At 32.8% G+C, this 57,671-nt stretch carries 45 protein-coding genes, 1 pseudogene and 3 riboswitches (1 of these 49 cut by a window edge); of the genes and pseudogenes, 24 read left to right on the forward strand and 22 right to left on the reverse strand.

The window, feature by feature from the left end; translation table 11 throughout:
• Window positions 1-212: the 3' portion of a putative LPS assembly protein LptD gene (locus ACT3CE_RS06760; protein ID WP_444709003.1), read on the forward strand. 2,410 nt of this gene lie to the left of the window's left edge; 212 of the gene's 2,622 nt are visible here — the last part of the coding sequence; its start codon lies off the left edge, out of view; it ends in the stop codon at window positions 210-212.
• A 76-nt stretch (window positions 213-288) separates the two neighbouring features.
• On the opposite strand, the gene ACT3CE_RS06765 is transcribed toward ACT3CE_RS06760, so the two are convergent.
• Entirely contained in the window at window positions 289-855 is a 567-nt protein-coding gene (locus tag ACT3CE_RS06765; protein ID WP_444709004.1) for an anthranilate synthase component II, read from the reverse strand.
• 71 nt (window positions 856-926) lie between these two features.
• Between ACT3CE_RS06765 and ACT3CE_RS06770 the strand changes: the two genes are divergently transcribed.
• The 6 genes from ACT3CE_RS06770 (at window position 927) to ACT3CE_RS06795 (ending at window position 9,102) form a co-directional block, all read left to right on the forward strand.
• Window positions 927-1,304 carry a RidA family protein gene (locus ACT3CE_RS06770; protein ID WP_444709005.1) on the forward strand — a complete coding sequence of 126 codons (378 nt, stop codon included), beginning with the start codon at window positions 927-929 and terminating at the stop codon, window positions 1,302-1,304.
• 1,433 nt (window positions 1,305-2,737) lie between these two features.
• The gene (locus ACT3CE_RS06775; protein ID WP_444709006.1) at window positions 2,738-4,447 is read left to right on the forward strand and encodes a [Fe-Fe] hydrogenase large subunit C-terminal domain-containing protein; all 1,710 of its coding nucleotides are present in this window, start codon (window positions 2,738-2,740) and stop codon (window positions 4,445-4,447) included.
• 48 nt (window positions 4,448-4,495) lie between these two features.
• On the forward strand, window positions 4,496-5,680 hold the full coding sequence (locus tag ACT3CE_RS06780) for a SpoIIE family protein phosphatase (RefSeq protein WP_444709007.1): 1,185 nt from the start codon (window positions 4,496-4,498) through the stop codon (window positions 5,678-5,680).
• A 93-nt stretch (window positions 5,681-5,773) separates the two neighbouring features.
• Window positions 5,774-6,025 (forward strand): (2Fe-2S) ferredoxin domain-containing protein, encoded by a 252-nt coding sequence (locus ACT3CE_RS06785; RefSeq protein WP_444709008.1) that lies wholly within the window; start codon window positions 5,774-5,776, stop codon window positions 6,023-6,025.
• A gap of 39 nt (window positions 6,026-6,064) precedes the next feature.
• On the forward strand, window positions 6,065-7,918 hold the full coding sequence (locus ACT3CE_RS06790; RefSeq protein ID WP_444709009.1) for a [Fe-Fe] hydrogenase large subunit C-terminal domain-containing protein: 1,854 nt from the start codon (window positions 6,065-6,067) through the stop codon (window positions 7,916-7,918).
• Window positions 7,918-9,102, forward strand: coding sequence for a SpoIIE family protein phosphatase (locus tag ACT3CE_RS06795; RefSeq protein WP_444709010.1), 1,185 nt, complete (start codon window positions 7,918-7,920; stop codon window positions 9,100-9,102). The genes ACT3CE_RS06790 and ACT3CE_RS06795 overlap by 1 nt, the downstream gene beginning before the upstream one ends.
• Window positions 9,103-9,110: 8 nt before the next feature.
• On the opposite strand, the gene ACT3CE_RS06800 is transcribed toward ACT3CE_RS06795, so the two are convergent.
• Complete coding sequence (locus tag ACT3CE_RS06800; RefSeq protein ID WP_444709011.1) at window positions 9,111-9,497, reverse strand: response regulator; 387 nt, start codon at window positions 9,495-9,497, stop codon at window positions 9,111-9,113.
• A 227-nt stretch (window positions 9,498-9,724) separates the two neighbouring features.
• Between ACT3CE_RS06800 and ACT3CE_RS06805 the strand changes: the two genes are divergently transcribed.
• Window positions 9,725-11,812 (forward strand): PKD domain-containing protein, encoded by a 2,088-nt coding sequence (locus ACT3CE_RS06805; RefSeq protein ID WP_444709012.1) that lies wholly within the window; start codon window positions 9,725-9,727, stop codon window positions 11,810-11,812.
• 55 nt (window positions 11,813-11,867) lie between these two features.
• On the opposite strand, the gene proC is transcribed toward ACT3CE_RS06805, so the two are convergent.
• On the reverse strand, window positions 11,868-12,665 hold the full coding sequence (gene proC / locus ACT3CE_RS06810) for a pyrroline-5-carboxylate reductase (protein WP_444709013.1): 798 nt from the start codon (window positions 12,663-12,665) through the stop codon (window positions 11,868-11,870).
• A 276-nt stretch (window positions 12,666-12,941) separates the two neighbouring features.
• Between proC and ACT3CE_RS06815 the strand changes: the two genes are divergently transcribed.
• Genes ACT3CE_RS06815 through ACT3CE_RS06825 form a run of 3 tightly spaced genes read left to right on the forward strand, consistent with a single transcriptional unit; the run spans window position 12,942 to window position 16,231 of the window.
• Complete coding sequence (locus ACT3CE_RS06815) at window positions 12,942-13,940, forward strand: LacI family DNA-binding transcriptional regulator (protein WP_444709014.1); 999 nt, start codon at window positions 12,942-12,944, stop codon at window positions 13,938-13,940.
• 12 nt (window positions 13,941-13,952) lie between these two features.
• Complete coding sequence (locus ACT3CE_RS06820; RefSeq protein WP_444709015.1) at window positions 13,953-15,110, forward strand: MFS transporter; 1,158 nt, start codon at window positions 13,953-13,955, stop codon at window positions 15,108-15,110.
• 23 nt (window positions 15,111-15,133) lie between these two features.
• Complete coding sequence (locus tag ACT3CE_RS06825) at window positions 15,134-16,231, forward strand: ROK family protein (protein WP_444709016.1); 1,098 nt, start codon at window positions 15,134-15,136, stop codon at window positions 16,229-16,231.
• 244 nt (window positions 16,232-16,475) lie between these two features.
• On the opposite strand, the gene rlmF is transcribed toward ACT3CE_RS06825, so the two are convergent.
• From rlmF to ACT3CE_RS06860, 7 genes are all read right to left on the reverse strand, one after another.
• The gene (rlmF, locus tag ACT3CE_RS06830; RefSeq protein ID WP_444709017.1) at window positions 16,476-17,462 is read right to left on the reverse strand and encodes a 23S rRNA (adenine(1618)-N(6))-methyltransferase RlmF; all 987 of its coding nucleotides are present in this window, start codon (window positions 17,460-17,462) and stop codon (window positions 16,476-16,478) included.
• Between the two features lie 129 nt (window positions 17,463-17,591).
• Window positions 17,592-18,890, reverse strand: a complete 1,299-nt coding sequence (locus tag ACT3CE_RS06835) for a pepsin/retropepsin-like aspartic protease family protein (protein WP_444709018.1) — start codon at window positions 18,888-18,890, stop codon at window positions 17,592-17,594.
• A 724-nt stretch (window positions 18,891-19,614) separates the two neighbouring features.
• Window positions 19,615-21,291 (reverse strand): asparagine synthase B, encoded by a 1,677-nt coding sequence (asnB, locus tag ACT3CE_RS06840; RefSeq protein WP_444709019.1) that lies wholly within the window; start codon window positions 21,289-21,291, stop codon window positions 19,615-19,617.
• A gap of 205 nt (window positions 21,292-21,496) precedes the next feature.
• Window positions 21,497-22,924, reverse strand: coding sequence for a thioredoxin-like domain-containing protein (locus tag ACT3CE_RS06845; RefSeq protein WP_444709020.1), 1,428 nt, complete (start codon window positions 22,922-22,924; stop codon window positions 21,497-21,499).
• Between the two features lie 140 nt (window positions 22,925-23,064).
• Window positions 23,065-23,784, reverse strand: a complete 720-nt coding sequence (locus ACT3CE_RS06850) for a peroxiredoxin (protein ID WP_444709021.1) — start codon at window positions 23,782-23,784, stop codon at window positions 23,065-23,067.
• A 212-nt stretch (window positions 23,785-23,996) separates the two neighbouring features.
• On the reverse strand, window positions 23,997-24,377 hold the full coding sequence (locus ACT3CE_RS06855) for a hypothetical protein (RefSeq protein ID WP_444709022.1): 381 nt from the start codon (window positions 24,375-24,377) through the stop codon (window positions 23,997-23,999).
• A gap of 53 nt (window positions 24,378-24,430) precedes the next feature.
• Window positions 24,431-25,264, reverse strand: coding sequence for an FRG domain-containing protein (locus tag ACT3CE_RS06860; RefSeq protein ID WP_444709023.1), 834 nt, complete (start codon window positions 25,262-25,264; stop codon window positions 24,431-24,433).
• Window positions 25,265-25,558: 294 nt separating this feature from the next.
• On the opposite strand from ACT3CE_RS06860, the gene ACT3CE_RS06865 reads away from it, so the two are divergent.
• The 4 genes from ACT3CE_RS06865 (at window position 25,559) to ACT3CE_RS06880 (ending at window position 30,692) form a co-directional block, all read left to right on the forward strand.
• Window positions 25,559-26,035: a hypothetical protein gene (locus tag ACT3CE_RS06865; RefSeq protein ID WP_444709024.1), complete on the forward strand. Its 477-nt coding sequence runs from the start codon at window positions 25,559-25,561 to the stop codon at window positions 26,033-26,035.
• A 114-nt stretch (window positions 26,036-26,149) separates the two neighbouring features.
• Entirely contained in the window at window positions 26,150-27,271 is a 1,122-nt protein-coding gene (locus ACT3CE_RS06870) for a DEAD/DEAH box helicase (protein WP_444709025.1), read from the forward strand.
• Between the two features lie 189 nt (window positions 27,272-27,460).
• Window positions 27,461-27,643, forward strand: a riboswitch (cobalamin riboswitch).
• A gap of 108 nt (window positions 27,644-27,751) precedes the next feature.
• Complete coding sequence (locus tag ACT3CE_RS06875) at window positions 27,752-29,914, forward strand: ribonucleoside triphosphate reductase (RefSeq protein WP_444709026.1); 2,163 nt, start codon at window positions 27,752-27,754, stop codon at window positions 29,912-29,914.
• Window positions 29,915-29,987: 73 nt separating this feature from the next.
• Window positions 29,988-30,692: an anaerobic ribonucleoside-triphosphate reductase activating protein gene (locus tag ACT3CE_RS06880; RefSeq protein WP_444709027.1), complete on the forward strand. Its 705-nt coding sequence runs from the start codon at window positions 29,988-29,990 to the stop codon at window positions 30,690-30,692.
• A 134-nt stretch (window positions 30,693-30,826) separates the two neighbouring features.
• On the opposite strand, the gene ACT3CE_RS06885 is transcribed toward ACT3CE_RS06880, so the two are convergent.
• From ACT3CE_RS06885 to ACT3CE_RS06900, 4 genes are all read right to left on the reverse strand, one after another.
• Window positions 30,827-31,339, reverse strand: a complete 513-nt coding sequence (locus ACT3CE_RS06885; RefSeq protein WP_444709028.1) for an acetyl-CoA carboxylase biotin carboxyl carrier protein subunit — start codon at window positions 31,337-31,339, stop codon at window positions 30,827-30,829.
• A gap of 4 nt (window positions 31,340-31,343) precedes the next feature.
• A complete protein-coding gene (locus ACT3CE_RS06890) occupies window positions 31,344-32,831 on the reverse strand; it encodes an acetyl-CoA carboxylase biotin carboxylase subunit (RefSeq protein ID WP_444709029.1) in 1,488 nt (495 codons plus the stop codon).
• A gap of 85 nt (window positions 32,832-32,916) precedes the next feature.
• Window positions 32,917-34,458, reverse strand: coding sequence for an acyl-CoA carboxylase subunit beta (locus tag ACT3CE_RS06895; RefSeq protein ID WP_444709030.1), 1,542 nt, complete (start codon window positions 34,456-34,458; stop codon window positions 32,917-32,919).
• 507 nt (window positions 34,459-34,965) lie between these two features.
• Window positions 34,966-35,154, reverse strand: a riboswitch (cobalamin riboswitch).
• A gap of 187 nt (window positions 35,155-35,341) precedes the next feature.
• Window positions 35,342-36,997, reverse strand: a complete 1,656-nt coding sequence (locus ACT3CE_RS06900) for a putative transporter (protein ID WP_444709031.1) — start codon at window positions 36,995-36,997, stop codon at window positions 35,342-35,344.
• 421 nt (window positions 36,998-37,418) lie between these two features.
• A riboswitch (cobalamin riboswitch) is annotated at window positions 37,419-37,606 on the reverse strand.
• Window positions 37,607-37,763: 157 nt separating this feature from the next.
• On the opposite strand from ACT3CE_RS06900, the gene ACT3CE_RS06905 reads away from it, so the two are divergent.
• Window positions 37,764-38,078, forward strand: coding sequence for a putative quinol monooxygenase (locus tag ACT3CE_RS06905; RefSeq protein ID WP_444709032.1), 315 nt, complete (start codon window positions 37,764-37,766; stop codon window positions 38,076-38,078).
• A 144-nt stretch (window positions 38,079-38,222) separates the two neighbouring features.
• Here ACT3CE_RS06905 and ACT3CE_RS06910 read toward each other — a convergent pair.
• From ACT3CE_RS06910 to ACT3CE_RS06930, 5 genes and pseudogenes are all read right to left on the reverse strand, one after another.
• Window positions 38,223-38,726, reverse strand: a pseudogene (locus ACT3CE_RS06910) (acetate uptake transporter); the annotation flags it as partial.
• A gap of 261 nt (window positions 38,727-38,987) precedes the next feature.
• Complete coding sequence (locus tag ACT3CE_RS06915; protein ID WP_444709033.1) at window positions 38,988-41,036, reverse strand: ATP-binding protein; 2,049 nt, start codon at window positions 41,034-41,036, stop codon at window positions 38,988-38,990.
• Window positions 41,037-41,091: 55 nt separating this feature from the next.
• Window positions 41,092-42,714: an AMP-binding protein gene (locus tag ACT3CE_RS06920; RefSeq protein ID WP_444709034.1), complete on the reverse strand. Its 1,623-nt coding sequence runs from the start codon at window positions 42,712-42,714 to the stop codon at window positions 41,092-41,094.
• Window positions 42,715-42,986: 272 nt separating this feature from the next.
• Entirely contained in the window at window positions 42,987-43,454 is a 468-nt protein-coding gene (locus ACT3CE_RS06925; protein ID WP_444709035.1) for a hypothetical protein, read from the reverse strand.
• Between the two features lie 3 nt (window positions 43,455-43,457).
• Entirely contained in the window at window positions 43,458-44,435 is a 978-nt protein-coding gene (locus ACT3CE_RS06930; RefSeq protein WP_444709036.1) for a Gfo/Idh/MocA family protein, read from the reverse strand.
• Between the two features lie 249 nt (window positions 44,436-44,684).
• Here ACT3CE_RS06930 and ACT3CE_RS06935 point away from each other — a divergent pair, with 249 nt between their 5' ends.
• From ACT3CE_RS06935 to ACT3CE_RS06950, 4 genes are all read left to right on the forward strand, one after another.
• Window positions 44,685-45,980 (forward strand): cysteate synthase, encoded by a 1,296-nt coding sequence (locus ACT3CE_RS06935; protein ID WP_444709037.1) that lies wholly within the window; start codon window positions 44,685-44,687, stop codon window positions 45,978-45,980.
• 168 nt (window positions 45,981-46,148) lie between these two features.
• Window positions 46,149-46,373 (forward strand): hypothetical protein, encoded by a 225-nt coding sequence (locus ACT3CE_RS06940; protein ID WP_444709038.1) that lies wholly within the window; start codon window positions 46,149-46,151, stop codon window positions 46,371-46,373.
• Window positions 46,374-46,997: 624 nt separating this feature from the next.
• A complete protein-coding gene (locus ACT3CE_RS06945) occupies window positions 46,998-47,477 on the forward strand; it encodes a hypothetical protein (RefSeq protein WP_444709039.1) in 480 nt (159 codons plus the stop codon).
• An 18-nt stretch (window positions 47,478-47,495) separates the two neighbouring features.
• Window positions 47,496-47,696 (forward strand): helix-turn-helix transcriptional regulator, encoded by a 201-nt coding sequence (locus ACT3CE_RS06950; RefSeq protein WP_320119261.1) that lies wholly within the window; start codon window positions 47,496-47,498, stop codon window positions 47,694-47,696.
• 52 nt (window positions 47,697-47,748) lie between these two features.
• On the opposite strand, the gene ACT3CE_RS06955 is transcribed toward ACT3CE_RS06950, so the two are convergent.
• The gene (locus ACT3CE_RS06955; RefSeq protein WP_444709040.1) at window positions 47,749-50,244 is read right to left on the reverse strand and encodes an FAD-dependent oxidoreductase; all 2,496 of its coding nucleotides are present in this window, start codon (window positions 50,242-50,244) and stop codon (window positions 47,749-47,751) included.
• Between the two features lie 359 nt (window positions 50,245-50,603).
• Here ACT3CE_RS06955 and ACT3CE_RS06960 point away from each other — a divergent pair, with 359 nt between their 5' ends.
• The 4 genes from ACT3CE_RS06960 to ACT3CE_RS06975 all read left to right on the forward strand — a co-directional run bounded on the left by ACT3CE_RS06960 (window position 50,604) and on the right by ACT3CE_RS06975 (window position 54,708).
• Complete coding sequence (locus ACT3CE_RS06960; RefSeq protein ID WP_444709041.1) at window positions 50,604-51,200, forward strand: ATP-binding cassette domain-containing protein; 597 nt, start codon at window positions 50,604-50,606, stop codon at window positions 51,198-51,200.
• Window positions 51,197-51,988, forward strand: a complete 792-nt coding sequence (locus ACT3CE_RS06965; RefSeq protein WP_444709042.1) for an ABC transporter permease — start codon at window positions 51,197-51,199, stop codon at window positions 51,986-51,988. Before ACT3CE_RS06960 ends, ACT3CE_RS06965 begins: the two co-directional genes overlap by 4 nt.
• A gap of 447 nt (window positions 51,989-52,435) precedes the next feature.
• On the forward strand, window positions 52,436-54,061 hold the full coding sequence (locus ACT3CE_RS06970) for a thiamine pyrophosphate-dependent enzyme (RefSeq protein WP_444709043.1): 1,626 nt from the start codon (window positions 52,436-52,438) through the stop codon (window positions 54,059-54,061).
• Between the two features lie 62 nt (window positions 54,062-54,123).
• The gene (locus ACT3CE_RS06975; protein WP_444709044.1) at window positions 54,124-54,708 is read left to right on the forward strand and encodes an indolepyruvate oxidoreductase subunit beta; all 585 of its coding nucleotides are present in this window, start codon (window positions 54,124-54,126) and stop codon (window positions 54,706-54,708) included.
• 75 nt (window positions 54,709-54,783) lie between these two features.
• On the opposite strand, the gene ACT3CE_RS06980 is transcribed toward ACT3CE_RS06975, so the two are convergent.
• Both ACT3CE_RS06980 and ACT3CE_RS06985 read right to left on the reverse strand, forming a co-directional pair.
• The gene (locus ACT3CE_RS06980) at window positions 54,784-55,215 is read right to left on the reverse strand and encodes a hypothetical protein (protein WP_444709045.1); all 432 of its coding nucleotides are present in this window, start codon (window positions 55,213-55,215) and stop codon (window positions 54,784-54,786) included.
• A 156-nt stretch (window positions 55,216-55,371) separates the two neighbouring features.
• Window positions 55,372-57,489 (reverse strand): tetratricopeptide repeat-containing sensor histidine kinase, encoded by a 2,118-nt coding sequence (locus ACT3CE_RS06985; RefSeq protein ID WP_444709046.1) that lies wholly within the window; start codon window positions 57,487-57,489, stop codon window positions 55,372-55,374.
• Window positions 57,490-57,671 lie beyond the last annotated feature (182 nt).

The raw sequence follows: 57,671 nt of genomic DNA on the forward strand, positions 1-57,671 counted from the left end.
TTAGTTTTTCAACAGGATATGATTTCACAGATAAGGAAGTAACAGCAACACAATTTACGGTTACTCGTGATTTACATTGTTGGGAAATGCGATTTAACGCAATACCATTTGGAACGTATCAGTCTTATAATTTCGTAATTAATGTAAAATCATCGATTCTGCAGGATATGAAATATGAAAAGAAACAATCTTGGCAGGATGTACAATTTTAAAACAATTATATAGTACATAAGCTAAAAAATAATATTTAGAAGAGGCATTTTACTGCCTCTTTTTTATTTTATATACTTATGCAAGAATCCAGTTTTTTAGCATTTGTTTTCCGTGGGGAGTCATAATAGATTCGGGATGGAATTGAAGTCCGCAAACATCTAAAGAGTTATGGCGTAGGGCCATAATTAGCTTACTTTTATCAGTAGCCGTAATTTTCAGGCAAGCAGGAAAATTATCACGAGAAACAGTCCAGGAATGGTATCTACCCGATTCAAAAGATGTGGGGATACCAGAAAAAAGAGTTTCATCTTTATCTGTTACGAATGTTGCTTTAGGAATTCCATGAATAATTTTTTGTAGGTTTATTATTTTAGCTCCATAATATTCGGCAATGCATTGCATGCCTAAACAGACTCCGAGAATAGCTTTTTGATTGGCATACTTATCCAGTATTTTTTCCATAGCCTTCGCTTCTGAAGGCAAACCCGGACCAGGAGAGAAGATAATTTTATCACAAGCTTTTATTTCTTGCCAATCTATCTTATTATTACGCATTGTAATTACCTGCTCGCAAAATTGTTCAACAATATGTGCTAAATTGTAGGTAAAGGAATCGTAATTGTCTATAATTGCTATTCTCATTAAAGTATTTTTATCTTAACTTAGAAGCCGCAAAATAAACGATTTTTTACAAATACTAATTATTATCAGAAATGAAAAAATGTATTAATTCAGAAAAAGCACCTAAGGCCATTGGCCCATACAGTCAAGCTGTAGAAGCAAACGGAACATTATACATCTCAGGTCAACTTCCTGTTGATGTTGTTACAGGAAAATTTGTTGATGGTGGTATTAAGGAGCAAACCGAACAGGTTATGAAAAATATTGGCTACATATTAGAAGAGGCTGGCTACAGTTATAAAGATGTAGTTAAATCGACTTGTTTGTTAAGCGATATTTCAAATTTTGTTGCAATGAACGAGGTTTATGCTGAGTATTACAAAGTAGATTGTCCTGCACGAGCAGCTTTTGCAGTTAAGGATTTACCTCTTGGTGCTTTGGTAGAAATTGAGACAATTGCCGTAAAATAAGATTTTTAACAGGAATATAATAAAGGTCACCAATTTGGTGGCCTTTTGTTATTTTTGTTAAGGATATTTATTATTTGGAATACCTTATTCTTCCTTCCATAAACTTATGTTTAGTTTTTTGTTAAAAAATAGAAAATTGCTCCAATTAGGGGGGTATTATTGCCAACATAAGTCTAAATACACCAGTTTTGATATTGATATGTTTTGATGCATCAATTATTGCAAAGGCATGAATGGTACTAATAAATGTATAGATAAAATTTATTGCTTGCTGAGTTAATTGGTAAAGATAGATTCTAATATTTCTATTTCAATAATCAATTTTATAAAATAAGTAATGTATTTATAAAATAAATAAGATATATTACTTGCACATAATAAAATTAAAATGTAGTTTCATATAACAATATTAATATGTTACAACTAGTAGTAAAAAATCTGCTTAAGATAAATAAAGAAGCTCTGAGAATTATTCTTTCATGGTTGATTGAGTAAGACTCTAAACCCCGAATTTAATTAATTCGGGGTTTAAAATTTTAAATCTTCTTACCTTGTAAATTATGGTCTTTTCTTATTTTTGTGTTTGTTAGATTTAATGTGTTGCAAATGTGTTTATTGTAATTTGCCTGGTTTTATATTTTTATTCCCGAATGTAAGTAGGTCTAGTCTTCGAAAATCATATTTTACTTTTGTTGTTTACTGTTTTCTTTTCTTATTTTTGTGTAGATAATCTTATTGCTGAATTGTTTTATATTAACTGTATTACTACAATTTACATCTATAAATTCAATTACAAATCTATTATCAATAAGTTATAATTGAATATTTTTATTGAGGATTTTGCCTGTTTATTTTTTAGTTTTAGATTGTAGTTATAATCAATAGTAAAATACGTTTTGAAAATAATTTTTCCTTTCTAATTTGTTAATTCAACTTTCACATCCCGTTTGCATGAATATAAATTAGAATGAATTGCTCATGAATTAACTTTATAAGTTGTTTATTCTTTTTACTAAATGTGATCTTTCGTAATCTTTTTCTCAATTCGTTAATGTGTTGATTATTTTATTTTACGTGTTGGATATATAAATTGTAGACACTAGCTTGTTACTAGATGTTTATTGTAAGGATTAAAAATTTCGTAATTAAATTCTAGGATTAAATATATAACTGAAAAATAAAAATTACATCTCTTAAGTATCTTGTATATTAGTCCAGTTTAAATATCGAATAGAAGTGTTTTTAAGTTTGTTTGAATTGTTCGCATATAAATAATATACAAAATCTTATTTAAACAAATTATGAATAATACCAATGTGTTTCCAAACAGTATTTTCAATCAATTTATAAGAACATAAATTCTGAAATTTGCGTATTGTCACTACTTGTATAGATGTGATTTTGCAAGAAATATTATAAAATATTAGAATAGCATGGATATTTTAAAGCCAGTTTATACGGAGCAAAATGATTGTCAGGATTGTTATAAATGTATTCGTGAATGCCCAATAAAGGCCATTAAGGTGCTTAATAATTCAGCGCAAATTCTTCATGAAGATTGTATTTATTGTGGAACGTGTACACAAATTTGTCCTGTAAATGCAAAAAAAGTTAGAGATGATTTAAAAAAGGTTCGAAAACTGCTTAATCGAAACGAAAAAATAATTGTTTCTCTTGCACCATCTTTTGTTACCGAATTTCCAAATTTATCGGATACTCAAATGATTGCAGTATTAAAGGAGTTGGGCTTTTTTGCTGTATCCGAAACAGCATTAGGGGCTCAGGAAGTATCCAGACGAGTTAGTGAATTTATTAATAAAAGTGACAATGGAGTTTTTATTTCTTCTGCCTGTCCATCTGTTGTAGAACTAATTTGTAAGCATTATCCCGAATTTAAAGATAATATAACACCGGTACTATCGCCTTTATTAACACATGCTACCTATTTAAAACAAAAATACAAGAATACTAAAATTGTATTTATTGGTCCTTGTATTGCAAAAAAACTTGAAAGTGACGAGTTTCCAGATTTAATAGAAGCATCCTTAACTTTTAATGATTTAAGAGCTTGGTTAGAAGAAGAAAACTTAGATCCTTATCTGTTTTCTGAAGATGTTAGAAATAATAAATTTATACCTGGAAAAGCGGGACGCGGAATTTTATATCCTATTGATGGTGGTATGATAACCGGGATGAAGCAAAATACAACTACTACTGATGCTGTTTATATGACTTTTTCAGGAGTTAATAATATACAATCTGTATTAACAGGTTTAAATAAATATCGCAAATCGAATAAACTATTTTTAGAATTATTAGCATGCGAAGGAGGTTGTGTGAATGGACCGGGAACACAAAAAAAGTATTCTACAGCCATTAAAAGACTCGAGGTAATAAATAAAATGAGCGATGAGGAAACTGTTGTTTTAAATACAGATTTTTCAATTGATCGTAATTTTGATTCGATACATTCAGCATCAAGAATTGAGCATTCGGAGAGAAGTATTAAAGAGGCTTTAACAATGATCGGGAAATATTCTGAAAAAGATGAGATTAATTGCGGCGGCTGTGGATATAATTCCTGTCGCGAATTTGCCAAAGCATACCTTGAAGATAAGTCCGAGCCTAATATGTGTGTTTCATATATGCGAAAAATTGCACAGGATAAGTCTTCAGCACTTTTGCGTAAAATTCCATCGGGCGTTGTTATTGTAAATGATCAGTTAAAAATAATTGAGGCTAACCAAAGTTTTGCTAGTATTTTGGGCGATGAAATTAAAGATTTATACGATACGATTCCAGGCTTGGTTGATGCGGATTTAAAAAAGATATTTCCATTTCACAAATTATTTTCATCGGCCTTAACAACTGGAGTTGATAGTCTTGAACGAGATATAAAGTATGAAAATAAGATGCTTCATGTAAGTATATTTTCAATTCATAAAAATAAAATAGTTGGAGCTATTGTGCGGGATATGTCGCAACCTTACATTCAACGTGAAGAGGTGGTTACCAGAGCCAGAACAGTTAACAAAAAAAATCTGGAAACAGTGCAGAAAATTGCCTATTTACTTGGAGAAAATGCATCAGAAACAGAAGAAATGTTAAATTCAATTATAGAGTTTTATACACCATTGGAATAATAAAAATGTTAAAAACACAAATGAACAACTAGCTTATCAGATATTTTTATGCAGAAAGATTTTTACATAGAGGTAGAGTGTCAACAAAGAAATCAATATGGCCAATCAATTTGTGGCGATGTTTTTATGTCGCGAAAACTGAAGGACGAAGGCAGAACCATACTCGTATTATCCGACGGATTGGGTAGTGGAGTGAAAGCAAATGTTCTGGGTACACTTACTGCATCTATGATCTTTAATTATATGAAAGTGAATAAAGATATCCGGAAAGCAGCTGAGATTATCATGAAAACTTTGCCTGTATGCAGTAAACGTAAAGCTAGTTATTCTACTTTTACCATTGTTGAAATTGAATATAATGGAGATACTCGAATTATTTGTTATGATAATCCTGATTGTTTAATTTTACGTGGATTGGATTCCTTTAAACCTGAATGTCAGGAGTTGCATTTAGAGGGAGAGTCTAACCAGGGAAAGGTATTGTATTCCTATCGATTTAAAGCACAGAAAGAAGATCGAATTGTATTTTGCTCCGATGGAGTTACTAATTCAGGAATGGGAAGCCAGCGTTTTCCATTTGGCTGGGGAATGGAGAATGTCTATAAATTTTCACGATCATTAATTAAAAAACAGCCATATATTTCGGCCCGGCTTATGGGTACTGATATTGTTGATAGGGCATGTATAAACTATGGAAACAAACCTAAAGACGATATCTCTTGTGCGGTATTGTATTATAGGGAACCTAGAAATTTAATGATTTGTACAGGCCCACCTTATGAAAAATCGAAAGATGCCAAACTGGTAAAACAATTGTGCGAATTTGAAGGAACAAAAATTGTGTGCGGCGGTACAACTGCTAGTATCATTTCCCGGGGATTAGAGAAATCTATAGAGGTTGATTTAGATAGTTACGATAGCGAATTGCCACCTATATCGCACATTGAGGGAATTGATTTAGTTACTGAAGGGATTCTTACCTTGGGTAAGGTTTATCGTATTTTAGATAATTACAAGCAAAATACTGTGCTTAGATATGGTCCTGCCGATCGAATTGTGAAGTTACTAATGGAGAGTGATAAAATATTTATTATTAATGGCACAAAAATAAATTCTGCTCATCAGGATCCTACTCTTCCTATAGAATTGGAAATACGAAGAACTGTTGTGAAAAATATAGTCGCACTGCTTGAGGAAAAGTTTTTAAAAGAAGTAGATCTTAGCTATATTTAATAAGTACATTATTGTATTTTGATTTTTACAACTTATATTTATTTGGGTTTAATTGATTAAGTTTAAAAATCTGATCTTAAAACAATAAACTAAATGGCTGAGAAAATCGAAATTACCATCTGCTTAGGGAGCTCCTGTTTCTCGCGGGGAAATGGAAAAACTCTTAAAGCTATTAATGCATTTCTTGAGGAAAATAAATTAAAAGACAAGGTATTTTTCCATGGAGAACTTTGTACTGGAAATTGTGCCAAAGGTCCAATTTTGAAAGTAGACGATCAACTTTACGAAGAAATCGACTCCGAAAGTGTAATAGAAATATTAAGCGAAGTATTTGGCCTTGTTTAATATAGTTTTTGTTAGTACTTAATTCTTAAAATCCGACTTATGCCTTTAATTGTAACCAATAAAGATAAGTGTAATCTTAGTTATACCTGCATTCGCGTATGTCCTGCCAAAGCAATAAAAATAGAAAACGATCATGCTACTATTATACCAAACCGGTGTATTGGTTGTGGTAATTGTGTTAGTGTTTGTGCTCAGGAGGCTATAGAATATCGCAAGTCGGATAGCATTGTAAAACAGTTGCTAGGTGGAATTGATCCTGTTGTAGCTATTTGTGATCCTAGTATATCGGGTGAGTTTGATGATATTTTGGATTATAGGAATTTTGTTGGCATGATAAGGGCTTTGGGATTCGATTATGTGGTTGAAGCAGCCTTTGGTGCCGATTTGGTGGCATATAAGTATAAAGAATTATTCGAGAATTTTCATGGTAAATATTATATTTCTACTAAGTGCCCAGCTTTGGTAAATCATGTGGAAAATTTTCATCCTGAATTAGTTGAAAATCTGGCACCAATTGTTCCACCAAATATTGCAATGGCAAAAGTTGTTCGTAAAAAATATGGAGCCAATGCCAGAATTGTTTCCCTTTCGCCATGTGTTGCAAGTAAGAACGATGTGAAAGCCTTTAATGGTTCCGATGGAGACATTCATGCAGTACTTAGTTTTGTGGAACTCCGCGAATTATTTAAGGAGCGAGGTATTACAGAAAACTCTGTTGAATTTTCGGAATTCGACCCACCTTTTGCACGCTTAGGAGGATTATTCCCCATAAGTCATGGCTTATTTCAGGCGGCAGATATTGATGTAAGTATGCTTAATGGAGGAATTATTAGTACCGAAGGACGCAATAATTTTTTACGATCGATTAATGAGTTTAAAACACAGCATAATTTAAATCAACATCTAGATTTATTCTATTGTGAGGGATGTATTATGGGGCCCGGAACATCGAAAGGAGGACATAAGTTTTCACGCAGATCACAGGTTATTAAATATGTACGCAAAAGACTTAATGCCTTTGACGAAGAAATGTGGCAGCAGGAAATACAGGAATATATTGACCTTGATTTAAGTAGATCTTTTACATCCCGAGGACAGTTTTTACCAACACCTTCGGAGCAGGAAGTTCATGAGGTATTGGTGGAAATGGGGAAAGAAAAATTTGAGGATCAGCTTGGTTGTGGATCTTGTGGATATGAGTCGTGTAAGGAATTTGCCATTGCAAAATGTCAGGGCCTGGCTAATTACGAGATGTGTTCTTCTTATACCATTAAGAATATGAATACTTATATTAAGGAATTAGGAAATGCCAACGAAAAATTATCAAAAACAAAAACTGCATTAAAGAAATCGGAGCGAATTGCAAGAGAAGAACGAAGATTAGCCCAGGAAGCCTCCGAAACAGTATCGGCAATGCTACAGAAATTACCTTCGGGTTTAGTTATTGTCGATGAAAATTTAAAGGTTATAGAATCGAATAAGAGTTTCGTTGATTTATTGGGCGAAGAAACACAAATGCTAAATGAAATTATTCCTGGTTTAGTTGATGCCGATTTAACTAAATTAATATCTTTTCACAAGCTTTTTTCTACCGTTATATTAAATGGTGAAGATATTTTAAATCGAGATGTTCATTTTGGTTCTCAATTGTTTAATGTATCTGTTTTTACAATTAAGAAAAATAAAATTGTAGGAGGAATCATCAGAGATTTATATGCGCCCGAAGTAAGAAAGGAAGAAGTGATAGGAAGAGCAAGAGCAGTTATTAAGGAGAATTTGCAGACTGTGCAGCAAATTGCATTTTTATTGGGCGAAAGCGCTTCTAAGACCGAAAAATTACTAAACTCAATTATAAAAACACATACTACTGGGGAAGATGAAAAAAACGAATAATGGATGATAAATTTCATATAGATATTGATTGTCAGCAGCTGTTTCATCATGGAGAAATGATTTGTGGCGATGTTTTTCTTTCCAAAAAAATAAAGGAAGAGAACAGAACCATTGCCGTTTTAAGTGATGGAATGGGAAGCGGTGTTAAAGCCAATGTTTTGGCAACACTTACAGCCTCTATGGCCATGAATTTTATGGCAGAATATAAGGATGTAAAGAAAATTGCCGAAATTATTATGAATACTCTGCCTATTTGTAGTGTAAGAAAAGTAAGCTATTCTACTTTTACCATTATTGATATTGAATATGATGGAACTACTCGCATAATTGAGTTTGATAATCCATGCTGTCAGGTAATGCGTGGCCTGGAGTTGTATGATCCGGGATGGCAAACAATTATTTTGGATAGTGAAGAAAATCAGGGAAAGGAATTGAGAACTTGTGCCTTTAATGCGCGCAAGGAAGATAGAATTCTTTTTTGGTCTGATGGAATAATGCAGTCGGGTATGGGAAGTCGCGAATTGCCTTTTGGATGGGGAGAGGAAAATGCAATGGAGTATGTTACCAATATTGTTAAGTCTAGTCCGTATATATCGGCACGAAATCTTGGTTTGCAATTGGTCAAAAGAGCATTGCGAAACGATAAGGATGAGCCAAAAGATGATACCAGTGCAGGAGTAATTTATTATCGTGAGCCAAGAAAACTATTGATTTGTACCGGACCTCCTTTCGAGAAAGATAAAGATTCGGAATTGTCAATGAGGGTTTATCACTTTAAGGGTAAGAAAATTATTTGCGGAGGAACAACCGCAGAGATTCTGGCCAGAGAACTAAGCTTAAAATTTGCTGCAGGAATGAAAATTACCGATCCGGAATTACCTCCAGCATCTTACATGGAAGGAATTAATTTGGTTACTGAGGGAATATTAACAATAGGTAAAGTGGCTCGAATTCTAGAGAATTATACTGTAGATTATGATCTTGGAGAAGGTCCAGCCGATCAAATCGTTCACTATCTTTTGCAAAGCGATAAAATCTCTATAATTACAGGAACCCGAATTAATTTTGCTCACCAGGATCCTAGCTTGCCAGTTGAATTGGAAATTAGAAGAACTGTAGTTAAAAAGATTGTAAGTCTTTTAGAGGAAAAATTTTTAAAAGATGTTAGTTTATCTTTTATTTAGAAAGGTAACTATTGAATATAATTAGATATTAAAGCAAGTAATTTTTTACTGGCAATTGGTTTGGCAATATAATCGTCACATCCGGCTGCAATACTTTTTGCTCTGTCTTCAGCCATTGCATAGGCCGTTTGAGAAATAATAGGAACCTTAGGATCAATTTTTTTAATGGCTTTTGTAGAATCAAAACCATTCATTAATGGCATTTGAATATCCATAAGAATTAAATCTATCTTACTGGTATTTTTAAATATATCAATTGCATTTACTCCATTTTTTGCCCACAATACATTTGCACCAGTTTGATTAATCACCTCTTCCAGAAAAAGAAAATTAGATTCTACATCTTCTGCAATAAGGATGGTTTTATCAGACCAATTATAAGTCTCTTTATTCATAAGTTTAGTTTTCTTAATATCGGTAGTCAAATTTATATATAATTTTATGATTTAAAAAGTTTTCATAAAATACAAAAAACGATCGATTGGGTAGTATATTTCTTTATAAATATAAAATTTGTTAGAAATGAGTTTATTTTTGATAAAATTGCGTTAACCTAGTTCTTTTCGAATTGTCTTTAAGTAGTTTATTGTTATTTTTGGGGATATTCATGGAAAAATCTTGTATGATCTTTAAATTTCTCAGATACTCACTTTTTGTAAGTTTACTCATTTTCTCTTGTTTTGTAAAAGCACAAATTTCTCACGGCGGACAGCCATTATTCAAAAATGGGACGTCTAAATCTGTGCCAAAAATGGTAGAACTGCCTTTGTATAAAACAATTAGTTTATTTCAGGCAGCTAGTAGTAAAGATAAAGGAAGCAGACTTAAAAATGCACAGTATGCATACAAGTATAAACTCAACTATACTATTGATAGCGATGGTATTTGGGAAGATTTAATTGATGGGAGAAGGGTGTGGCGTTTTGCTATTTATTCTAAAGGTGCTTATTCCTTAGGTTTAGAGTTCTCAAGATTTAAATTGCCTGTTGGCAGTCAATTGTTTGTTTATAATAATAATTCTGATGCCGTTTTGGGTGCCTATACTGCCGAGAATAATAAAAAATCAGGTAAATTTTCAGTTGAACCATTAGAAGGAGATCAGCTAATACTCGAATATATTGAACCTGCTACTGTTGAATTTCCTGCAGAAATTGCGATTTCAGGAGTTTTACATGATTACAAGAATATATTTAATTTATTAAAAGGAGAGGATTCATCAGTAAAATCATCGGGCCCTTGTAATGTTGATATTAACTGTCCGGAGGGAGATGACTGGCAACGAGAAAAGAGATCGGTATGCCATATATTATATGATGGATGGATTGCATCGGGAGCTTTAATTAACAATACAAATCAGGATTCAAAAGCCTATCTTTTAACAGCTTATCATGTAATAAATGATCAGGAAAGTGCCGAAATGGCTGTTTTTTATTTTAATTATGAAAATTCGAATTGTGGAGGTAGCGATGGAGAAAAAACACAATCCATCTCAGGATCAGATCTTTTAGCAACCGGCACAGCTCTCGACTTTACACTTTTAGAATTGTCGGTACAGCCACCAGCTTCATATTTGCCTTACTATGCCGGATGGGATAGATCTGGGCGTGTGCCTGCTTATACTACCTGTATTCATCACCCGAGTGGCGATGCTAAAAAAATATCAATAGATTATGATTCACCCATTACATCCACTTATGCCGATACAAAATATACTTTTGATGAGAATACTCACTGGCAAATTGAGGAATGGGATGTTGGAACAACTGAAGGTGGTTCTTCCGGTTCTCCTTTGTTTGATGAGAATCATTTAATAATTGGAGATCTTACCGGTGGCGATGCTTATTGTGGAAATTCTGTGAATGATTATTATGCAAAGTTCTCGGAAAGTTGGGACAACTATTCCAGTAATAATCAGCAGTTAAAGTATTGGTTAGATCCGATAAATAGTGGAGTTGAAGTTCTAAATGGATACGATCCTAATGGTGGTGTGTTTGCTAATTTTACCACTTCATCAGATACAATTTGTTATACTTCAACGGTTAATTTTACTGATTTATCGAGTGGTGAGCCCGATACTTACATCTGGGATTTTGGTGAAGATGCAAGTCCGGCTACCTCTTCGGATAAAGGACCTCATTCTGTAAGCTACTCGAGTAGTGGAGAGAAAATTATTACATTAAAAATTGGCAAGGGGCAGGTTGTAGATTTTATGAGCAAAACCATTGAGGTAATGGATTTTCCTGTTGCAGATTTTGATTATAAACTGGAAAAGAAAGAGGTTAGTTTTAGTAATTTTTCTGTTGATGCATTAGGATATCAGTGGAGTTTTGGAGATGGTAATTCTTCTAATGATGTTAATCCTGTTCATATTTATGACTCTCAGAATATTTATACAGTTAATTTAAGTGTTGAAAATAAATGTGGTGATAATAGCATATCAAAGCAAATTTATTTGTCATACAACGATCAGCTTAAAATTTATCCAAATCCTTCAAGTGGAAAATATACTGTAGATTTAAGTAAGATTTTATTTTCTCAAATTATTTGGGAAGTTTATTCTTCGAAAGGAGAACAGGTAAGAAATGGTCTTATTTCTCACTTTTCAAGCACTTTAGAGTTTGATTTAAGCGGTTTATCAGTAGGTGTATATATTTTAAAACTAAATGTCGATGAGGATATTTTAGAGCGCAAATTATTATTGGTAAAATAAAAGCCATTCCTTCATTATTAGCTGGAATGGCTTCCTTTCATTGTAAATATTTATGTTATTTTTCAATTTTCTCGAACGAAGAAACAATTCCTTTAATTAGGGAAGAGGAAAATCCCTGATGTTCCATTTCATTTAAACCTACAATGGTACATCCTTTTGGAGTGGTTACTTTATCGATTTCTGATTCGGGATGATCCTTATTTTTCTGAAGCATTTCAGCTGCTCCTTTAACTGTTTGAGATACGATTTGTTTGGCAGTATTGGCATCGAAACCAATTTGTATTCCTCCCTGAATCATAGCACGAATAAATCGAAAAACAAAAGCAATTCCACAAGCTCCCAATATGGTAGCAGCTTCCATTAACTCTTCATTAATTAGTAAACTTTCTCCAATTGCATCAAAAACAGCTTTAATTTTTTGACTTTGTTCTGCTTCGCAATTTTTACCACAAATACAGGTTACAGATTCTCCTATATTAGCTGCAATATTTGGCATTGCCCTAAATACTGGAAATTTATTATCCAGCATTTCTGAAATTTCACTAGTGCCCAATCCTGTTGCTAAAGAAACAATAATGTGCTGTCCTTCTTTTAGTGCAGGTTTTACCTCATTAATTATTTTTGAAACATTATAAGGTTTAACAGCAATTAATACAATATTAGAATTTTTTACAGCATATAAATTGTCAGATGTAATTTTGGCTCCAGCAGTTTCTAAATCTTTAATCAACGAAAGTTTTCGTCTTGTGGCAATTATATTTTCCGAACAAAAATTTTCATTTTCTAATAAGCCTTTGGCAATAGATTTTCCCAGATTCCCACAACCTATAACACTAATTTTTTCGTTTTTCATGTGTGTAAATTATTATCCTGTAAATCTGTAAGCGGTGTGTTTTTAGTATTTAAAGATCAATAAAAGTACATTTTTTTATTCTTTGTTGCGAAAAAATTAAACTTTAAGAAATATTTTGTTTGAGTTATTCATTAATAATAGACATACTTCTTTCCTAATTCTATAAACAATAAAATTGTACAATTGGAAGATTTACATTTTGATTTGTTGTTTCAGAAAAATATAATACTTTTGATAAACCGATTTAGTAAACCGATTTAGTAAATGCGAAAACCTTTGAAAAAAAAATCAATTAAAGACATAGCACAGGAACTTGGATTTTCTAAGACTACTGTTTCTTTCGTTTTAAATAACAAAGGAGACGAGAAGAATATCAGTAAAAAAACACAAGAAAAGATTTTAGCTTATGTTCGGGAAGTTAATTATCAGCCCAACCAAATTGCTAAAAGTTTAAAGAAAGGAACTACCAATACAATTGGATATTTGGTGCCCGATATTTCTAATCCATTTTATGCGAAAATAGGGCGTTTAATTGAGGATTTGTTAGCACATAAGGGATATCAACTTATTATTGGAAGCACCGATGAGAAGCAGAAAAAAGAGGATTCTCTTTTAAATATGTTTGTTAATAGACAAGTAGATGGATTGATATTGGCTTCTTGTTTCGAGAATTTGGGTATGCTAAAATCTTTAGCGGCTCAAGCTTTTCCAATGGTATTTTTCGATAGGGAAGATCCTGATTTTAATGGAAATTATATTTTGGTAGAGAATAAAGTGTCGATGCAACTAGCTGTTCAGAAGGTGATTGATAAGGGAGCTAAAAAAATCGGACTATTATCGATTACACCAAATGTATATTCTTTAAAATTAAGAATTGATGGTTATAAGCAGGCTTTAATTGAGAATAAAATTCATGTAAATGAAGATTTGATAAAAATTGTAGACATTAACAATTTAAAGGAAAGTTCTGAAAATAAGTTGGATTATTTGATCAAAGAAAAGGTTGATGCTGTAGTATTTACCAATAATCAAATTACAGCGAATGCTATATGGTTAATGAATATGAATTATAAAGAAGAGATTGAGAAAGTAAAGTTTGTAAGTTTTGATAATCTTGATTTATTCGATTACTCATTACCTGTTGTTACTTCTGTAGCTCAGCCAATTAGTAAAATAGCAGAATATTCTGTTGATATATTGTTAGAAGTTATGAAATCGACAGATAGAATCAGTAAAAAAATAGTGTTGAAACCTAAATTAATAGAACGTTTATAATTAAGTTATTTTATGAAAGAAAAAGCTTCGATAGGAAAAATCCTTCCGGTAATGTTTGGATTTTTTATAATGGGATTTGTTGATGTAGTTGGAATTGCAACCAATTACGTTAAAACCGATTTCCACCTAAGTGATACGGTAGCCAATATTTTACCTGTAATGGTATTTTTGTGGTTTCTGGTATTTTCGGTACCTACCGGATTATTAATGAATAAAATTGGTAGAAAAAATACGGTAATGTTAAGTATGGCAATAACTTTTATAGCTATGCTTGTGCCATTTGCAGCCTATAATTTTACAGTAGTTTTAATTGCATTTGCACTTTTGGGAATTGGAAATACAATTATTCAAGTTGCATTAAATCCTTTACTAACAAATGTGGTTTCTGGCGATAAGTTAGCAAGTAGTTTAACATTAGGTCAGTTTGTAAAAGCAATTGCGGCTTTTCTTGGGCCAATTATTGCTGGTTTTGCTGCCGGAAGTTTAGGAAATTGGAAACTAATTTTTCCTCTTTATGCTGTTATTACTGTTGTTTCTACTATTTGGTTATGGTCTACATCAATAGATAAAGAGCAATCTGAAGAGAAAAATGTTTCGATTATTAATTGTTTCGGATTATTAAAAGACCGATATATTTTGGCATTTTTTGTAGGCATTTTATTAGTAGTTGGAATTGATGTTGGATTAAATGTAACAATACCAAAGTACTTAATGGAAAAATGCAGTATTCCACTGGAACAGGCAGGTTTAGGTATTAGCTTGTATTTTGTTGCTCGTACTGTTGGAACGTTTTTAGGAGCTATTATTTTAAGTAAATATTCTGCATCTAAGATATTTATGTATAGCATAATATTAGGAGTATTTGGTTTGATTGGAATGCTATTGGTAAGTAATTTGGTATTGCTTTCTGTTTTCATTTTTGTGGTTGGTTTTGCTTGTGCAAATTTATTCTCAATTATATTTACTTACGCACTTAAAAGGCAACCAGAAAGAGCTAATGAAGTTTCAGGTTTAATGATAATGGGTGTTTCGGGTGGAGCAATTGCACTATTTATAGGTATGGTATCCGATGCTGTTGGAAGCCAGGCTGCTGGTATTGTTGTGCTTCTAGTGTGTTTACTATACTATTTTTATCTGGGTAGATTATTTGCCAAAACAGATGCAAAGTAGATTACTGTATAAAATATAAAAAAATGAATATTTGGAGTGACAAAAGAGTTGTATTGACTCTTGATGCGGGAGGAACAAATTTTGTTTTTTCGGCAATAAAAAGTGGAGAAGAAATTGTAGAACCTATTCGAAAGCCTTCTAATGCCGACTGTTTAGATCAGTGTTTAAAGAATGTTATTGATGGTTTTCAGGAGGTTTTAAATATATTAGAAGAAAAGCCAGTTGCTATTAGTTTTGCTTTTCCTGGTCCGGCTGATTATAAAAATGGAATTATTGGCGATTTACCTAATTTACCAGCATTTAGAGGTGGTATTGCTTTAGGCCCAATGCTTAAGGAACATTTTAATATGCCGGTTTTTATTAATAACGATGGCGATTTATTTGCTTATGGGGAAGCACTTGGAGGAGTTCTACCCGAAATTAATAAACGTCTGAAGCTGGCAAACAGTCCTAAAAGGTACCGTAATCTTGTGGGCGTAACGCTTGGTACAGGTTTTGGTGGAGGTTTGGTACACAACGATGAGTTGTTTACTGGCGATAATTCTATTGCAACAGAGGTTTGGTTGACAAGCTCACGAGTTTTTCCAGAGCGTTTTGCTGAAGAGGGTATAAGCACACGAGCTATTCAGCGTGAGTTTTTAGAACGAGCATCTGGTAAATATGCCAATGAGTTAATGCCAAAAGATGTTTATGATATTGCAATGGATGCTAATAATGCCGATCAAAAGGCAGCATTGGAATCGTTCAGCATTTTTGGAAAATGCTTAGGTGATAGTTTGGCCAATATTTTAACGATTACCGATGGTATTGCTGTTTTGGGTGGAGGACTAACTGGTGCTCACGATTTATACATGCCTGCAGCTTTGGAGGAGATGAATGGTAAGTACCATACAGCTTCTGGTGAAGATCTTCCTCGTTTGGTTCAGAAGGTTTACAATATCGATAATGAATCGGAATTTGAAGAATTTGCAGCTGATCAATCAAAAGAAATTGCAATTCCAGGTACTGATAAAACTATAAAATATGATCCAAATCCTAGATTAGCTGTTTGTTCCAGTAAGTTGGGTGCAAGCAAAGCTATTGGAATAGGTGCTTATGCGTTTGCATTAAAGAATTTGTAGTAGTGTGATATCCGGATTGAGGAGCTTCGGCAATTCTTTCCGGATTTTTAAATTAGTTAAGATTGCCAGAAAAATATGCAACTCTTCTAAATATGAACTTTCCTTTCTTTTAAAAGCAGTTTTTGCTGTATTTAAATCAAAAATAACGACTTGGGATTTTCAATTAGCAACGTAAAAATAATTAGCAAATTAAAATCAAAAAAGAGAATGCCCTTAATTTTGGACATCCTCCTTACCATATAAATTAGTCCTTTTTCTTAAGTTTCACATTCCATCTTGTATTCTTCCATTTTTGCTGCTCTTCTTTTGTAAGGAATGTCCAGGCAACAATTCTGCTTTTTTTATTTCCTTGTCCCATAGGAATTATTTCTATTTTAACGGCATTTGCTTCTTTAAGGGCCTGATATACATTTTTAAGATTAGATTCTTTTGAGATTAAACTGGAGAACCAGAAACACGATTTTGCAAATTTTTTGCTCTGATTCACCATATTTCTAACAAAACGAGCTTCGCCTCCTTCACACCATAACTCATTACTTTGTCCTGCAAAATTTAGATTTGCTTCTTTTTCTTTCCCCTTACTTAAATTTTTTGTTTTTCGTAAGCTTTCCTTCATTGCAGCTTCCGCTGATTCATAAAAAGGAGGATTGCAAATCGAAAAATCTACATAGCCGTCTTTAGGGATAATGCCATAAAAAAAGTCTTTTGGATTTTCCTGTCCAATACATTTAATGTTTCCCTTTAAGTTCGGATTAGAGTTAATTATGTCGTCTGCAGACTTTAACGCAACAGGATCAATATCAGAACCAATAAAAGACCATCCATACTCGTTGTTGCCAATAATAGGGTAGATACAGTTAGCTCCAACGCCAATATCCAGACAAGTAATATTTGAGCCTGTTGGAATTTTTCCATAATTATTTTGGCGCAATAAATCAGCAATATGATGTATGTAATCTGCTCTGCCCGGAATTGGCGGACAAAGATATCCTTTAGGAATATCCCAGGTTTCTAATCCATAAAAATGGATTAAAATTGCTTTGTTTAGCATTTTTACAGCATTGGCATTTGCAAAATCTATGGACTCATCCTCGTACTTGTTTAAAATTACGAAAGGTTTTAAATCAGGACAACTTTCTACCAATTCTTTAAAATTGTATCGTCCACGATTTTTGTTTCTTTCGTGTAATCTTGCTTTTACTTTAGGATGTTTTTTCTTTTTATCTAACATGAATTGTATTCTCTTATTTGAATCGGCTAAATTAGAATTTTAATGGGAGAAAGCCGCATACCAACTAAAATTGATGCTTTTATAGTTAAATGTGCCAGTTATAAACGGTTTTGAGAGTCTTAATTCGAATCAGTGTTGCTCTTTCTTAAACAAAATAGATGAGTGTTCAAAGCTGATAATCATCTCATCGAATTGCTTTATAAAATCCTGTCCCAGATTACCATGAACTATTTTCTTTTCTGCACCGATATTAGATGAATGAAGTTGCAGACTGTCTAGTTGTGTAATTCCACCACCAAGTTCTAATTGAATTGATACATCATTGAATCCTGTAAAGTTCACTTTTCCTCCGGCACTGGCACTAGAGAAATTAGTAGTGGAGTAGAGGGAGTCTAATGTATTTTTATACTTAGAATAAAACGGAGCATATAAAGTTGTTGAACTGGCTCCGGTATCAAAACTAAAATTTAAAGTATCTGCATTGTGTATTACTGCAACTATAGGGGTTAAGCTATAGGAAGCAAAATTATCGAATTTGTAAAATTCAGGTACTTTAGGAATAAATAATTGATTTCTGCGATCAAGTCTGATTTCTTTTAATGCAGAAATTACAGGAAAACCAATAATACCATTAATATGATAATCGATTTGAGGGAATGAAAGTTCAGAATCCTCAAAAATTAAAAATACAGCTTCTTCTACAGTGATATTTCCAAGTTTTAAGTTATTTGCTATTGCAATATTACTTTTGACTTTTTGCCCTGTTGCTGCAGTAACGTAAAAATTAGATTCAATTATTTTAAATCCCAATTTTTTAGCTAATGATTTTCTAATCACAGAGAAATTGGCTCCAGTATCAAAAATAAATTGTAGAGTATCTTTAGGAAATGCTACATCGATATTTTTTAGGCCAACTTTATCTTTTATCAAACTAATTAAGCAATCTTCTTTTTTAGTAACAATTTGCTTTGGAGTTTTGCTTAACGCACTCCAAATTTTAGCTTCATTATTAATATTTTCAAGTCGACTTGAGTCAATGACGGATGAGTAATTTTGGATTAGTAAATTAGAACAATCATAGGCTTTATCGTATTCATACAAGTTAATATGATTAAATAATTTTATTTGATAGATATTACTTAAAATTGAATCTTTAAATGATGGTTTATAATTCTTTAAAAGATTTTTGAAATCAATATTTGCCTGTTTAGGATTGTAGAAAGAACTGTTAATAAATGCACTATAATATAATTGATCTTTATCTGATAATGAATTTGAATTCTTTTGAAATACTGTTTTAAGTTTAAATAAATCATTATTCGAATAGAGTTTTTGTAATTCAATTAAAGTGACAGGATCAGAATTGTTTTTTTTATTACATGCAATCAGGCATATAAACATGATGAAGAATAAAAAATGTTTTTTCATGTAATCTAATGTTTGATTTTAGTAAAACTTATTAATTTAATTCTGATGTATAAAATACATTGGATTAGAATTTTTTTTGAGTGATAACATAAAGTTAAAAAATAATTGGACTAGTACTTTTCTTTTTGAAGTTGTTTAGAGTTCTACTGGAATTTCGACAGTGACTTATTGGTTTTCAGTGGCGAAGCTCAATTTTCTATTGAATAGCTAAGTTACGTAATAAAGATTAGCTGATGCCAATGGAATCAAGATGTTGCTCGCAGTTTTTCAGGAGGACTTTAAACAACCTCTTCAATAAAAACAGGAAGAAACAAAAATTGTTTTCTGGTTAATCTTGTAGTTTTGGGACTTGTTTAGTTATCAATAATCTTTTGACCTAAAAGTCAAAACTTTTAGCCTCTATCGTGGGTCGAACCACGATGTAAGGTGTCTTTTTTAACTTTGATCTTAAAACTTTTAATAACAAGTGTGCTTCTACCCACGATTAGGTGTGTCTTTTTTGACCTGAACTGTGCTTTTTTTAATAATAAGTTTAAAATATTTAAGCTGCATCGTGCTTTTACCCTCGATGATTGTGCCTTAACCCATGAAATTCAACTTTCTATTCATGATTTAGCTGGTTATCTCTCCAGTTGAAAAGGTTCGAATCAGGGGAAAATCAAAAAAAAGAGGCTTTTCTTATGAAAAGCCTCTTGCTAAATGTATAAATGAAATATTTATTCGATTATTTTTTTTCCTTATATGCATCGTTATGCACTGCATTTACAGCACGACCTGATGGATCGGCATTGTTTTGGAACGAAGCATCCCAGGCAATGGCAACAGGAGAACTACATGCAATAGATGGTACCGATGGTACACAAGATGCAGCAGTTTCTGATGGAAATAGTTCTGCAAATATCGATCTGTAGTAATATTCCTCTTTCGACATTGGAGGATTAACAGGGAAACGGAATGCAGCATTTGCCAATTGCTCATCAGAAATATCTTTATCAGCAATCTCTTTTAAAGTATCAATCCAGTTGTAACCTACACCATCCGAGAATTGTTCTTTTTGTCTCCAGGCTACTTCTTCTGGCAAATAGTCCTCGAATGCTTTACGAAGCACCCATTTTTCCATTCTACCATCTGTACACATTTTGTCATCAGGATTAATACTCATGGCAACATCCAGAAATTCTTTATCCAGAAATGGTACACGACTTTCTACTCCCCACGAAGCCATCGATTTGTTCGAACGTAAACAATCGTACTGGTGTAGTTTATCTAATTTACGTAAACACTCGTTATGAAATTCTTTTGCATTAGGTGCTTTGTGGAAATAAAGATATCCACCGAACATTTCATCGGCACCTTCACCCGAAAGTACCATCTTAATTCCCATCGATTTAATAACACGAGCCATTAAATACATAGGAGTAGAAGCACGAACTGTGGTCACATCGTAAGTTTCTAAATGGTAAATTACATCGCGAATGGCATCTAATCCTTCCTGAACACTAAAAGTTACTTCATGATGAACTGTATCAATGAAATCTGCTACTTTACGAGAGGCTGCCAAATCAGGAGAACCTTCCAAACCAATAGCAAAAGAGTGAAGCTGTGGATACCAGGCATCTTTTTCGTCACCAGACTCTATACGCTTGCTTGCATATTTTTTAGCAATAGCCGAAATAATTGATGAATCTAAACCTCCTGAAAGTAGCACTCCATAAGGAACATCAGACATTAACTGACGGTGAACAGCTTTTTCTAAGCCTTCACGAAGTTTAGCCATGTCTGTTTTATTGTCTTTAATTTTATCGTAATCCATCCAGTCGCGCTGATACCATTGTTTTACAACACCATCTTTGCTGTACAAGAATTTACCTGGCAGAAACTCTTCAATTTTATTACAATATCCTTCGAGCGATTTAAGTTCAGATGCGATATAATAATTTCCATGCTGATCCCATCCCTGGTACAAAGGAATAATTCCCATGTGATCACGACCTATTAAATAGCTATCGTTTTTTTTGTCGTATAGTGCAAAGGCAAAAATTCCATTTAAATCATCGACAAAATCAATTCCTTTTTTTTCATATAAGGCAAGGATAACTTCACAATCAGATTTTGTTAAGAACTCATAGGATCCGTTCATCTGATTTCGAATGTCTTTGTGATTATAGATTTCACCATTTACAGCCAATGCTAAATTTCCATCTTTGCTGTAAAGAGGTTGTCCTCCCGACTGAGGATCTACAATTGAGAGTCTCTCATGAGACAAAATTGCTTTTTCATCACAAAATACGCCCGACCAATCTGGTCCTCTGTGGCGAATTTTCTTAGACATTTCCAGAATTTGAGGGCGAAGCTTTTGTGCGTCTACCTTCAAATCAAAAACTCCTACGAATCCACACATAAATATTGGTTTAATAGTTATTTAAAAGTCTCCATGCCGAAGCCGGAGAATGGTTAATTTTGGTTTGTGGCTGAAAAATACGATTTTCATTTTAGAAACTACCATGTTTTTAGAATGCTATCGTTTGCAAAAAATAAAAAAACTATTTATTCTTTTTTTTTAAGGGTGAGGAATGAAAAAAGGACACTTTTTAGTGTCCTTTCGCTTAATTTTGTTTCAATTCATGATCCAGAAATGTTTTCAGATTATCAATATCTAATCGTTTTGCTATAATTTTTTTGTCTTTATCTAATAAATAAATGGTAGGAGTACTGTAAATATCGTAGTAAATTCTAAAATTGCTATGATATTGAGGGTCGTAGCAATTAATAAAATCATATATATTGTAATCGTCAATAGCTTTTTCCCACAATTCCTTTTCATTTTGTGTACATACAGCGAAAACTTCTAGTCCTTTATCTCTGTACTTATCCAGAATTTCAGTTTTTAATCGGGGTGTTATTTTTTTACAATGTCCGCAATCGGGTTCCCAAAAATAGAGTACTGTGAATTTGGCTTCGGTTTCATGTAGTCGTACAAACTCGCCTTCGGGTGTTTGCATTAACAAATCCTGAGATTTCATGCCCAGTAAGTTGAATTGTGTTTTTATTACTTTTTCGCGAATTTGGGCCAATAGAGTTGAATCGGCCCAGTTTGCCTGTCCGCTTAGGTAATATTTTTTTGCAAGCTTAACAAAGGCGGCATCCATTCCCATTATTTTACTTTTTACGGCATAGTTTAATGAAAACTGAGTAATGTATTGAAAAAATAAACTATCGGGTTTTGCTTTTTCTATTAGTTTTACTGATTCTTTAAAAATAGTATCAGGATTTTGAACCAGTATTTTCCCATAGAAAAATTGCAGTTTATTCTTTAAAATGGGGGTTCTCAAAAATCTATTATCGGTAAAATTTACATGATCGAAATAGTGATCTTTATTATACAGGTAAGATTTTCGTTGAATTTCTTTTTCTCTGTCGGGAGTAGATTTAGGTAATTGCTCAGAAAAATCGGGTACTTTGGGTGATAGCGTGAAATTTGCAAATTTACTTACAAATGAATTTGGGTAATCACTTTTTAGTTTATTGATATAATCTCTTACTTCCAGGTCTGCATTTTTATAAGCTTGTTTGTATTTCTTTTTATCTGCATCGCTGCTTCCTGCTTTTTTATATTCTTCCTGAATTTCTTTAGATTTTTCGTTTTGCAATTTCATAAAAAGTTGGAAATCATGAAAAGCTTTACTTTCATCTGCACCTTTAATAGTGGTTGTTTTTATAAAATCTTTAGGATCGGCACTTATCGAGAAGTTTTGATCTTCTCCTATTAGCAAATCGAAATATTTTTGACTGGGAAGATATATAACATAAATTCCCTGATCGAGTTTTTTATTTTTAGAAAATAATCCTATCCCATTGTTAAGTTTGGTGGTGTCATCGGCAAAAATTCTACCATCAAAGTAGTGAGCAAGATAGGCACTTGTATCACTGCTATTTTCTATTTTAATGGAGATGTTATAGTTTTGAGCTGAACTGTTTTTTGTAGCAAAAAAGCTGATTGTCAGCAAAATGAGTAGTGTAAAATAGTGTTTCATTATTAATATAAAATTGATAAGCATAATAATATCGAAAAGTACAAAACTTTTGTTTATTTAAAACAAGACCTGTCAGTTTTTTTAATTTCTGACAGGTCCTTATCTAAAACAATTAGTATGCCTTTTTTTTAACTTTTGCTTTATTTTTTAAGAATACTTTTAAAAATTTCTTCTTTATCTAATTTTTTGGTGCAAAAGAACCAATCATAACAATGTACATTTTCATCTTCATTTTCCATTCTGTCTTTTGCCACGCCGCAAGAACCGGCAGGAGGAACTATTACTTCATCGCCAGGACGCCAATCGGCAGGGGTAGCAACAGAGAATTTATCGGCTGTTTGCAATGCAATAAGTACGCGATAAATTTCGTCGAAATTGCGACCTAAGCTTAGAGGATAATAGATGATTGTACGAATAATACCATGGGGATCAACATAGAAAACAGCTCTAACGGCCTTGGTATTATCTTCACCTGGCTGAATCATTCCATATTTATTGGCAACATCCATTTTTATATCTTCTATTAAGGGAAATTTAACTTCCATATCTTTCATTCCCTTGTATTGAATTTTTTCTTTTATAGTTCTTAGCCATGCAATATGGCTATATAGTCCGTCAACAGATAAACCAACTAAATCGCAGTTTGCTTTGTTAAAATCCGATTCCATTTTAGAAAATGTCATAAACTCCGAAGTACAAACGGGAGTAAAATCAGCAGGATGACTAAATAGAATTACCCATTTTCCTATGTAATCGTTTGGAAAGTGAATGTTTCCCTGTGTTGTTACAGCTCTAAATTCTGGTGCCTTATCACCAATTCGAGGCATGCTAAATGACTTAAGATCCTTGTTTTCTTCCATGGTTTAAAGTTTTGTTATTGGTAAAAAGAAAATAATGATGTATTGGAATCAGTAATGATTTCAAATAAATAGAAATGTGTAAGGGAGTACAGAATATGATGAATAATCTGCATTGGCTTATTAAATTTAGTTCATTGTCAAACAGATGTCAAGTTAAACACTGTTTAAAAGTCTAATTTTTAATGAGTTTTAATTGGAGGGAAATAATAGTTTTATATTTTTTCTTTTGTAGTATCAATATCAAGCCATTGAAATGCTTCATTTTCGGTATGAAATACTTTAGCATTTTGAATTCTAACTTGAATTTCAAAAAGCATAGCCATGCGGGTATCGTAGTTGTTACTTACAATAATGGCACATTTGTTTAAAATAGGAGAGTATTTTTCGTATTCGTCAATATAGTCATCTAAATCTTTAATGGTTAATAAGACCTTTGCCTTTGTAAAATCTGAAATTACGTTGTAAGTTTCATCGAAAAGTTCATCTTCACGGGTACTTAGTGTATGACGAATTAAGTCATCCCACTTAAAATAACCGTAATAATACTCTTTAATTAGTTTTAAATCTGGTATTATTTTGTATTTGAACTTCATACAATTTACTTTTAATTAAATATAGTAAGATCGCTTAATCCGAACAAAAAAAATTACAAATGATTGATTTTAGTGTTACTAAATTTTTTCGATTTACTATCATTTGGAGAATAATGCCGGCTTAACCATTTGCTTAAACCATCCATTCCAGGAAAAAGGACACGTTCATTAATGTTTACCTGATCGAGTTTATCGCGAATTTCCCATTTCATTTCTGCAGGAATTCTAATTCTGAAATATAAATCAGGTTTGTCTATAAGCCATTGGTTAAGAATTGCATTTGCATGCGACATAAATGTAAATATTGCATATTGATTTACTATTCTATCATCGATAGAGGCAGGCTCAAAGGCAACTACAAAATCAGTTTTTTCTTGTGATAATTCGCTGATATTTTGATATAACTCATCAAGCATATCAATAGTAAAACTATTAGAACCTATTTGGTTTAGTTTGGATTGCAGTTTATCTGGAAGATAATTTTTAAGGTTTTCGTAATTTAAAGCCCAAATTACTCCATCTTTATGATACTTATTTAATTCGGCAGTGGCAAAATGAAGAGCAACATAAGGTGAATAAGTCCAATCTAATAGTCGGGTGGGTAAGCCATGGTGTTGTGCAATAGCAAGCCATTCCCAGTCTGATTTATTATTGCCATCAGGACTGAATGAGTATTTTTTAAAATTTCTTAGTAAATGGAATTCCAGATTTTCAAAGGGTCCATTGAGTCTAATTAATGATGTTTTTAGTTGATAATCGAATTTGGGTAAACCCCGATAAATATACGGTGAGCGGGTTCTATTTATTTTCTCATTAAAAGAATCGGTAAATAGTAAGTCCTGAAGTTCGAACCAGGTAGATGGTACAATTTCCTGTTTTAATTCCATTTTAGGCTAGATCTATTTTGCATGATTAAAGTTGCAAATTAATGCTGCAAATGAAAAACAAATAAACTTAATTTTTAGTAAAATTTTTGTTGTTCAAAAATTTATAAGCTTTTTAGAAATGATTATATAAAAGTTTTGAATATCGCGGTTTGTTTTTCAAACGTTTGAATGTTAAATAAGCTTAATTTGTGAGATATTTAAAGAGATTCCCTTTACAATCAGAACGGATAATTATTATAATTGTAGACTACATTACTAAAATAAAGATATTTTTTTCTACATAAAATTATTGTTATGAATGAATTGCAGTCTCTTGTCCGTTGGACAAGATTAGGTTTAGTTTCACTTTTTGTTATGATTATTACTTTAGAATTGGTCTTGGGAGTATTTGTTATAGAAAATGAGATAAGTTCTCCTATTGTATCTGATACTACATTTGATTATATAATTAATTTATTGGGCGTATTGATTGTTATGGCCGAGATCTTTTCGGTTGGATTGTTATATCGAAAAAGAAAAAAATACATTCAATTATTAGACAATTTAGAAACGAAGTTAAAAGAGTTTGGAAAAGCTTATTTAGCCAATATGTTTTTTAGTGGTTTAGGTGGCGTTGCTGCTTTATTGGGATATTTTTGTACTCATGAATTATTGTGGTTTGTTCCATGGTTAATTATGTTATATTGTATGGGAAAAAATTACCCTTTTAAAATCAATTTAATCCATAATATGTCTGTAGTAAAAGATGAGGAAAAAGAACTTTTTTTATGAAATAAATATACATAGTAACATTGTGTTATAGTTATTCTTCTGTAATTACTAATTATTCATTAATAATTCTAAATTGTTTAGCTTATCTTTGCGGATCATTTTAAATGAATAGGCGTGAAAAATTTTAAAGAACTAGGTGTAAGTAAGGATCTTGTAAAAGGATTGAAGGATCTTAAGATTATTGAACCTACACAAATACAAGCTGAAGTTATTTCGGTTTTAATGAATACAAATACCGATTTAATTGGACAAGCTCAAACAGGAACAGGTAAAACTGCTGCTTTTGGTTTGCCATTGCTACATCGAATTAATCCAAAAGTAGAGAAAGTACAAGGATTAATTTTGTGTCCTACACGCGAGTTGGGTTTGCAAATTTCCAAGCAATTGTTCAAGTTTACCAAATATACCGATAAGGTTTTTACCGAGGCTGTTTATGGGGGAGCTCCTATCGAAAAGCAAATAAGTGCACTTCGTCGTCCTACCCATATTATTGTTGCAACTCCCGGTCGATTAATCGATTTGGTAAAACGAAAAGCTGTCGATTTAACTCATGTTAAAACTATTGTTTTAGATGAGGCGGATGAGATGTTAAGCATGGGATTTAAACCTCAGCTCGATGAAATTTTAGCTTACCTTACTGCTGTAGAAAATAAATGGTTATTTTCGGCAACCATGCCACAGGGAATTATGCAGATGATTAAAAAACATTTTTCGCCAGGTGCACATAAAATTGAGGTGAGTGGCAGAAATGTGGTAAACAAAAATATTAAACATCAGTTTGTACTTTGCGATGATGTGGAAAAGCTATCGGTGCTGATGCAATTTTTAAAATCGGATACCAAAGCCAGAGGAGTTGTGTTTTGTAAAACCAAAGATGCAGTTCAGAAGTTAAGCAAGCAATTACAAGCACAGAATGTAAAAGCTGATGCCATTCACGGCGATTTAAAGCAAATTGAACGTAATAAGGTAATGCGTGCCTTTAAGAACGAAAAGCTGAGAGTTTTGGTTGCAACCGATTTGGCTGCACGAGGAATAGATATTGACGATTTAGCCTTTGTTGTTCATTATCAATTGCCTGATAAAGAGGAATATTACACACACCGAAGCGGACGTACTGCTCGTGCCGGAAAAGAAGGTATTTCTTTGGCTATTGTAAATAGCAAAGAGATGAAAAGCATTCGTTATTTCCAGAAAGCATTGAATATTGGCTTTAGCCAGATTAGAGGAAAAAGATAATGATACGATTAGTAATCTCATTTTAAATGAGAAATACAAAAAATATTAAACCCCATTGGAATTTATTTCTGATGGGGTTTTTACTTGTTATTACAAATAGAAGTTATTAACCGATAAAGCTTATAGAGAATCAGTAGTTTAGTAATTATTGTTAATAACTGTAATTGTGTTTTATTACATAAATTAGTAATATTGTTTTGATTTATAGGTTCTGAAAAGAATTAATAGGGAATCACGTTTAATTCGTGAGCTGTCCCCGCAGCTGTAAGTCCGTTAAGTTTTAATTGAATATGTCACTGTGCCGATAAATCGGGATGGGAAGACCAATTAAAAAGGATAAGCCAGAAGACCTGCCTGTAATGAATTAGTTCGTAGCTTTCGGGAGAAAAGCAGAGAATGAGCACATACAACTACGATGTGCTATTATTCTATATATTTCCCTCAGAAGCTATCATTTTTTCAAAATCAAAAAAAAGTAGAATGAAAATTAATGGTAGTGTGTCCGAGTGTCAAATTCGGAAAAGAAATGGACAGGTTGTTGATTTTAACCTGGATAAAATTAAAGAAGCAGTTTCAAAAGCTTTTCAGGCTGTAGGCGAAGAAAGAGTCGAACTAATCGATTTTTGCGTAAATCAGATCCGAAAAGAAATTGATTTTACAGGAATTCCTAATGTAGAGGAAATTCAGGATTTGGTAGAAAGAACACTTTTTAGATACGACTTGTTCGAAGTAGCTAAGGCTTTTATCTTATACCGAAAACAGCACGAAACAGTTCGTGATACCAAAGAGATGTTTTCCAATTTAAATTTGGTTGACGATTATCTGAATTTGCAGGACTGGAGGGTAAAAGAAAGTGCCAATTCATCCTATTCATTACAAGGATTAAATCAGCATATCTCTACAATTGTAAGTTCGCAATATTGGTTGAACAAAATTTATCCTCAGGAAATTGGCGATGCTCATAAAAAAGGTGCGATACATATTCACGATTTAGGTTTTTTAAGTGTTTACTGTGTAGGATGGGACTTGCAGGATTTAATTATTACTGGATTTAAAGGGGCTTCGGGTAAATTGGTAAGTAATCCGGCAAGGCATTTTCGAACCATATTAGGTCAGGTAGTAAATTTCTTTTACACCATGCAGGGGGAAGCAGCCGGAGCACAAGCATTTTCTAATTTTGATACTTTACTGGCCCCATTCATTAAATTCGATAAGTTAGAAAGAAAGCAGGTGAAACAGGCTTTACAAGAATTCATGTTTAATATTAATGTGCCAACTCGGGTTGGATTTCAAACTCCATTTACAAACATTACAATGGATTTGAATGTTCCTTCGTTCATGAAGGATGAACCAGTGGTGATTGGAGGAAAAGCTCAGGAACTAACCTATGGCGATTGTCAGGCAGAAATGGATTTGTTCAACGAAGTATTTGCCGAAGTAGTTGAAGAAGGAGATGCTAATGGCAGTGTATTTTCATTTCCAATACCGACTTATAATATTACTTCCGATTTTGAGTGGGATAAACCGGCTTATGAAAACATTTGGAAGATTACTGCTAAATATGGAATTCCTTATTTTTCTAATTTTGTAAATTCCGATATGTCGCCTGATGATGTGCGTAGTATGTGTTGTCGCCTACGTTTAGATAAGAGAGAATTAGCCCGCAGAGGAGGTGGCTTATTTGGAGCAAATCCATTAACAGGATCGGTGGGAGTGGTAACCATAAATTTACCTCGATTAGGTTATGAATCTACCAATGAATCGGAATTTTTTAAGCGATTGGAACATTTAATGGATTTGGGTAAAAATAGTTTGGAAATAAAACGCAAGGTAATTGAAAACCTTACCGAGAAAGGTTTGTTTCCCTATTCTAAATTTTATTTGCGTCATTTAAAAAGTAGAAATGGGAAGTTTTGGCAGAATCATTTTTCTACAATCGGAATAGTAGGAATGAATGAGTGCTGCTTAAATTTTACTGGAAACGATCTGGTTTCGGAAGAAGGAAATGCTTTTGCACAAAGAATTTTTGATTTTATGAAGCATAAATTGTCCGAATTTCAGGAGGAAACAGGGAATATTTATAATTTGGAAGCTACACCAGCCGAAGGAACAACATATCGATTGGCTCAATTAGATACCAAAGCCTACAGCGATATTATTGTTGCCAATAATGATGCATTTAGTAAGGGAGCAGCACCTTATTATACCAACTCATCGCAATTGCCAGTTGGTTATACCGACGATTTATTTCAGGCATTAACTTTACAGGACGATTTGCAAACGCAATATACAGGAGGAACCGTATTTCATACTTTTGTAGGTGAAAAACAATTGTCTATCGATTCAGTAAAACTTTTACTAAAAAAAATCACAAGCAATTATCGTTTACCATATATTACATTATCACCTAGTTTTAGCATCTGTCAGGAGCATGGATACATTTACGGAGAACATCACTTTTGTCCTAAATGTGCCGAAATGGGCAAAGAAAGTAAATGCGAAGTGTTCTCACGCATTGTTGGATACCTTCGACCAGTTCATCAATGGAACGATGGAAAACGACAAGAATGGGAAGACCGAAAATTGTTCGATAAAACAGCACATATAAAAGAAGAATTGAAAGAGGAATGTGTTCTGTCATAGATTATTTCATAGACATGCTTGACATGTATTTTAGTGGTAAGCATGTTACTATTTTCTTTTATACTATTTTATCATGTTAATATCTGGATTTTTAAAGAACAGTTTGATCGATTATCCCGGAAAAATTGCCTCTGTAATTTTTACACAGGGATGTAATATGCGTTGCAAATTTTGCCACAATCATGAACTTATTCCGATGAGTTGTAGTGCAGATACCTTTTCGGAAGCAGAAGTGTTTGCCTATCTGCAGAAAGCTAAAAATTTTATTGATGCTTTGGTAATTACTGGCGGAGAGCCAACTCTTCAGGTCGATTTGGTATCTTTTATTCGAAAGGTTAAACAATTAGGAATGTCGGTAAAATTAGATACCAATGGCAGTAATCCTGAATTGTTAAAGAGGCTTTTAGATGAGAATTTAATAGATTATGTTGCCATGGATGTAAAACATAAAATTGAATTACATCCTTATCAGTTATTAGTGGGTAATCAGTTCAGCGAAAAACAATTGAACAAGCTAAAAGAGAGTATTTGCATTCTGAAAACAAGCAATATAGAGGTAGAATTTAGAACTACTTTGATTCGGGAGATTCATTCTTGCGAAGATATTCATGCTATTTGTAAGTATTTGCAATCTTCTAAATTATACAGTTTGCAGGAGTTTTCTTCCAATCATGTTTTCGATAAGTCGTTTTCAATACATTCGGCTTACTCAAAACAGCAGATGAACAATTTAATGTTAGATAATCAAGATATTATGCCAAATATGAGAGTTTTGTAAAAATAGGCTACTTAATTTTACAATAAACCCCGCACCTAAGAGAAATTTTTGATGCGGGGTTTCGCCAAACTAATCTAGAACTAAGATTATATTTTTATGTTTATATAATGATTTGAGTAATAGAATTTTTTCTGTTATCCTATTTCAATTAATAATTGATTTGCCATAACGTTATCACCATCTTTGGTAAATATTTTTTTTACTATTCCCGATTGCGAACATAGAATCTGATTTTGCATTTTCATCGCTTCCAGTAATAAAAGAGGGGTTCCTTTTTCCACATTAGTGCCTTCTGAAATAAGAATTTCACTTATTTTTCCGGGCATTGGAGCTATTACCTTACAATTGGTTTTTAGTAAATTGTTTTTACTGAGTTTTTCTTTTCGTTGAAAAGATGCTTCGGAATCTATTGCAAATGTATAGGTATTTCCATTTACAGAAACGCTGCATTTGTTTTGTTTTAAGTCCAGAACTTCTCCCGAAAATTGTTTACCTCTATAATTTATTGTATACTCTTTGTCTTTTTCTGTAACATTAAATTTCTCTTTTCTTGATCGCGACGAAACAACCTGGTAGTTCTGCGATTTTAAAATGTAGGTGTTATCTCCTGACACTACAAAATTCTTATTTTTTTTTAATGAAATCATAAGGCTAAAATAATTTACTTCTCATTTTTGAGGCCCATGCGCTAGTATCTTCATGAACCCTGTTTTTTTCAATTTTTTGTGTTTCCTTTAAGTAAGCCTGAAGCGCGATAATAGCTGCTGCTTTTTCTTCATCTTTTTCCTGATAGTAAGGCTTATTTAATTTCTCTGCAATAAAAGAGGTATTGTAACTACCATTAATAAAATCGGGATGATTTAATACAGATTTAAAAAATGGAATTGTTGTTTTTACACCCCTAATTATAGAATTGTCGATAATTGCAATTGCATGATTAATGGCTTCTGTTCGGTCTGTACCACTAATAATTAGTTTGGAAATCATTGAATCGTAGGATGGAGGAATTAATTTTCCACTCTCAAAACCAGTGTCTACCCTAAGAAAACTGCAATCGGGAAATTCCATCTCATCGATAATGCCTGGAGCAGGTGAAAAATTAGATTGAACATCTTCGGCATTAATCCTTAGTTCAATGGCCCAACCTTTAATTTTTACATCAGCTTGAGTAATTTCCAAAGTTTCTCCCGCTGCTGTTTTAATTTGTTGTTCTATTAAGTCGATACCTGTAATACTTTCGGTAACCGGATGCTCCACCTGTACTCGCGTATTCATTTCCAGAAAATAAAAATTCGATTCTTTATCGACTAAAAACTCTACTGTTCCTAGTGTATGGTAATTAATTTTTTTACAAAGATAAAGAGCCATTTTGCCCATTTTATTTCTTAGTTCTTTACTAAGAAAAGGGGAAGGAGCTTCCTCCATTAATTTTTGATGTTTTCGCTGAATAGAGCATTCCCGCTCATACAAATGAATTGCATTTCCATGCTGATCGGCTAAAACTTGAATCTCAATATGTTTTGGGGCTTCAACATATTTTTCAATTAGTAATGAGTCATCATTAAATGCAGATTTTGCTTCGTTAACTACTAGTTTGTACATCATTTCCAATTCGTCTGAGGAGCGAACAATTCTCATCCCTTTGCCACCACCACCAGCAACGGCTTTCATAATAATTGGAAAGCCTATTTTATGAGCCCAGTTTTTTGCGTCTTCAAAATTAGTAATATTGCTTGTGCTTCCCTCTAAAACAGGAATGCCACTTTGTGCAGCAATATTTTTTGCCATTCCTTTATTTCCCATTGTGTAAATGGCCTTTTCGCTTGGGCCAATAAATAAAACTCCTTCGTCTTTACAACGGCTGGCCAGATATGGAGATTCGGAAAGAAATCCATAACCAGGATGAATTGCATCTATTTTATTCCTTTTACAAATACGGATTAGTTCTTCGACATTAAGGAAAATAGATCCATTCGGATTTTCTTCAAGAGTAATTATTTTATCTGCATAGTCAAGGTATAATGCATTGGCTTCGCGATTGGTTTGTATGCAGTATACAATTATGCCCATATCGGTTGCGGTTTTTGCAATTCTTATTGCTATTTCGCCGCGGTTAGCTATTAATAATGATTGTATCATTTTACTGAATCGATTTTGTTGGAAGATGTAATAAGATAAACATCAAGATTTTAGTTTTTACCTTCCAAAGGTTATTATTACTTGCTTACAAGGGAATGTTACCATGTTTTTTTGCCTTTTTCTCCATGTATTTGTTTTCTAAAGCTTCGAAAGCTGATATAAGTTTTGTTCTTGTATTTGCAGGCTCAATTACTTCATCTACATATCCTTTCTCATCGGCGATATAAGGGTTAGCGATATTTTCTCTGTAGTCTGAGATCAGTTTGCTTTTTGCTTCTTCCTGATTTTGAGATTTAGCTAAAGTTTTTCTATGTAAGATTTTAACTGCACCTTCGGGGCCCATAACGGCAATTTCGGCTGTTGGCCAGGCAAAATTGAAATCGCCTCCCATGTTTTTACTGTTCATAACAATGTAAGCACCTCCATAGGCTTTTCTTACAATTACAGTAATTTTAGGAACACTGGCTTCACTAAAAGCATACAATAGTTTTGCACCTCTTTTTATAATTCCTGAATGCTCTTGATTGCTACCTGGTAAAAATCCAGGAACGTCCTCCAATACTAAAATTGGGATGTTAAAGGCATCGCAAAATCGTACAAAGCGAGCTGCTTTTTCTGCCGAGTTAATATCTAAAACACCTGCCAAAACTTTGGGTTGATTGGCAACTATTCCTATTACTTTATTTTCCAAACGAGCAAAGCCTGTTATTATATTTTGGGCAAAATTTTCAGAAATTTCATAAAAACTGTTTTTGTCTGCTATATTTTTGATAATGCTTTGCATATCATAAGGAATCGTGGTTTCTTCTGGAATTATTATTCCTAGTTTTTTTGGGTTTTCGGGAGCTTCAAAATCTATTTCTGTAATGGGTGGTGTTTCTACATTGTTCGAAGGCAGATATTGTAATAATTTTCGTACTCCTAAAAGGGTATGTTCTTCGTCGTCGTAAACAAAATGGGCAACACCACTTTTAGAGCCATGAATATCTGCACCACCTAATTCTTCCGAATCTGTATTTTCGTTTAGCACTTCCTTTACCACATCGGGACCAGTAACAAACATGTAAGCAGTATGGCGGCACATAAAAATAAAATCGGTGAGGGCAGGAGAATATACAGCACCTCCTGCAGCGGGTCCCAGAATTACCGAAATTTGTGGTATTACCCCTGATGATTTTACATTGCGATGAAATATTCCGGCATAACCTGCTAAACTTGCTACGCCTTCTTGTATTCTGGCACCACCCGAATCGATTAAGCCGATAATAGGATGTCCCATGCTAAGTGCCATGTCCTGAACTTTCATTATTTTTTCGGCATGTACCGATCCTAAAGAACCTCCCATGAAAGTGAAATCTTGTGCAAAGGCAAATACTTTGCGTCCATTAATCTTGCCATGTCCACAAATTACGCCATCCCCATAAATGTCTGTATTTATATCACCAGCAGGCTTAACAAAAGCATCTATCTCTTCAAAGCTTCCTTCATCAAACAAGATTTCAATTCTTTCGCAGGCAGTTAATTTTCCTTTTTTATGTTGTTTGGAATAATATTCCCAGTTGTATTGAGCGTTTAACTGTTCTTTTCGATTGTTAAATTTCTGGAACTGTATTCTATTATCTCTCATATTTGTTGGTATATAAGTTCTATTAAAGCTTGGAACTAGCAATTCTATTTTATAGAAATAAGAGAATTATTATCAACATAATATAATAGTTGTGTGATAAATTATTCTGCATAAAGAATTGCGTAATTTTAAAAATGTAGTGTGTTAAATTATACGAACACAAGACTTTCACGCAAGGGTATCTGAAACAGGAATAAATGATGTGAAAGCTTATGTTCGTATTATAATCTATAATCAGGTATCAATAAATAATTTTGTAATTATAAGATAGCAGATGAAAAATTCTTTTGCAGAATTAGTATGGATATTGTTAAAATATCCAATGTGTTTCATTTTTAATGCTTGCTCCATTGCGCGAGGAGATTTGCTTGCTTTTTGCATAACTAAACAATTTAATGTTAAAACTGTATGCTTATGCTAATAAAATAAAACAGGTAGAAATGAATTGATAAAAGTTAGCAATTCGTTTTGTAGAAACCTGATTTATAGCTTATTTCGCGAAAGCATCAATCGAATTATTATAAGACAGGTTTCCTGGCTTTTCCTTTTGCAACACCTTCCCATTCCTTTAGTGTAGAACAGTGGTTTGTTTGTTGCAAACTGTTAATGGAATTTACAGTTGCGCGTCAGCTCACGATTTTAACGTGATTCCCTATTAAACCCTTTTTAAAGGGTACCTTATTTTTTGACCATGCAAATATTTGAAATTTTTTTCGAACTAAGCAAGTCTTTTCTTGAAAATATGTTAAAATGTATCGAGAAATAGTTTTCTATTTAACTATTTTATAGTTGAAAACCCCGCAAAAAGAGAAAACTTTTATGCGGGGTTTATTTGAAAAACAGACCATAATCCTGTCGAGATTATAATCAGGAAAAATATGTTTTAGCTAAACATTAAGACTAAAATTTGCGCAAGTAAAACTCTTAAGAACATTACCAATGGATAAACCGTGGCATAGGCAGTTGATTGAGCCTGAACTGGTGAGATAGAATTTGCAAATTCCAAAGCTGGTGGATCGGTCATTGATCCGGCCAATAATCCGCAAATAGAAAGGTAATTGAGCTTCATTATTCGAGCAATTATTGCAAATGTAATTAAAGGCAGAAACGTAATTGCCATACCATACATCATCCAAATGTATCCTTCGCCCAAAAGTGTTTCTACAAAATGTTTTCCCGATGAAAGTCCTACGCAGGCAAGGAAAAGGACTATGCCAAGTTCTCTAATAAAAAGGTTGGCACTCGGGGTCATATAAAAATCGAGTTTTCCAATTCGTCCGGTATGGCCTAAAATTAATGCAACAAGAAGTGGTCCGCCAGCTAATCCTAATTTTGCAGGAGCAGGTAATCCTGGAATTTGAAAGGGAATGAGTCCGATTATGATTCCAAATAATATCCCCATAAAAATGGGTAAAATGTTAGGGTGAGAAAGATCTTTAACCGAGTTACCTAAAAGTTTAGCTACTTCGGGTAATGCAGTTTTTTCACCAACAATTCTTACTGTATCCCCAAATTCGATACTGTCTTCTTCGGTAGGTACTAGTTCTGTACTATTTCGGTAAATACGGGTAATGTTAACAGGAAAACGTCTTGAAATACCAATTTGCTTGATACTTTTTCCGGTTATTTTTTTATTGGTAATAACGACTTGTTGCATTGCCATTCGACCAGTGATTCCTAAATTTTTGGTTGGTTTAATTTTACCAAGATTTAGTTCAATATTATCAAAATTAGCTTGGGTAGAAACTCCAAATAGTTTGTCGCCCGATTGCAATACCAGTTCGGCATCAGGAGGGAGAAATTCGCCATTTCTTTTAATTCTTGATAGAACAAAATCCTTATTACAGGTACTCATTAAAAAGGCAATATTTCTGCCAAATAGATTCTGGTTGCTTATTTCTATATTTATGGCAATTGGATTTCCATCTAAACCTGTTATCTCTTTACGATATTGTTCCTCTTCTTTTTTAATATTTATTTTGTAGAATATACGAAGTAGAATCATACTAATAATTATCCCGAATATCCCGAAAGGATAGGCTACAGCATATCCCATGCCCACAACTTCGGTGTTTTGAGGCATGTTAAGAACATCGGTAATGGTTTGTTGGGCAGCACCTAAAGCTGGGGTGTTGGTAACAGCACCACACATAACACCTGTAATAACCGATACCGGAACATTAAAAATGTACTTAATAGCTATGGCAGTACAAAATCCCATAAGTACAATTCCTGAGGCAAGCATATTAATACGTAAACCATTTTTTTTGAGAGAAGGAATAAATCGGGGGCCAACTTCTAAACCAATAGAATAGACGAATAGGATTAATCCAAATTCCTTAATAAAGTGGATAACATGAGGATCGGTAACCGCTCCTAGGTGGCCAATTAATAATCCTGAAAATAGTATACCGGCAATGCCCAGTTTAATTTTGAAAAATTTAATCTTCCCAATTAAAATACCTAACACAGCAACCATACAAATAATGATAATGGAAGATGCTGTACTGGGTTTTGTGAGTAAATCTAAAAAATGCATGTAGAGTATTGATTTATTTAGGTTAAATGATTACGGAGTGGTTAAAAAGAACTTTGTGTTTGACAATTAGATAATTCTATTTGTGATACCAAATGCTTAGGGAACTTATTTTTTATAAAAATAATTATAGGTTTTGTAATTAACAAAATGCAAATCTTGTTTTAGCCTTAGTACCTAGTTGCAGATTAGTATTTGTTTATGACGAAGAATCGGTCGTAGTAGTCCTTATAAAAATAGGGTTAATTTTAGCTTTAATTTGGAATGAAAACTTCATAACGCGGGAAGTTTGTTTTGCAACTTTCATAACTTTATTTAATTGAGTTACGATCGAGAGCTTTGCGCAAAAATGTAAAGCAGGCGAAAGAATAGGCTATTAAGCGAATATTTTTGCCGATTTATACTTTATAGCGCGAAAGTTCAATCTAAATTTAAAAATAAGACAGGTTTCCTGGCTTTCCTATTTACAGGGCCTTCCCATTTCATATTTCGAAACAGTGGCATCAATCCTATAAACATATATTTGGAATTACAGTTGCGCGTCAGCTCATGATTTTCACATGATTCCCTTTTAATTCTCTTTTACGAAAAATCCTATTTGTTTGTCGCCGCAAAGATTCGAAATTTTTTTTGAACAAAGCAAATGTTTTGTGATAAATTAAAACATAAAAATTATTGTAACGCTTTAATGCCGATGAATAAAAAAATAGGGGTTTGATAAAAAATTCTTATGTTTGATATTCATAGGAATCCTTTTAAAATTGAACAGATGGAAATAAAAAAAAATGAAACACAACTAGTGTGTATTGCTAAATTTATAGCTAAAGATGGAGAAGTTGAGCAGTTAATTGAAAATTTGCATGCTTTAATTCCATATACTCTGCAAGAAGGAGGATGTATTCGTTATGAATTAAATCAGTGTATTGAAAATCCTAATAGAATTACATTTATTGAGAAGTGGTATAATAAGGAAACTTTCGATGCTCATAATGGTTCATCTTATATTCAGGAGTTTTTTAACGAAGGAAATCCATATCATGTTAAAGAGTTTGAGGTTAGCTTGCACAAGGAGCTGTTGGCCTAGTTAAACTCTAATAATTTTGTATTATAGAATAATTCAAGTTTTTTTTAATAGAAAGAGGCAAACCGATCTGATTTGAGATTTATCGGTTTGCCTCTTTTTATATCACTAAACTTTTACTCGTTAAGAGCAAAGAAAAAGTAATTTTTATTTTCCAGATTTAATCCAGGGTTTTCCAACTTTTAAAATTGTACGACCTGCAACATCGTTAATAATAATTGCTGCCATCATGTACCAGGCGCAAAGGGCACAAATAATTAACTCATATCCTGCAACAAGGTTTAAAAATGGAAATCCGAAGTGTCCTAAATCCAAAAGAATAAAGCCAATTACCAAAGTGGTAAAAGTTGTTGCCATTGCGGTATGAATAAAGAAAGAAGCTACCCATAAGATTAGGGTAAATAAAGTCCAGGCAACTAAATAGTATCCTACATCAGTGGTACTCGATTTATACAATCCAAAGTAGTTAAGCATCCAGATAACTCCTAAACCAATCCAAAAAGATCCGTAAGCCGAAAAAGCTGCAAAGCCAAAATTATTTCCATTTTTGTGCTCTAACATTCCTGCCATTAATTGTGCTAGTCCGCCAAATACAAATCCCATCGCCACAACCGGGCCTAATCCGCACAAACCAATGTTGTGCAATTGTAATAATAGGGTTGTTCATCCAAACCCTCCCAATCCAACAACAGCCGGATTACCTAATTTTACGTTACTCATCGCTAATTTATTTTTCCTGATTCAGCGCGCTAAAATAGCAAATTGTTTATAACCTTGAGACGGCAATTTTTCGGTTTAATAACATGCTATAAACCATTAATTTAGAATTAATTCAAGAGGAAATGGAAGTAAAATAAGTATGATAGTGAATTTTGTTAAATACTATTTTAATATTGCGTATATTTTAATTTATTATGTTTTTTTATTTATGGGAAGCGTGAAATAGAATTGAGAACCTTTATTTTTTTCTGATTCAACCCATATTTTTCCACCCAGCATTTGTACATAAGCCTTGCAAATGGCTAGTCCCAAACCCGATCCTTCTATTACTTTGGTTGCTTCATGATCGGCTTGTATAAATCGATTGAAAATTTTATCTAGCATAAATTTGTCAATTCCAATACCTGTATCACTAACTTCAAATTTTAAGAAATTATTATGAATGGTGTAGGTGAATTCAATTGAGCCCGAATTCGTGTATTTTATCGCATTCTTAATTAAGTTTGTAATTATAGAAGTGAATTTTTCTTTGTCGCTTATAACTACATATTTATAATTTGAGATAAGAGGTGTGAAAATTAATTTGATATTTTTTTTCTTAGCCTCGGGGGAAAAGAATTGTTCAATGTATTGCAATTCTTCATTAAGATCTATTTCAGAATAATCAAGTTCCATTTGTCCCGATTCAATCTTCGAAATGTCTACCAAATCATTAATTGTAGATAGCATTCGTGTACTACTTTCCTCTATAATATTAATGTATTGATTTTGTTTATAGTTATTAATATCTTTTTTCTTTAACAGGCTTGTAAATCCAAGTATAGCATTCATTGGGGTGCGAATTTCGTGGCTCATATTGGCTAAAAAAGCAGATTTTAACCGATCACTTTCTTCAGCTTTTTCTTTTGCCTTTATTAGTTCTGCTTTATCTTTTTTCTGTTGGCTAATATCTCTTATAATACCTTGTGATATTAGTATGTTATTTGAACGAAAGTAATTTTCGGAAATTTGCAGGTTTAATTTTACACCACTTTTTGTTTGACCACATATTTCAAAAATATTAGCTGGAGTTTCACCTCTTTTTAACATTTCTACTCTATTTATAATTTGCGCTCTAGAGGAAGGATGAATCAGTTTTTCTACAAGAAAATGCTGAGATTTACATTCGCTTTGTGAATAGCCAAACATTTCCATAAATGAATGATTTGCCATTTGTAATTGTCCGTTATACATTATATAAATTGCATCGTACGACGATTCTATAATTTTACGGAATTTAAGTTCGCTTTCCTGTAATTTATGAGTTTGTTTTCGTACAATTCGTCTAAGGCTAGTGAGCCAAATCCATAATAAAACAAGACAAATGCTTAATGTTGCGAGAATAATAATTATGGTTTTTTTAGTGTTTGAATCCATTTCAGGAGAAACAGCATATACCCACTTTCTAAATAGTTGTTTTTGTTTTTGTATGGTAATTTGATCTACCGCCGAGTCTAATAGTTTAAATAGTTCAGGATCATTAATAGATGTGGCAGCTGATAATCGATTCATATATCCACTTTCTGATTCAATTTTAAGATTTGTGATTCCTTGTTCTTCAATAATATAGCTAGCATACATCTGATTAATTATCATTGCATCATAGGTATTAGAAACAACTCCTCGTAATCCTTCCACATCATTTTTAACCCCATGGCTAATTATTTCCGGATAGTATTTTTCTAAATAATCATTAGCCGTATAATTTGAAACAATACAAACTTTTTTTCCCTTAAGGTCATCCATAGAACTTATGTGACTATTTTTGTTTGTGACAATTACATAAGGAATTTTAACAAATGAATTGGTGAAAGAAAGAAAATTTTTTCGCTTATAAGAAGCAGCAATACCTACAATTACGAAATTTTGCGCTGTTTTAGAATAATCTATTAGTTCAGCCCATGTATCAAAATGTCTGCTTTTGAATTTGTAATTTAGTTGAGATTCAATTTCTTTCTGAAAATCTATGAGTAATCCAACATATTCGCCATTTTCGTTATGATAGGCATTAGGGGGAGCTTCATAGCCAAAAAGAATTTCTATTGCTTGTTTGTTTTTACCTAATTGTTCAATTTTATTAGTCTCATAATTTTCGGTGAATCGACAAGAGGGAAGTAAGAAAAATGCAATTAATAAACTTATAAGTTCATAGACTGATAAGGTATTAATTGCATTTGTATATTGGGTAGTATTAAGAGTCACAGAATATAGTTTTATGTAAATCTTAATGTACGTATAGTAAATAAAAAGGTTATGTTTATCTGCCAGCTAACCCTAATTCTTTACTGGAAATTTCTCTCATTTGTACTTTCCTTATTTTTCCTGTTACTGTTACCGGAAAATCAGTAGTAAATTTAAAGTATTTAGGGATTTTATAAGTGGCAATTTGTCCTTTACAGTATTCTCTAAGTTCTTCCTCAGTTGCCGATTTACTATCCTTAAATTTTACCCATGCCATAACCACTTCTCCATATTTATAATCGGGAACACCAATTACATATACTTCGCTTATGCTACTGTGTGTATGAAGATATTCTTCAATTTCGAAAGGAGAAATATTTTCACCACCTCTAATAATCATATCTTTAATTCTTCCGGTAATGCTTACATAACCATCTTCATCCATTGTAGCTACATCGCCGGTATGCATCCAGCCTGCAGCATCAATTACCGAATTTGTTGCTTCCTCGTTATTCCAGTATTTAAGCATAACAGAGTAGCCTCGGGTGCAAAATTCTCCACTTTCTCCTCGCTGAACAATTTTACCTGTTTCGGGATTAATAATTTTTATTTCCTGATGAGGATGAACTCTACCTACTGTGCCAACACGCTTATCTATTTTATCGTTCACAAAAGTTTGAGTAGATACCGGTGATGTTTCGGTCATACCATAACATATTGCAACTTCTTTCATATTCATTTTTTCCTGCACCTCTCGCATAGCTTTTTCTGGACAGGAAGCACCAGCCATAATGCCAGTTCGTAGGCTACTTAAATTATATTTATCGAAATTAGGATGTTCTAATTCGGCAATAAACATTAAAGGAACTCCATAAAGCGAGGTGCATTTTTCTTCTTCTATAGTTTTTAGTACTGTTTCGGCATCGAAAGCTTCGCCTGGAATTACCATTGTGGCGCCATGGGTTATGCAAGCTAAATTTCCTAAAACCATACCAAAGCAATGATAAAATGGAACAGGAATGCAAACTCTGTCGTTTTCATTGTAATGAAGTCTTTCTCCAATAAAATAGCCGTTGTTTAATATATTGTGATGAGTAAGTGTTGCTCCTTTTGGAAACCCGGTAGTTCCCGATGTGTATTGAATGTTAATAGGATCGTCGAACTGAAGACTACTTTCTATCTCATCAATTTCTCCTGTTGTAATTCTTTTTCCTGCTTCGATTAAAGCTTGCCAGTCTCGATCGAGAATTACGATTTGTTTTAAGTGAATACACGATTTTCTAACTTCCTGTATAATTTCGAAATAGTTTGTCTTTCTAAAATTTTTCGACATAATCAGTAAGCTAATTTCTGATTGGCGAAGAGCAAACTTTAGTTCGGATGCTTTGTATGCTGGATTTACATTTACCAAAATTGCACCAACCCTGGCTGTGGCAAATTGTACAATTACCCACTCATGTCGGTTGGGAGACCAGATTCCTATTCTATCGCCTTTTTTAACTCCAAATGCAAGTAAACCTTTGGCAACATCTTCTATCTGATTCCAAAATTCCTGATAAGTAACTCTGTAATCTTGAAAAGGAACTATTAAAGCATCTTTATCGGGAAATTGTTCTACTGTTTTTCTTAGTCTTTCGGTAATTGTTTCGCCTAATAAAGGTATTTCCGAGCTGCCATGCTCGTAGGATAATTTATTCATATTTATGGTTTTTCCTGAATGAACTGAACGCAATTCACCCATGATGTAATTGATAACATCAGTTTGTAACTTTAAAAACCATCTTTTTTATGTTCGCTAGAACTAGCGTAACTTTTGATTAGGAGATAATATTAGTTGTATTGTGATACGGTCGCAATATATAAAAAAAGGCATTACTATGGCTGTTTTGTTGACTTTTTTGTAAAAAATAATTGTCTATTTAGAATAGATTTTATGTAGCTTCTTATTTTTCAGGAAATTGAAATGTAAAATTATTCTTCCCAAACAATAGTTTTCATATCTTCCCAGAACGGACCAAACTGAATTTCCGAAATTTTATATTCATCGAGCCAAAGATGCAGGTTCTCGGAAGGAAAAAAGATTAATTCATGGGTTGGAAATTCTTCTGATTCGGTACTTTCAAATTCAGGTTTTCCCAATTGGAAGTGCTCCAGTTCATCTAAAAGCATTTTTTTATCTAAGCCAACTTTAATAAAATTAAAAAGGTGGTATTGCTCATTGTAAATGGATATATAGCTGAGTTTATCCTGATCTACCGATTCGAAAGTAAAGCTTAAGCCTCTGTCTGTATAAAAAAGGGTTATACTGTTTTCTTTCGGCGAAAGAGAGTATTCTCCAATTTCATCGGCTTTGCCCAGAGTTTTTTCTACTTCGGCTTTATTCATGCCGAATTTTATGCCAGCAATACCTTTACCTAAAATAATTTCATTTGTATTCATATTTTACTTTTCAAAAGGATATTCTAATCCGATTTGTTTTCTTACCTGATCGAGTAAACTTAGTATTTTTTTGCTTTTCCAAATAGGAATAACAGGACTTTCTAATTGGCCCTTTTCCAATAATTTATTTACTGCAAATGCTTCATAATTATAACCCAATTCTGGAGATTTGTCAACAAAATTAAGTTGTTCTCCATTTGTAATCAGGATAGATTCTTTAGCCATCCAGAATTTAGGGATTATAATTCTTCCTTTTGTACCATAAATAACGGCTTCGTTTTTCATATTAGATACCAGAGAACTGGAAATTTGTGCCATTCCACCTTTTTGATATTTAATTTGGATAGTATTGTATTCATCAACGCCAGTTTCACCGATATGTGCCATAGATTGAATATTTTCTACTTTATCGTTAAAAATAAGTTCCGAAATAGCAATTCCGTAAATACCGATATCAAGTAAAGCCCCACCAGCTAAATTGGAATTGGCCAGGCGACCTTCTTTGTTCATATCGCCATTAAAACCAAAGCTTACCTGTACTTGCTTAACTTCGCCAATTTTACCTGTGTAAATCCACTCCATACTTTTTAAAATGGCAGGTAAATAGTAGGTCCATAAAGCTTCCATAAAGAACAGTTGTTTTTCTTTAGCTAAGTGCGATAGTATTTCAAACTCTTGAGAATTTACGCATACTGGTTTCTCACACAGTACTGATTTTCCATTGTTTAAACACATAGAGGCATGTTCGAAATGAAAATTGTGTGGTGTTGCTATATAGACTACATCAATTTCAGAATCTTGTAACATTTCAAGATAGGATGCATAACTTTTTTCGATATTGTATTGTTTGGCAAACTCTTCAGATCGGGATGAGGATCGGGATGCAACAGCTTTAATTGTGCCGTTGGAAACAGCCTTAAAATCATTTGTAAATTTATGTGCAATTTTTCCTGCACCAAGAATTCCCCAATTTATAGTCATTAGAACTTTGTTTTTATATTAAATTATTGTTTCACAAAACAACTAAAAAAAGATAAGTAGTTGCTTCTCATCTAAATTTATTTTCGATTATTAAATATATGATTTTGTACATAAAAATAGAATGAAATTCGAAAATTGTTTCATAATTATATTAAAAAAGAAAATATTCATTTAATCTAATCCTTTTAAAAACTTTAAGTATAAGGTAAAATGATTATTTTTACATCTTCAAAATCAAAACGTGTAAAAATGACAAAAGATTTTCGACCAACTGACTATATTCTGGAGTCGATGCAAACCGGAAAAAAGTTTGAGGATGCTGGATGGACGCTTGATGCTCCTAATGAGGAAAAACCTGCTTTAATTAGAGCTATTTACAATAAAAAGCAAATTAATGTTAAGGATAATTCGATGGGAATTTATAAATTTTCCGATTGGTTACCTATATCAAAAACTCTTGATGGATCTTCGGCACCTGCAACTTATAAAAGTGAAGGTTTGGCAAAATACCTTGGGTTGAATAATCTGTATATTACTTATAGTGGATATTGGCCAGAGAAAGGAGCTAATTTTAGAACTTGTTCGTTTAAAGAAACAGAGGCTTATGCTGTATGCGGACGTTTAGATAATAACAATAAAATATTAGTAGTTGCCTCGGCAGGAAATACTGCAAGAGCATTTGCCAGAGTTTGTTCCGATAATAACATCCCATTATTATTGTGTGTTCCCGAAGATAATTTGAATGCATTGTGGTTTGGTGAGCCAATAAAAGAAAATGTGAAGTTGGTGGCAACAAAATCGGGAAGCGATTATTTCGATGCTATTCATCTTTCAAATATTGCTTGTCAGTTAGACGAATTTATTGCCGAAGGTGGAGCTAAAAATGTAGCTCGTCGTGATGGAATGGCTTGTACTGTAAATTCTGCAGTTACCGAAATTGGAAAAATTCCAGACTATTATTTTCAGGCTGTTGGTTCGGGTACCGGAGCAATCGCTGCCTGGGAAGCAAATCTTCGTTTTATTGAGGATGGTAGATTTGGTAAGAACAAAATGAAATTGATGGTTTCTCAGAATACTCCTTTTCTTCCGATGTATGATGCATGGAAAAAGGATTCGAGAGAAATTTTGCCATTAGATGATAATATGGCCAGAAAACAAGTTGAAGAGATTGTTGCAAAAGTACTTTCGAATCGTAAGCCTCCGTACTCAATTACAGGTGGTTTGTATGATGCGATGAAAGATGCTGGAGGAGATGTTTTAAAAGCTACCAATGAGGAAGCTTTGGAGGCAGCCAAAATTTTTGAGGAAACAGAAGGAAATGATATTCATCCGGCAGCAGCAGTTGCTGTAGCAACTTTAATTAACTACGCTAAAGAAGGAAAGTTAGATAAAGAAGCTTGTGTAATGTTAAATATTACAGGAGGTGGAGAAGAGCGATTTAAACGAGAAAAGGAAGTTGTTTATCTTAAACCGTCACATGTTTTTGATATTAATCCTGACCTAAGTGAGGTTAAGAAAGTGATGGATAAGCTTTTTCAATTATAGATAAAGGAATATATTTAAGAAAAGCAGACGTAAAGTCTGCTTTTTTTTAGAATTAATAATATTGGATTTTGAGAATGATTATCTTAAAGTATAATTAAATAAAGGAATGAATTTAATTATAGCCTTTGCATACTTGCAGCATTTTCATCTGTTTTAAATTAACATACTATGACTAAAAAATCGATTGCCATACTTTTATTGTGTATTTTTATCTTATCGATTGGAGGAATTATTCTGATGAATAATACTGATATTTTTCAGAGTTGGGAAAATACCTCACTTGCTCTTTTAAAGCAATACCTTAAGGTTACGGCTTTTATATGTATTATGGGTGGAGTTTATGTGTGGATGAAGCAGGCAAAAAAAGAAGATAGAGAAACTACAGAAGAATGAAACAACAGAATTTCTTAGAGATAGGGACTACAAAAAAATTCTGCTGTTTCGGCTAACCACTAACTACTAACAATGTAGTACATTTATATCCTGGTTAAATTATTTAAGAATAATTACCAAATAACGAGATACAGGAAAATGTCGCAACCTGATATAATGAATAATCAATTGCACAGTTGAGTTTATTTTAAGATTGAAACTAAGGTCAAGGCAATTGAATTCAAATTTCTACTATAATATTTCACTTCCAATTTTTAAGTTTATTTCTATGCTTAATTAAAATCGGAGGAGTTTAAACGCAATACTCAATTTACAAAATTATTAGGGCAATGTCCAGTAATTCAATATCTTTTGTAAGTATTTTTACACCCTTAATTTGTAGGTTTAAGCTAATTTATCTTACTCTTGCATTCTGCCTGTTTTTAGTTTAATTTTTGTCAATGTATAAGTTTCATTTCTATACGAGTAGGTAATGCTTAGTAGGTAATAAATATGTAATTATTTTTTACTTATTGTCGTGTTTTAGCTTCTAAAAAACAAAAATGCTTGTCTAAAAGTAAAATAAACTTTACATTTGTTTTGTGCACGAAATAAATAAGATGTTTAATTTATAATATTGAAAAAATGAAAACCTATTTTCCTTACCAGCTAAAGTATGTTGGTGTATTGTTTGTTTTTATAGCAATTGTTCTTTCATGTATTGGAAATGTAGATGAATTTATGCGTGGTTTATTAGCTGGAAGAAACGATTTTGAAACTAGTATATTAAATGAAGAAGCTACAAAAGTAGATCAGACATTAGCTTATCAACCCTATTTTTCTGAGAAAGAAAAAGATAACTATTTAAAAATTAGTCTGATTTTATCATTATCTGGATTTATTTTGTATTTGTTCTCAAAAGAAAAATCGGAAGATGAATTTTATCAGCAATTGCGAGCAAAATGTTTAACTCAGGCTTTATTAGTTACCTGGTTGTTTACAGGACTTATATATTGGATAAGGCCAACATATCAGCTAAATGGATTTTATATTTTGCAACTGCATTTAATATTTTTTACCATTATATATGTGTACAATAAGAAGTGGAAATTTGGGACTGAGTAATCACTAAATAAGGGAATTGTGAAAAATACAATAAAAGTAGAAAGAGCTAAAAAAGACATTACCCAAGCAGGATTGGCTGAGCAAATAGGTGTATCCAGACAAACGATTAATGCAATTGAGAAGGGGAAATTTGTTCCTTCTACACTTTTGGCTTTAAAAATGGCTCGTTATTTCGAATGTAAAGTTGAAGAAATATTTTCTTTAGAGGATAATGACTAAAATGAAAAAGGGCTACCAATGGCAGCCCTTATTAAACTAGATATTATCTAATTTAAATGAAAAGATTCAGGTTCGATTGTTCTGCTTCGGCTAAATAAGAAGCAACACCACCAATTTGTACTCCATCAAGAAGTTCTTCTTTTGTAATTCCCATTACATCCATAGACATTTGGCAGGCAATCATTTCAATACCGTTGTCCATTGCTGTTTGAATTAAATCCTCCAGAGAATCTACTTTTTTAGAAAGCATACGTTTCTTCATCATTTTCGATCCTAATCCCATTATATTCATTTTCGATAGTTTAAGATCATCGGCACTGCCAGCCATCATTTTGCCAAACATTTTACCCATTAAATCTTTATCGACTTTAGGCTTTCTTGCTTTTTTAATAATATTTAATCCCCAAAAAGTAAAGAATAGGGTTACTTTATGCCCAGTTGTAGCCGCTCCATTGGCAATTACAAATGTTGCTAAAGCTTTATCCAAATCATCAGAAAAAACAACCAAAGTTTTGTTTTTTGGCAATTCTACCGTTGCACTGGCTTGTTTCTCTTTTTTCTGTTTTTCGATAAGAGCAGTATAAACACCTTTTTCCGAATCGATAGAAATTAACTTATTACCAGTCATTTTACACCAGGCTTCGGCATCTTTTGCAAAACCAGCGTCGGTAACCTTTTGTTGTAAGCGTTCTCCATCTTCCAGCTTATCCATTTCTTGCTTTAGCTTGATAATAGGACCTGGACATTGCAGACCACAAGCATCAACTTCGATGGTTTTAATTTCTGATAATTCTGATGCAGTAGTTTTGGTTTCGGCTTCAGTTTTAGGTTTTACTCTGTAAATATGGCTATCACGAGCAATATAGCACGATTCAAAAATATCCTCATTACTTTGTTTGCAGGTAGCGTATTCGTAAGTTTTGTATCCTCCACTTAAGTTATAAACTTCGGTAAAGCCTTTTTGCATTAAAATTCTGGCTGCAAAGTAACCACGTAGGCCAACTCCACATAATACAATAATTTTTTTGTCTTTTGGAATTTCATCTAAACGATTTCTTAGTGCATCCAATTCGATATTTACTGAGTCTTCAATACCTCCAAGTTCGTATTCGTCTGGAGTTCTAACATCTAAAATAAAATTATTAGGAGAATGCGATTGTTGTAATTCATCCCAATGTATAATATTTACCAATCCTTCAATAATGTTACCAGCTGTAAATCCGGCTTGATTAACAGGATCTTTTGCAGAGGAAAACGGAGGAGCATAAGCATGTTCAATTTCCTGCAAATCGTAAATAGTTCCACCTCTTTGTAAAACTGTTGCAATAAGATCAATTCGTTTATCCACACCTTCGTATCCAATAATTTGAGCTCCGAAAAGCTTGCCATTTTCAGGATCGAAGGTTATTTTAATTGTGCTTGGCATTGCTCCGGGATAGTAGCCCGAATGAGAACCTCCATGAATAATGTTAGAAATATATTTAATTCCTTCTTTTTTCAGGACTTTCTCTGCTAATCCTGTAGATCCTACTGTAAGATCGAATACTTTGGCAATGGCTGTTGCAATGGCTCCTTTGTATTTTTGTTTGTGTCCATTAACCAGGTTGTTGGCCAACATTCTTGCTTGTTTGTTAGCCGGACCAGCTAAATAGGTATTGGTATATTTACCAGTAATAGGATGTGGAAATGCCATTGCATCGCCCAATGCATATATATTTTCATCGCTGGTTTGAAGATATTCGTTCACTTTTATACCGCCATTAGGAGCCAGTTCAATATCAGCTTCTTTTATTAGTTTGGTTTCCGGACGAACTCCAATCGAAAGAATAACCATATCAGCTTCTACCTTACGACCCGATTGTAAAAGAATATTAATATAGTCGCCTTCTCTTTTAAATTCGCTAACTCCATCTTTCAAATAGAACTCAACATTTTTTGTTTTAAGATGCTGGTGAACTTCGGCAGCCATTTCATAATCTAATGGAGTCATAACCTGTTCAGCCATTTCAACAATGGTAACCATCATACCCAAATGATGTAGGTTTTCGGCCATTTCCAATCCAATAAAACCAGCACCAACAACAACGGCTTTTTTAGGTTCTTTATTTTCACAATAACTTTTAATTTTGTCCGTATCCATAACATTACGAACAGTAAAAATAGCTTCGTCTTTAATACCGGGAATAGGAGGTTTTATAGGCTCAGCACCTGGCGATACAATTAATTTATCGAAGGTTTCTATATAGGTAGTATTGTTGTTTAAATCTTTTACTTCAACACTTTTGTTTTTACGATTTATTGCAACTACTTCATTTTTAACTCGTACGTCAACATTTAGTCGCTTGTTAAAGCTTTCGGGAGTTTGAAGAAGTAGATTTTCTCTTTCGCTAATTACACCACCAACGTAATAAGGCAGACCACAATTTGCATAAGATATATGCTCACCTCTTTCAAACATGATAATTTCGGCAGATTCGTCTATTCTTCTTAATCGGGCAGCTGTTGTTGCACCTCCTGCTACACCACCTATTATTAAATACTTAGCCATTGTGTTGATATATTTATAAAAGTTTATATTTATTCAGATTAATATCTACGCAAATGAATGTATATTCACTTGGATATGTAGATATACACATATTTACAGTGCAAATGTAAGATTTCATTAAAACTAAGCACATTTTCTTCCCGAAAATTAAATATGTTGCACAGCAGATTTATATACTTTATTTGGGTGTATCCTTGTAAATATAGGCCATTTGTCGTTTCTCTATTTTTTAAATTCTCTTATAATTGAGAATATTCCCGCAACAATTTTATCAGCATATTGTAATTAAATTTGTTTGATTGGCATGAATATTAATCTTATTTTTAATAAATGATTTACTTAAGATAATATTACTTTTAATGATAAAATGTGAAAACTTAAGTTTCAAAATTCAGGAACATGTAATTTGTGAAAATTTATGTTTTCACATTAAGCGAGGTGAATCCCTATGTTTTAGTGGAGAATCGGGGAAAGGCAAAACAAGTTTGCTAAAAATGATAATGGGAATTTTAATACCCAATTCGGGAAAGCTTACCATTAATGGTTTAGAGCTGTGTTCTGATAATATTAATAAGATTAGAAGTCAGATAGCCTGGCTACCACAAAATGTTAATTTACCTGTTAACTCTACGAATGAATTCATTCATTTTCTGAATTTTAATAAACAAAATATCGAAACTTTTGATGCTTATTGTGAAAAGTTGATATTAAGAAAAATAGGAAGATTAAATAAATTCAACGAAATAAGTGGAGGAGAGAGGCAGCGGATTCTTATTGCTGCCTGCTTAAGTATGAACAAAGCTATTCTTTGTTTCGATGAGCCCACTTCTGCGTTAGATAGTCATTCTATTGACTTGTTAATTAAATTACTAAATGATATTAGAGGACTAACTATTCTTTCTAGTTCGCACAATGCGAAATGGATTAACTATTGTAATCGCAACATAAGTTTATGAAAGAAATTGTAGATATAAGCATTGGAAGTTTGGCATTCGGATTTCTGATTTTGCTAATTCCTATTGCAGGTTTTTTCTATTTTAAAGTAAGAATTGTAAAAGATACTCTTATTGCGTTATTACGTATGATATTGCAATTGTCGATGATTGCTGTTTATTTAGAGTATATCTTTGATTGGAACAATGCATGGGTAAATATTATTTGGGTTGTAATAATGATTTTGGTTGGTGCTTTTACCACAATAAAGCGAGTAGGCTTAAATTATCGATATTTTATTTTTCCATTTTTTCTTGCCGGATTTACCAGTATTCTTATACTCGATTCATTTTTTCTGGGTATTGTTATTCATCTCGATTATTTGTTTGATGCAAGATATTTTGTGCCTATATCAGGTATGATATTGGGGAATGCCCTAAATCATAACATTGTGGGAATAAGTACCTATTTTGATAGATTAGTAAAAGAGCAGGATCTCTATTATTTTCTTTTGATTAATACCAACAACAAAAAACAAACACTTGCACCATTTATAAGCGAAGCCATTGCAAAAGGTTTAAATCCTTTAATCGCAAACATGTCGGTTATTGGTTTAATATCCTTACCAGGAATGATGACAGGACAAATACTGGGAGGTAGTTCACCACTTATTGCCATTAAATATCAAATATTAATAATGATTGCCATTTTTGTTGGAAGTTCCTTAAATTTAATAATAAGTATACTATTAGCCAATCGGTTTGTTTTTGATGATTTGGGCAGGATAAAAGCTCGTATTTTTAAGCAATAGATAATTGTTTTTAATCTTAATTGGTAGTATTCAGATTAATGTAATAATTAACGCAACCGTTTTCGTTATTTGAATTAATTCTAAACTTATCTCTTTCATTTATTTTTTATTGATGTTAACTCAAATAAATGTATTTTAGCAGCAAATAAAAGGATAAAAGCCTTTTTTGTAACAAACTCTAAGTAAATAGATGAATTTAATTGAAATTTATTTTTATGTTCTTGCTTACCTGGTAAGCTACTTTGAGATTTTTGGTGGACTTTAATATCCATCCTCTTCCTTGATCCTAAATATTTAGGATTACTATTCCTATACACATTTATTTTATTGATTATTGAATTTGAAACTTAGTAGTATCAAATGAATAATTACTCTTTTATGATACATAAAATTATTTTATGTGATTCGTATAAGTAAAAGAAAACAAAATAGTTAAACAAATATAACATGCAAAAGTCTTTACTATTAGGTGTAGAAGCCATTGCACAGGGTGCAATCGATGGCGGAATGTCCGGAGTCTATGCTTACCCTGGAACACCTTCAACTGAAATTACAGAATATGTTCAACACTCAAAGCAGGCACAAAAGCTGAATATCCATCGCGAATGGGCTGCTAACGAGAAAACTGCTATGGAATCTGGTTTGGGAATGTCTTATGCCGGTAAGCGTTCTATGGTATGTATGAAACATGTGGGTTTAAATGTTGCAGCCGATTGTTTTATGAATTCAGCCATTACAGGAGCTAATGGTGGTATGCTTGTGGTGGTTGCCGATGATCCATCAATGCACTCTTCTCAGAATGAGCAAGATTCCCGTGTATACGGTAAGTTTGCTATGATGCCAATTTTGGAACCATCAAATCAGCAGGAAGCCTATGATATGGCTCGTTATGGTTTCGAATTATCCGAAGCTTGCGGTATTCCGGTCTTAATCAGAATTACAACACGCCTTGCACACTCACGAGCAGGAGTTACCCGAGTTGCCGAAGTTAAAGATCAAAATAACTTAAAATTACCAGAGGATAAAGTGCAATTTGTATTACTTCCTGCTATTGCACGTAAGCGATATAAATTACTTTTAAATAACCAGGAGAAATTCGAAGCTGCTTCCGAAGAGTCTGAATTTAACGCTTATGCTGAAGGTGCAGATAAATCGATGGGAATTATTGCTTGCGGATTGGGCTATAATTATTTAATGGAGAATTATCCTAATGGAGAATGTCCTTATCCGGTAGTAAAAGTTTGTCAATATCCAATTCCTCGTAAGATGATTGAAAAAATTACTGCGGAATGCGATAAAGTGATGGTTTTAGAAGAAGGATATCCGGTAATTGAAGAATTATTAAAAGGATATTTGGCAAAAGAAGCTGTTTTGGGCCGTTTAGATGGTACTTTATCTCGCGATGGTGAATTAACTCCCGATATGGTTGGAAGAGCCTTAGGCTTCGAAATTGAAGATGGTGCTGATGTTCCTGATTTAGTTGCCGCTCGTCCTCCTGCTTTATGTGTTGGTTGTTCTCATATTGATGTTTATAAAGCATTAAACGAGGTGATTGCAGAGTATGGAGCAGGACGAGTATTTTCTGATATTGGATGCTATACTTTAGGTGCCTTGGCTCCATTTAATGCAATTAATTCTTGTGTTGATATGGGAGCATCTATTACCATGGCTAAAGGAGCTGCCGATGCCGGATTAATCCCTTCGGTTGCAGTTATTGGCGACTCTACCTTTACTCACTCGGGAATGACTGGTTTATTAGATGCCGTTAACGAAGGAAGTCCCATTACAGTAATCATATCTGATAATGAATCCATTTCGATGACCGGAGGACAAAAATCTTCGGCAAAAGGCAAATTGGAATCAATTTGTGAAGGTTTGGGTGTTGAGGCAGATCATCTTCATGTAATAACAGCAGTACCTAAAAAACGAGACGATTTAAAAGATCTTATTCGAAAAGAGTGCAATTACAATGGAGTATCAGTAATTATTCCACGACGTGTTTGTGTGCAGAAGAATATTCGCGATCAGAAATTAAAAAAAGCGATGAAAGCAAGATCAGCAGCTAAAGCATAATATATAATTAACAATTAAGAATTAGTAATTACGAATTATTGATTACGTAAAATAATATAGACATGAAAACAGATATGGTCATAGCAGGTGTTGGCGGTCAGGGAATTTTATCCATTGCTGCTGCTTTAGGTTCTGCTGCTTTAGACAATAACTTAAATATGAAACAAGCTGAAACTCATGGTATGAGTCAGCGAGGAGGTGATGTTCAGTCGTTCATGAGAATTTCTGATCAGCCAATTTATTCAGATATAATTCCCAAAGGTGGTGCTGATATTATTTTATCGGTTGAGCCAATGGAAGCATTGCGTTATTTGCCATACTTAAAAAAGGGAGGTTACGTAGTTGCTAACTCAACTCCTTTTATTAATATTCCTGATTATCCTGAAATGGAAAAATTGGAACAGACAATTAAGGCACTTCCTAATTATGTATTAATTGATGCTGATAAAATAGCAGAAGAAACCACAGGATCTAAGCGTGCTTTCAATTTTGTGATGTTGGGTGCAGCTTCACCTTTTATCGATGTTCCTTTTGAGTATCTTGAGGAAGGAATTCGTAAAATTTTCGGAAGAAAAGGAGAAGAGGTAGTAGAAATGAACATCAAAGCTTTGCATGCAGGGCGTAAGTTTGCTCAGGAAAATAAATAAACTCTAAATTCAATTACTATAATTCAAAATCCCCGATTTGATGATTCATTTCGGGGATTTTTCTATCAGTTAAGATTACTTAGCTGCTTTTGCTTCATCTAAAATTTCGGTAATTGATCTTACGGAATTGGCAACTTCTCTTTTAAAAGGATGATTTGGCATGATACCACTTTCTGCATCTAAACCGTTAAATATACTCATCCATATTGCACTAATTCCAAATGCAACCAATAAATCTGTTTTATGATTTATAGTGAAAATTTGTCTGTATAATTCAATTACCTTGTTAAATTTAAGCGAAATTTGAAACGCATAAGAAGAATCATGATCTTTATTGTTTAGCATGTGATAACTAATTGCATCGACAAAAGTTTGTGAGAGTTTTTCAGATTCTATTTGTATTTTTGTGCGTTTAATCGGATTAATATCCATATCGTTAACACCATTTAATATTAATTCATTAATATCATTAAGGCTAAGCGTTTTTTTTAAAAGTATGGGATCCATCGTATTAACTTTTTTATTTCCTATCTAAAGTAGCAGAAAAATACGAGAATACTAAGATATGAGTCTATTATTGTTCGCTTGATTATTATTTTATATATAGGGTTTTAAATGGGTAGAATCCTGATTTATAAGCTATCAGAATGTTAATAGTAGAATTTATCGTGTTGGAATATAGAAACTAAAAGTAGAGCCTTTTCCCTGAATACTTTCTACCCATATTTTACCATTATTTATTTCAATAAATTCTTTACAGAGAGTTAACCCTAAGCCTGTACCTTTTTCTTTATTTGTGCCCAAGGTAGAGTTGTTAACATCAATTTTAAAAAGTTGATCTATTTGTTTTCTAGACATTCCAATTCCGGTATCGCTAATTGAGATAGTTGTATTTTTAGAATCAGATGTTGCACTAATATTTATTTCACCATTATTAGGAGTGAATTTAAGCGCATTGTTTATAAGATTTACAATTATAGTTTCTAATGAATGTTTATCAGCGAATCCTGTAGTTTCTGAGCTTAAATGGTTGGTAATAGTAATATTTTTAAGTTTAGCACTTGCTTTTAACGGAGATATGCTGCTTTGAACAATTGAATGAATATTTAGATTTTCTTTCTTGATAGTAGGATTACCTCCTTGTATTCGAGACCAGGTAAGCAGATCTTCCACTAAATTGAAAGATCCTTTCGAAGCTTCTTTTAAATCATTAATATAAGATTTACGATCCTTGTCGGATAAATCATCGTAATTTTCGTACAATAATTTACTTAAAACAATCAGTACATTAAAAGGAGCTCTTAAGTCGTGAGCAATTATTCCAAAGAATTTATCTTTTGTGCGGTTGGCTTTTTCTAATTCTTGTTTTTGTTCTTCAATTATTTTATGAGCTTGTTTTTTTAATCTGGCTCTGTTTAGTAAAATCATAACTAAAACAATAACCAGAATAGCTAAAATAAGAAAGAAATTTCGCAGTTGAGTTTGTTTATCGACTTGAAGCTTATTGAAGGATAGGTCTTTACGCAAGCTTTCGTTTTCGTTTTCTTTAAGTTTGGTTTGGAATTTTGTTTCGAGTTGTGAGATTTGCTTTTGACGATTTTCGTTAAAGATACTATCTCTAAGTTGTAGTTCTAATTCTTTGTAAGTTAATGCTTTGTTTAATTGATTTGTGGCTTTAAAATACGAACTATAGGTTTTATATAAATCTATTTTATTGGTATTTACATTGTATTTATCGATTATTGATTTTGCTTCATCGATACTATATTTAGCTTGTAGGTATTCTTTTTTACGAATTTGAAGGTCTCCAAGTAAAATTAAATTTACAATAAGCTGGCCATAAGATTTCCCCTCTCTGTTTAAAGCAACGGCATGTTGTAAGTAGCCATTAGCAGCTTCGGTTCTGTTTAGGAATATATTAGTTTGCCCGAGGTTAGCATATACCTGTGAAATATGTAGTTTATTATTTAGTTTTAGAAATGCTGTTAAACTTTTATTGAAATATAGTAATGCTCTTTTGTAATTACCTTTTTTGTTGAGGCATGAACCGATATTATTTAGTGCCGATGCATAAGCAAGTGTGGTAATAGTCGTGTCGGATGTTACAATTACTTTTTCAAAATAATTAATTGCTTTATCTATTTCCTCATTGTACATTAAAGTTGTTCCAATATTTAAGGATAGATTTATAATTTTAGTTGATAATTTTAAGCTATCGGCAATATTGTATGCTTTGGTGAACTTTTCTAAAGCAATTGTATATTTTCCTTGGCTTAAAAAGTTGGAGGCTATGGTATTTAAACATTGTAATTTAAGTTTTGCATGATTAGCTGTTATGGCCGATTTATAAGCTTTGTTTAGATAAAAAAGAGAACTGTCGGTTTGTCCTGTGGCATAAAAAATAAAACCTTTAAAGTATACAGATGAAATTTTTTTGTTTGTTAAATTTTTACTAAATGCTAAATTAATTGCTTGCTGATTGTATTTAGTCGCATCTTTAACCTTTCCCTGTAATACTGATGCATAAGTTAAATTATTAAGAGCACTAATTCGGGTACTATCTATATTGTATAATTTTGCTAACGAATCAGTTTTTTTTGCATATTTATATAAAAGGGAGCTATTGGTATAGAAAACCTCATGTGCTAATTCGTTATAAATATAAGCTTTGTTTTCATTTTTTGCATCCTGCAATTTATTTTGTAAACAATCAACTTTTGTTTGGCTAAAAATTGAGTTGCTATAAAAAATAATTAATGTAAATACGAAGCAATATTTCATAATTCTCACTCTGTTATGTTGGTATTGGGTTTTATTTTTAATAATATCTGAGTTTTACGTTACTGTGATTAATTTGTTATGCAATTTCATTGAATAATTAAAAATATGATTATTTAAGTTTTAATACTTTTATTATAGTGAAAAAAAAATAACATTTTATTGAATGAATTGCTCTTTTATTA

This window comes from Marinifilum sp. RC60d5 (assembly GCF_052400665.1).
Lineage (GTDB): Bacteria > Bacteroidota > Bacteroidia > Bacteroidales > Marinifilaceae > JBQTGK01.

What these genes read in the sequence shown, in the direction of transcription:
- ACT3CE_RS06765 (WP_444709004.1), bottom strand. Translation starts at nt 855, where the DNA reads ATGAGAATAGCAATTATAGACAATTACGATTCCTTTACCTACAATTTA.
- ACT3CE_RS06770 (WP_444709005.1), top strand. Translation starts at nt 927, where the DNA reads ATGAAAAAATGTATTAATTCAGAAAAAGCACCTAAGGCCATTGGCCCA.
- ACT3CE_RS06775 (WP_444709006.1), top strand. Translation starts at nt 2,738, where the DNA reads ATGGATATTTTAAAGCCAGTTTATACGGAGCAAAATGATTGTCAGGAT.
- ACT3CE_RS06780 (WP_444709007.1), top strand. Translation starts at nt 4,496, where the DNA reads ATGCAGAAAGATTTTTACATAGAGGTAGAGTGTCAACAAAGAAATCAA.
- ACT3CE_RS06785 (WP_444709008.1), top strand. Translation starts at nt 5,774, where the DNA reads ATGGCTGAGAAAATCGAAATTACCATCTGCTTAGGGAGCTCCTGTTTC.
- ACT3CE_RS06790 (WP_444709009.1), top strand. Translation starts at nt 6,065, where the DNA reads ATGCCTTTAATTGTAACCAATAAAGATAAGTGTAATCTTAGTTATACC.
- ACT3CE_RS06795 (WP_444709010.1), top strand. Translation starts at nt 7,918, where the DNA reads ATGGATGATAAATTTCATATAGATATTGATTGTCAGCAGCTGTTTCAT.
- ACT3CE_RS06800 (WP_444709011.1), bottom strand. Translation starts at nt 9,497, where the DNA reads ATGAATAAAGAGACTTATAATTGGTCTGATAAAACCATCCTTATTGCA.
- ACT3CE_RS06805 (WP_444709012.1), top strand. Translation starts at nt 9,725, where the DNA reads ATGATCTTTAAATTTCTCAGATACTCACTTTTTGTAAGTTTACTCATT.
- proC (WP_444709013.1), bottom strand. Translation starts at nt 12,665, where the DNA reads ATGAAAAACGAAAAAATTAGTGTTATAGGTTGTGGGAATCTGGGAAAA.
- ACT3CE_RS06820 (WP_444709015.1), top strand. Translation starts at nt 13,953, where the DNA reads ATGAAAGAAAAAGCTTCGATAGGAAAAATCCTTCCGGTAATGTTTGGA.
- ACT3CE_RS06825 (WP_444709016.1), top strand. Translation starts at nt 15,134, where the DNA reads ATGAATATTTGGAGTGACAAAAGAGTTGTATTGACTCTTGATGCGGGA.
- rlmF (WP_444709017.1), bottom strand. Translation starts at nt 17,462, where the DNA reads ATGTTAGATAAAAAGAAAAAACATCCTAAAGTAAAAGCAAGATTACAC.
- ACT3CE_RS06835 (WP_444709018.1), bottom strand. Translation starts at nt 18,890, where the DNA reads ATGAAAAAACATTTTTTATTCTTCATCATGTTTATATGCCTGATTGCA.
- asnB (WP_444709019.1), bottom strand. Translation starts at nt 21,291, where the DNA reads ATGTGTGGATTCGTAGGAGTTTTTGATTTGAAGGTAGACGCACAAAAG.
- ACT3CE_RS06845 (WP_444709020.1), bottom strand. Translation starts at nt 22,924, where the DNA reads ATGAAACACTATTTTACACTACTCATTTTGCTGACAATCAGCTTTTTT.
- ACT3CE_RS06850 (WP_444709021.1), bottom strand. Translation starts at nt 23,784, where the DNA reads ATGGAAGAAAACAAGGATCTTAAGTCATTTAGCATGCCTCGAATTGGT.
- ACT3CE_RS06855 (WP_444709022.1), bottom strand. Translation starts at nt 24,377, where the DNA reads ATGAAGTTCAAATACAAAATAATACCAGATTTAAAACTAATTAAAGAG.
- ACT3CE_RS06860 (WP_444709023.1), bottom strand. Translation starts at nt 25,264, where the DNA reads ATGGAATTAAAACAGGAAATTGTACCATCTACCTGGTTCGAACTTCAG.
- ACT3CE_RS06865 (WP_444709024.1), top strand. Translation starts at nt 25,559, where the DNA reads ATGAATGAATTGCAGTCTCTTGTCCGTTGGACAAGATTAGGTTTAGTT.
- ACT3CE_RS06875 (WP_444709026.1), top strand. Translation starts at nt 27,752, where the DNA reads ATGAAAATTAATGGTAGTGTGTCCGAGTGTCAAATTCGGAAAAGAAAT.
- ACT3CE_RS06880 (WP_444709027.1), top strand. Translation starts at nt 29,988, where the DNA reads ATGTTAATATCTGGATTTTTAAAGAACAGTTTGATCGATTATCCCGGA.
- ACT3CE_RS06885 (WP_444709028.1), bottom strand. Translation starts at nt 31,339, where the DNA reads ATGATTTCATTAAAAAAAAATAAGAATTTTGTAGTGTCAGGAGATAAC.
- ACT3CE_RS06890 (WP_444709029.1), bottom strand. Translation starts at nt 32,831, where the DNA reads ATGATACAATCATTATTAATAGCTAACCGCGGCGAAATAGCAATAAGA.
- ACT3CE_RS06895 (WP_444709030.1), bottom strand. Translation starts at nt 34,458, where the DNA reads ATGAGAGATAATAGAATACAGTTCCAGAAATTTAACAATCGAAAAGAA.
- ACT3CE_RS06900 (WP_444709031.1), bottom strand. Translation starts at nt 36,997, where the DNA reads ATGCATTTTTTAGATTTACTCACAAAACCCAGTACAGCATCTTCCATT.
- ACT3CE_RS06905 (WP_444709032.1), top strand. Translation starts at nt 37,764, where the DNA reads ATGGAAATAAAAAAAAATGAAACACAACTAGTGTGTATTGCTAAATTT.
- ACT3CE_RS06920 (WP_444709034.1), bottom strand. Translation starts at nt 42,714, where the DNA reads ATGAATAAATTATCCTACGAGCATGGCAGCTCGGAAATACCTTTATTA.
- ACT3CE_RS06925 (WP_444709035.1), bottom strand. Translation starts at nt 43,454, where the DNA reads ATGAATACAAATGAAATTATTTTAGGTAAAGGTATTGCTGGCATAAAA.
- ACT3CE_RS06930 (WP_444709036.1), bottom strand. Translation starts at nt 44,435, where the DNA reads ATGACTATAAATTGGGGAATTCTTGGTGCAGGAAAAATTGCACATAAA.
- ACT3CE_RS06935 (WP_444709037.1), top strand. Translation starts at nt 44,685, where the DNA reads ATGACAAAAGATTTTCGACCAACTGACTATATTCTGGAGTCGATGCAA.
- ACT3CE_RS06940 (WP_444709038.1), top strand. Translation starts at nt 46,149, where the DNA reads ATGACTAAAAAATCGATTGCCATACTTTTATTGTGTATTTTTATCTTA.
- ACT3CE_RS06945 (WP_444709039.1), top strand. Translation starts at nt 46,998, where the DNA reads ATGAAAACCTATTTTCCTTACCAGCTAAAGTATGTTGGTGTATTGTTT.
- ACT3CE_RS06955 (WP_444709040.1), bottom strand. Translation starts at nt 50,244, where the DNA reads ATGGCTAAGTATTTAATAATAGGTGGTGTAGCAGGAGGTGCAACAACA.
- ACT3CE_RS06960 (WP_444709041.1), top strand. Translation starts at nt 50,604, where the DNA reads ATGATAAAATGTGAAAACTTAAGTTTCAAAATTCAGGAACATGTAATT.
- ACT3CE_RS06965 (WP_444709042.1), top strand. Translation starts at nt 51,197, where the DNA reads ATGAAAGAAATTGTAGATATAAGCATTGGAAGTTTGGCATTCGGATTT.
- ACT3CE_RS06970 (WP_444709043.1), top strand. Translation starts at nt 52,436, where the DNA reads ATGCAAAAGTCTTTACTATTAGGTGTAGAAGCCATTGCACAGGGTGCA.
- ACT3CE_RS06975 (WP_444709044.1), top strand. Translation starts at nt 54,124, where the DNA reads ATGAAAACAGATATGGTCATAGCAGGTGTTGGCGGTCAGGGAATTTTA.
- ACT3CE_RS06980 (WP_444709045.1), bottom strand. Translation starts at nt 55,215, where the DNA reads ATGGATCCCATACTTTTAAAAAAAACGCTTAGCCTTAATGATATTAAT.
- ACT3CE_RS06985 (WP_444709046.1), bottom strand. Translation starts at nt 57,489, where the DNA reads ATGAAATATTGCTTCGTATTTACATTAATTATTTTTTATAGCAACTCA.